This is a genomic window from Pseudomonas sp. AU11447, from assembly GCF_001672555.2.
Classification (GTDB): domain Bacteria; phylum Pseudomonadota; class Gammaproteobacteria; order Pseudomonadales; family Pseudomonadaceae; genus Pseudomonas; species Pseudomonas nitroreducens.
Map to the genome: position 1 here is coordinate 110865 of NZ_LZDG02000043.1, position 56534 is coordinate 167398.

Here is a 56534-nt window from a genome sequence, read left to right on the forward strand (position 1 = left end):
TCACCCAGATGCTCCAGGAAGCCTTGGGCGAGATGTTCGCTCCGGAGCCCGAGGCGCCTGAAGACAACGACCTGCCCAGCGAGCTGGAAGAGGTCGCCGAGGGCGAGGAAGCCAAGCGCATCCCCGGCCCGAGCGAGAAGGATGGCATCAAGATCGCCATCATCGGTCGCCCCAACGTCGGCAAGTCCACCCTGGTCAACCGCATGCTCGGTGAAGAGCGGGTGATCGTGTACGACCAGGCCGGCACCACTCGCGACAGCATCTACATCCCCTTCGAGCGCAACGAAGAGAAGTACACCCTGATCGACACCGCTGGCGTGCGTCGCCGCGGCAAGATCTTCGAGGCGGTGGAAAAATTCTCGGTGGTGAAGACCCTGCAGGCGATCCAGGACGCCAACGTGGTCATCTTCGTCATGGACGCCCGCGAAGGTGTGGTCGAGCACGACCTCAACCTGCTTGGTTTCGTGCTGGAGACCGGCCGCGCGCTGGTCATTGCGCTGAACAAGTGGGATGGCATGGAGTCGGCCGAGCGCGACTACGTGAAGACCGAACTCGAGCGCCGGCTGATGTTCGCCGACTTCGCCGACATCCACTTCATCTCCGCGCTGCACGGCACTGGCGTTGGGCACCTGTACAAGTCGGTACAGGATTCCTTCCGCTCCGCCGTGACCCGCTGGCCCACCAGCAAGCTGACGCAGATCCTCGAGGACGCCATCCAGGTCCACCAGCCGCCGATGGTCAACGGCCGCCGCATCAAGCTGCGCTATGCGCACCTGGGTGGCGCCAACCCGCCGTTGATCGTGATCCACGGCAACCAGGTGGATGCGGTGCCCAAGGCCTACACGCGCTACCTGGAGAAGACCTTCCGCCGCGTGCTGAAGCTGGTCGGTACGCCGATCCGCATCGAGTACAAGGGCGGCGACAACCCGTTCGAGGGCAAGAAGACCCAGCTCACCGATCGCCAGGTCAACAAGAAGCGCCGCCTCATGTCGCACCACAAGAAGGCCGAGAAGAAGAAAAAGGACAAACGTAAATAACGTCTGTCAGGCTTTAGACCGCAAGCCGCAGGCGATAGAGTAGGGGCCTCCCTCTCATCGCCTGCAGCCTGTAGTCACGCCATGCTTACCAGCAAACTGCCGAATGTCGGCACCACCATCTTCACCCGCATGTCCCAGCTCGCCGCCGAAAGCGGGGCGCTGAACCTCTCCCAGGGTTTCCCGGACTTCCCCGGCCCTGCGCCGCTGCTCGAAGCGGTCGCCCGCCATGTCTTGGCCGGAAACAACCAGTACAGCCCGATGACCGGCCTGCCGGCACTGCGCGAACAGGTAGCGATCAAGGTCGCCAGCCTGTATGGGCGTGGCGTCAGCGCCGACACCGAGGTGACCATTGTTCCCGGAGCGACAGAAGGGATCTTCTGCGCGGTGCAGGCGCTGATCCGCGCCGGCGATGAAGCCATCGTCCTGGACCCCTGCTATGACAGCTACGAGCCTTCGGTCGAACTGGCCGGTGGCCGCTGTGTGCACGTCGCGCTGAGCCAGCCGGGCTTCCGCATCGACTGGCAGCGCCTGGCCGAGGCCATCACCCCGCGCACGCGCCTGATCTTCCTCAACAGCCCGCACAATCCCAGCGGTGCACTGATCGACCGCGCCGACCTGGATCGCCTGGCTGAGCTGATTCGTGACCGCGAGATCTACATCATCAGCGACGAGGTCTACGAGCACCTGATCTACGACGGCGTGCAGCATGCCAGCGTGCTGGCCCATGACGAACTGTATCCGCGCGCCTTTGTCATCAGCTCCTTCGGCAAGACTTACCACGTCACCGGCTGGAAGACCGGCTATGTCGTAGCGCCGCCGGCGCTGTCGGCGGAGATGCGCAAGATCCACCAGTACGTGAACTTCTGCGGCGTGACCCCGCTGCAATGGGCGCTGGCCGATTTCATGGCCGCGCATCCGGAGCACCTGCGCGAGCTGCCGGGTTTCTACCAGGCCAAGCGCGACCTGTTCTGCGACCTGCTGGAGGGCTCGCGCTTCACGTTCCAGCGGGCTGCCGGCACTTACTTCCAGGTTGTGGACTACTCGGCGATCCGCCCGGACCTCGATGACGTCGCCATGTCCGAATGGCTGACGCGCGAGCACGGCGTGGCCGCCATTCCGGTCTCGGTGTTCTACCAGCAGGCCCCGGCGGACATGCGCCTGGTGCGCTTCTGCTTCGCCAAGAAAGAGGAGACGCTGCGCCAGGCAGCGGAACGACTATGCGCGATCTGAGCCAATTGCCCGACCTCAAGCTTGCCCTCGTGCAGACCACCCTGGTCTGGCACGACGCCAAGGCCAATCGCGAGCGTTTCGACGCGCTGCTGGAGGGCGCTCGCGGTGCGGATCTGGTGATCCTTCCGGAGATGTTCACCACGGGCTTCTCCATGGACTCAGAAGCGTTGGCCGAGGCGGAGGAAGGCGAAACCTACGCCTGGCTGCGCGAACAGGCGGCGAAGCTTGAAGCGGTGGTCTGCGGCAGCGTGATCATCCGTGCCGCCGACGGCAGCCATCGCAACCGCCTGCTCTGGGCGCGCCCGGATGGCGAGATGCAGCACTACGACAAGCGCCACCTGTTCCGCATGGCCGGCGAGCACAAGCACTACACGCCGGGCGAGCAGCAGGTGCTGCTGGAATGGAAGGGCTGGCGGATTCGCCCGCTGGTCTGCTACGACCTGCGCTTCCCGGTGTGGAGCCGCGATGCCCAGGACACCGACCTGCTGCTCTATACCGCCAACTGGCCGGCCGCACGCCGCCAGCACTGGAACCGCCTGCTGCCCGCTCGGGCCATCGAAAACCTCTGCTATGTCGCCGCGGTCAACCGTGTCGGCGAAGACGGCAAGGGCCACGCCTATTCCGGCGACAGCCAGGTGCTGGATTTCCAGGGTGACAACCTGCTGGCGGCGGGCAGTGCCGACGGGGTGTTCCAGATCGCCCTGAATGCGGCGGAACTGGCGGCCTACCGGGAACGCTTCCCGGCCAATCTCGACGCGGATGAGTTCGACATCCGTCTCTGACGTTGTGGCTCGCTGCAATCGATCGCGGACGAAGTCCGCTCCTACGAAACATGACCCCGCGTAGGAGCGGACTTCGTCCGCGATGTTTCCGCCCTGCTCAATACGCGCTGGCGGTGTTCAAGCGCTGGATCACTTCGTCACTGAGCTTCAGGTCCACCGCCGCGATCAGGTCCGGCAACTGCTCCAGCCTCGACGCACTGGCGATGGGAGCCGTGATGCTCGGGCGGGCCATCAGCCAGGCCAGGGCGACTTGTGCCGGGGTGGCGTTGAGTTCGCTGGCCACGTCTTCAAGTGCATCGAGAATGGCGAAGCCGCGCTCGTTCATGAAGTTCTTCACTTTGTAGCCGCGCACGCTGCTCTTGCCCAGGTCCGCGTCGCTGCGGTACTTGCCGGTGAGGAAGCCCGCCGCCAGCGAATAGAAGCTGATGACGCCAATGCCCAACTGCTGAACCGTGGGCTCCAGGGTGGTCTCGTAGTTGGCGCGATCATAAAGGTTGTAGTTGGGCTGCAGGCTCTGGTAGTTCGGCAGCTTCAGCCGGTCGCAGACTTCGCGGGCTTCGCGCAGGCGCTTGGCGTCCAGGTTGGAGGCTCCGATCACGCGGACCTTGCCTTGTTCCACCGCTTCGGCGAAGGCGCCCATGGTTTCCTCCATGGAGGTATGCGGGTCGTCGCAGTGGGACTGGTATAGGTCGATGTAGTCGGTCTGCAGGCGCTTCAGCGAGCGCCCCAGCGCCTGCTCGATGTACACCGCCGACAGGCCCTTGTGGCCGTTGCCCATGTCCATGCCGACCTTCGTGGCGATCTGCACCTGGTTGCGCTTGCCGGTCTTCTTCAGCCATTTGCCGATCAGTGCTTCCGACTCGCCACCCTCGTGGCCGGGAGCCCAGCGCGAGTAGACGTCCGCGGTGTCGATGCAGTTGAGCCCGGCGTCGAGCAGGGCGTCGAGCAGGCGGAAGGAGGTCGCTTCATCGGCGGACCAGCCGAACACATTGCCGCCGAAGACCAGCGCGGGAATCTTCAGGCCCGATTGTCCGAGTTCGCGTGTACGCATCTGCTTTGCCTCCTCAGGGGTGTGCGAGAACCCTCAGTGTAGACGCCGCCTCTGCCCGCGCCGGGCGGAATAACCGGCAGCCGCCACCCAGCTGGTCTATCATGGCGGCCAGCCCAATTGCCGAGTGCCGAACATGAACACGACTCCCTACCTGCTGGACCAGCTGGAAACCGCCGATATGCTCTTGATCGACGGCCTGCATGCCTGGCAGTTCGAGCTCAACGAGGCACTGCTGGACCAGGCGGACGCCGCCGCCAACGCCGGGCAACCCTTCGCCAGCGAAGACGTGGTGCTGCAGATCGAATCCATCGACGGTCGTGACCGCCGTGAATGGCGCTTCAGCTACAACCAGGTGATGGAGGCCAGCTACCAGGCGGAGGACGAGAGCTGGCTGCTGCAGGGCGGTGAACAGCAGCACCGCCTGTGTTGCCTGGGCGCCGTGACGGCCAGTGGCGACGACGAGTGAATGCAGAAGGCCCCGAAAGGGGCCTTCTGCATTTCTGGGCCTTCAGAATGCCAGCGGATAGCTGGTGATGAAGCGCACCTCGTCGTAGTCGCTGGAATAACTGCTGCGCACGGTGGAGGTGCGCATCAGGAATGACAGCGTCTTCAACGGTCCGCCCTGGATCGTGTAGCCGATATCCGTATCGCGCTCGTACTCATGGCCGTCTTCCTGCCCCGGTCGCGAGATATCGGTGCCCTTGGTGTAGCGCGTCATCAGTGTCAGGCCCGGCAGCCCGAGGCTGGCGAAGTCGTAGTCGTAGCGCAGCTGATAGGAGCGCTCCTGCGCCCAGAAGAACCCGCCATTGGTAACCCAGTTGACCAGGTAGGGCTGCGGCGTGTTGCCCAGCAGCATGGGGAACATGTCTTCGCCCAACATGCGCTGGTAGGTGGCCGACAACGTGTGGCCGCCGTGCTTCACGCCCAGCCGCGCCCCGTAGGCGCGGTTGTCGATACGACCGGACAACGCCTGTCCGGACTCCTCATTGTGGAAGTAACTCAGGGTGCCGAGCAGCGCGGTGTTCTCGCCAACCGGTTGCTTGAAGTTGGCGCCGACATAGTGCTGGTCGTAGATGTCCTGAAGCTGGGCGAAGTAGTAGCTGGTGGACAGGCCGGGCGCCCACTGCGCATCGACACCGCCCAGGTTCAGCTTGTTGCTGTCCTGACTGGCGGGACGGGTGGCGAGGTAGAACGACTCGCGGTCGCTGGAGGCGCGGGTGCTGGTGTTCCACAACTGGGCCGCGGTGAACTTGAAGCGCTCCGACTCCTTTGACTCCAGCATCACGCCCTGGAACGTCTGCGGCAGTACGCGCACATCGTCCTGGAATATCACCGGCAGGCGCGGTTCCAGCAGGCCGACCTTCAGCGTGGTCTTCGAATAGCGCAGCTTGAGCGTGGCGCCGCCACGGCTGAAGTCATCCACCGGCTCGCCGGTCGAGCGGTCATAGGGCAGGTTGCTGTCGTTGCTGGTGCCAGCGCCGCCGTCGAGCTTCAGGGCGTAGAAACCAGTGAAATCCACACCGACACCGATGGTGCCTTCGGTAAAGCCCGAGCTGAAGCGTGCCAGCACGGCTTGGGACCAGCTACCCGCCTGGGACTGCGGAGCGTTGTCCTGGCGGTAGTCGCGCAACATGTAGAAGTTGCGCAGGGTGGTGTCCAGGCGACTGTCGTCGATCAGGTCAGCCTGGGCGCAGAGGGGCAACAGCGCGCTGGAAAGCAGCGCACTGGCAAAGCGATTACGCAACATCGTCATCTCCTGGGCACGGTTCGCCGGGGCGCGGGGCGACCCACCGGCGAACGGTCCTTTGTCTTGGCGGGCGCGGTCAGTTCGCAGCGGCGGTGGTGCTGTTCAGCGGCGCGGCGGCTCCGGGCCGGGCCCGTTGCTCTTCGCCCAGGCTGCGGCGGAAGTGCTTGCGCCCGCTGCCCAGCAGCCACAGGCAGAGCAGCCCGGCGAGGGTGACGATGATGCCGATGGAGGAGCCGACGGCCTTCGGGTCCTTGAAGTAGTGGTCGGTGAGCAGAGCCACCAGCGTGGTGCCGACGCCCAGGCCGATCAGGTTGGAGACCAGCAGGAACAGCGCCGACACCTGCGCGCGCAGGCGGTTGGGCGTGAGCACCTGCATGGCGGCCGCCGAGGTGGAGATGCAGAAGGCGCAGAAGAACATCGCCGGGCCCATCAGCAGCACCGACAGCTGCAGGCTGCCGGCCGTCACGGAGCCGATGACGAAGGGAGTGGTACAGGCGGCGCCGAGCATGCCGCTGATCAGCGCGGCGTCGCTGCGCCCGCGCTTCTGCAGCACGTCCACCAACCAGCCGGCGCAGAACACCCCGGCAGTGTTGAGCACCAGCAGGATGCCGCCGAGGATGTAGCCCACCTCCAGCGGCGACAGGCCGTACTGGCGGATGTACATGGCCGGTGCCCAGCCCATCAGCGCGTACTGGCACATGGCGAAGAAGGAGAAGCCCAGGTAGTGGCAGGCGAAGGTGGCGCGATGGCGGCGCAGGAAACGCAGCCCGTCACGAACCGTTGCCTTTTGTTCCCGATCGCCCAGCTTGCGCGCCGGATCGCGGATGGTCAGCGCGATCAGCAGCGCCACCAGCACGCCGGGCAGGCCAACGATGAAGAAGGCGATCTGCCAGGAACGCACCTGGCCCAGCCAGCCCAGGTCGATGGCCGGCACGTCCCGCAGCGCCTCGATCACGTAGCCGCCGACCAGGAAGGCCAGGCCGCCGCCGAGGAAGGCGCCCATGGAGTACAGCCCCAGCGCGCGGCCGAGCTTCTCCTTGGGGAACAGGTCGGCGAGCATCGAGTAGGTCGCCGGAGTCAGCGCGGCCTCGCCGACGCCCACGCTCATGCGCGCCAGGAACATCTGGAGGAAGTTCTTCGACAGCCCGCACGCGGCGGTAGCGATGCTCCAGAAGGCCACGCCAATGGCGATGATCCTGACCCGCGAGGAGCGGTCGGCGAGGTAGGCAATGGGCAGGCCCATGAAGGCATAGAACAGCGAGAAGGCCAGCCCGCTGAGCAGGCTGAACTGGGTGTCGCTGATCTGCAGGTCGGCTTTGATCGGCTCGATCATCAGCGAGAGGATCTGCCGGTCAACGAAGGAGAAGATATAGGCCACCATGCACAGCACGACGACATACCAGGAATAACGGGAAGCACGGACGGATTGCGGGTGGGGAGATTGCGGGTTCACGGTTACTGGCTCCTGAAGCGGGTGAAGGCAGATGGCCAAGCACGTCGAGCTCGTTGTTGTTGTAGGTAACCAGGCGCCTCTGAACGCAAGGCAGGGGCGGCCGAAAGTGTCTGATTGCGTGACACGGTTTTTTGTTTGCCTGCCGCTTTTGCGGCAGTGCACGCAAGACTAGGGAAGGGGGGAGCGGGGAGTAATCGGGGCGAGCCCCAGCATTGCGGAGACTTCCCCCTAGGGGGCTAGGGGGAATCTTTAGGTGATGTGCAGAGGGTGATTCAGATCAGCCCGAACAGAGCCAGGACAAAGGCACCGCCGAAGACCACGGCCATGACCGCGAGGAGGAACAGCAGGCTGACGCCGAAAGCCCGCCAGTTGGAGGCGAACTGGCCACCCTGGGCCGCATGCTGCTCGACAGCGGCACCGGTGTGCTGCTTGGCGTAGTGATACATGCCGAAGACGGCGGCAATGTTGATGGGGGTGGCGGGGACGCTATCCGGCAGGAACATGCCCAGCAGGAAGATCGCGATGAGGGCACCGATGCCGGTGATCCAGGCGTTGCGCACCTGGGCGTGGCGGCCCAGACGTTTGAGGTTCTGCGCGATGACCCAGGCTCCGGCGACCGGGGTGCCGAAGAAGGTGGCAATTCCCACGGCGGCGAGACGGTAGAGCGGTTCGCCCGTGGCGACGGCGGGGCCGTCCTGGAGTACGGCGGCGGGCGTCTGGAAGGGGTTGTCCTGCGGTGTATCGGTCATGTTTTCACTCCGTTGAAAACAGCCTCGGACGCACGAGGCGTCCGGGGCAAAGGGGGACTCCGGTTGAGCCAGACTTACGCGGCTTTCGCGTGGCCCAGCGTCACCGCACGGTTCAGGGCGCTGAACAGCGCGCGGAAACTGGCGGTGGTGATGTTTTCATCGATGCCGATGCCGTGCAGCGAACGACCACCCTCGACGCGCAGTTCGATGTAGGCGGCCGCGCGGGCGTTGGTGCCGGCGCCGATGGCGTGCTCGTTGTAATCCATGATCTCGACGTCTACCGGCAGCGAGGCGACCAGGGCTTCCAGGGTGCCCTTGCCCTTACCGTGCCAGCGATGCTGCTCGCCCTTGTGGGTCACGTCGATGTCGATGGCGCAGATACCGTTCTCTTCCTGCAGGCGGTAGTTCTTCAGGCCGAACGGAGAAACGGCCTGCAGGTACTCGGTCTGCAGCAGGGTGTAGATCTGCTCGGCGGTCATTTCCAGGCCGAGGCGGTCGGTCTCGTTCTGCACGACCTGGCTGAACTCGATCTGCATGCGGCGCGGCAGGCTGATGCCGTATTCCTGTTCGAGCAGGAAGGTGATGCCGCCCTTGCCGGACTGGCTGTTCACACGAATCACTGCCTCGTAGCTGCGGCCGATGTCCGCCGGGTCGATCGGCAGGTACGGCACTTCCCACACGGCGTCTTCCTTCTGCTGGGCGAAGCCCTTGCGGATGGCATCCTGGTGGGAGCCGGAGAAGGCGGTGTGGACCAGGTCGCCGACGTACGGGTGACGCGGGTGCACCGGAATCTGGTTGCACTCTTCCACCACCTTGCGCACGGCGTCGATGTCGGAGAAGTCCAGCTCGGGGTCGATGCCCTGGGTGTACATGTTCAGCGCCATGGTCACCAGGCACAGGTTGCCGGTACGCTCGCCGTTGCCGAACAGGCAGCCTTCGACGCGGTCGGCACCGGCCATCAGGGCCAGTTCCGAAGCGGCCACGCCAGTGCCACGGTCGTTGTGGGTGTGCAGGCTGAGCAGCACGCTGTCGCGCTTGTTGATCTGGCGGCCGAACCACTCGATCTGGTCGGCGTAGTTGTTCGGCGTGGCGCACTCGACGGTGGCCGGCAGGTTGAGGATCAGGCGGTTCGCCGGGGTCGGCTGGAACACGTCGATCACTGCGTTGCACACCTCGACGGCGAAATCGGTCTCGGTGGAGCTGAACACTTCCGGCGAGTACTCGAAGCCCCATTGGGTTTCCGGCGCGGCTTCGGCCAGGCGCTTGATAGTCTGGCCAGCGGCCACGGCGATGGCTTTCACACCGGCCTTGTCCTGGTTGAAGACGATCTTGCGGAAGCTCGGTGCGCAGGCGTTGTAGTAGTGGACGATGGCTTTCTTCGCGCCCTTCAGGGACTCGAAGGTGCGCTCGATGAGGTCGTCGCGGGCCTGGGTCAGCACCTGGATGGTGACGTCATCGGGAATGTGGTCGTTCTCGATCAGCTCACGGACGAAGTCGAAGTCGGTCTGCGAGGCGGACGGGAAGCCCACTTCGATTTCCTTCAGGCCGACCTGCACCAGGCACTTGAAGAAACGCATCTTCTTCTCGGCGTCCATCGGCTCGATCAGCGACTGGTTGCCGTCGCGCAGGTCGGTGGACAACCAGATCGGCGCCTTGTCGATGATCTTGTCCGGCCAGGTACGGTCGGGCAGGGTGATCTGGGTGAAGGCGCGGTATTTCTTCGACGGGTCTTTCAACATGCTCATGAGCGGAATCCTTGTTCTCTGCGGCCTGCGGGGCCTGCGCATAAAAATCTGAATGAGGCGAAACCGGGGGAGGGGGGCTCAGCCACGCAGTCGCGGGCTGACCAGGCGCAGGCAGGCGTGTTGGCGAAGCAGGATGAGGGTGTGTGCGGTTTTCATGAGTGCCAAGCTAAAGGCCTGGAAGACCAATGGCAAGCATTTGAGGAAATTTGGTAGAAATAGTCTCTGGAGAATGTCCTGTGAGATTAAATTGTTTGAATAATTGATTTCTAGCAATTTTTCATAACGCTTAACGCTGTGCTTAACTGATTCTGCGTCTACTTGCCGCAGCGGAGCTTTGTAACTCCGTGCGATCATTGCGCACCCCCGCCGCAGGTGGGGCATACCCTGCTCAAGGACATTTCGTGACCCGTCGTACTCGACAAGGCGTAGGCACCTGGCTGGCGTTGTTCGCCATGCTGATGATCTATGTCGGCCCGCTGGTTTCCCAGTCGATGCCGATGGATCACGCCATGCCCATGGATCACGTCATGCCGATGGAGCATGGCAAGGCCATGGACCATGGTGCGGCGATCGCCGCCATGGACGAAATGGCCTGTTCGGATGGGCACCGGGCTGCTGCACAACACGCGGCACCGACTTCCCACGGCGAGCAACCGCTCACTGCCGACGCCTTCATGGAGAAGTGCGGCTACTGCAGCCTGCTGATCCACAGCCCGCCGCTGACACCGCCCCCGGTCCTGCTCGATCACAGCCTGCCTGCCGTCGGCGCGCCGGGCGTCCAGTTTGTCTCCTCCCGTATTCCCGCCTCGCCGGTCTTCCCCGGCGCACGCTCGCGCGCACCTCCTGCCCTGATCGGCTGACCCGCAATCCCGACTCCCCGACCCCGGCGCGGATGCCTGCATTCGCTTGCGCGCCGTGCGAGTACGCGTGGAGCGGGCGTCATCACCGATCATGGAATTAATGGAATGTCCCGCATGCAAATGCGCCGTCGGCAACGTGCCGTCGGCTTGCGCGCCCTGTGCGCGCTGACCGCCCTTGGCGGTTTCACTGCCGCCCCGGCAATGGCCGAAGAGGAAGATCACTCTTCGCATGTCACCGAACTGTCGCCCAGCGTCATCACTGCTGTGGCGCAGAGTTCACCGCTGACCATCGTCACCGACCCCAAGCAGCCGCGCCAACCGATCCCTGCCAGCGACGGTGCCGATTACCTCAAGACCATCCCCGGCTTCTCCGCCATCCGCAACGGCGGCACCAACGGTGACCCGGTGCTGCGCGGCATGTTCGGCTCGCGCCTGAACATCCTCACCAACGGCACCACCATGCTCGGCGCCTGCCCGGCGCGGATGGACGCGCCGACTTCCTATATCTCGCCGGAAACCTACGACAAGCTCACCGTGGTGAAAGGCCCGGAAACCGTGATCTGGGGCCCAGGCGCCTCGGCCGGCACCATCCGCTTCGATCGTGAGCCGGAGCGCTTCGGCGAACTGGGCACGCGGGTCAACGGCAGCATCGTCGCCGGCTCCAATGGCCGCTTCGACCGCGTGCTGGACGCCGCCGCCGGCGGACCGCTGGGCTACGTGCGGGTCACCGGCAACAAGTCGCAGTCCGATGACTACGAGGACGGCAGCGGCAACACCGTGCCCTCGCGCTGGAACAAGTGGAATGGCGACGTGGCCGTGGGCTGGACGCCGGACGCCGACACCCTGGTCGAGCTCACCGCCGGCAAGGGCGATGGTGAAGCGCGTTACGCCGGACGCGGCATGGACGGCTCGCAGTTCAAGCGCGAGAGCCTCGGCCTGCGCTTCGAGAAGTCCAACATCGGCGAAGTGCTCGACAAGCTGGAGGCGCAGGTCTACTACAACTACGCCGACCATGTGATGGACAATTACAGCCTGCGCACGCCCTCGGGCATGGGCATGATGGCCGGCCCCATGGCTTCCAACGTCGACCGCCGGACCCTCGGCGGGCGCCTGGCCGCCACCTGGCGCTGGGACGATTTCAAGCTGATCACCGGCGTCGATGCCCAGACCAACGAGCACCGCGAGCGTAGCGGCATGGGCATCGGCACCTACGACGAAGTGCCGTGGGACAAGGACGCGGTCTTCCACAACTATGGCGCCTTCGGTGAGCTGACCTGGTACGCCGCCGACCGCGACCGCGTGATCACCGGTGCGCGCCTGGACCGCGCCTCGGTCAAGGATTATCGGCAGAGTACCGGCTCGGGGATGATGGCGATGCCCAACCCCACCGCCGACGACACCCGCGCCGACACGCTGCCCAGCGGCTTCGCGCGCTACGAGCACGACCTGGCCGACACGCCGACCACGCTCTATGTCGGCCTTGGCCACGTGCAGCGCTTCCCCGACTACTGGGAGCTGTTCTCCCCGGACAAGGGACCGACCGGCTCGGTCAACGCCTTCGACAGCATCAAGCCGGAGAAAACCACCCAGCTGGACTTCGGCGCGCAGTACGAGGACGAGAAGCTCAAGGCCTGGGCGTCCGGCTACGTCGGCGTGATCCGCGACTACATCCTGTTCGACTACATGCCCGGCGGCATGATGGGCCGCACCTCCCAGGCGCGGAACGTCGATGCACGGATCATGGGTGGCGAACTGGGCGCGGCTTACGCGTTGACCAGCAACTGGACCGCCGACGGCACCCTGGCCTACGCCTGGGGCAAGAACACCACCGACGATACTGCGCTGCCGCAGATGCCGCCGCTGGAGGCGCGTTTCGGCCTGAGCTACGAGGAAGGCGACTGGAGCGCCGGCGGTCTCTGGCGCGTGGTCGCGCACCAGGGCCGTATCGCCGAGAACCAGGGCAACGTGGTCGGCTACGACTTCGACGAAAGCCCCGGCTTCGCGGTGTTCTCGCTCAACGGCGCGTACAAGCTGAGCAAGAACTTCAAGGTCAGCACCGGCGTCGACAACCTGTTTGACAAGGACTACGCCGAGCACCTGAACCTGGCGGGCAATGCCGGCTTCGGCTACCCGGCCAACGACCCCGAATCGATCCACGAGCCGGGACGTACGTTCTGGACCAAAGTGGACTTCTCGTTCTAATGCCCGACCGGCCCCCGCTGGTCGGGGGCCTCCTTGCGTGAGGAGATCAACGAATGCAGAAGAAGACATTCGATTTCTACAACCTGGCCTGGCGCTGGCACTTCTATGCCGGGCTGTTCGTCGCGCCGTTCATGATCCTGCTGTCGCTGACCGGGATCATCTACCTGTTCAAGCCGCAGCTCGACCCGCTGATGTACAGCGACCTGCTGCAGGTGACGCCGGGTGAGGTGCGGCTGTCCGCCGACGAGCAACTGATGCACCTGCATCACCAGAACCCGCAGCTGCAGGTCAGCCAGTATTTGCCGGCACCGGCCGCTGACCGTAGCGCACAGTTCGTCGCCCAGCTCGATGGGCGCGAGGTGAATGCCTTCGTTGATCCCTACAGCGGCAAGCTGCTCGGCGTGCAGGACGCGAAGTCCAATCTGCAGGCCATGGCCCGTGCGCTGCACGGCGAGCTGATGATTGGCACTGTTGGCGACCGGCTGATCGAGCTGGCCGCCGGCTGGGGCATCGTATTGGTGGTGTCTGGCCTGTACCTGTGGTGGCCGCGCAAGCGCTCTCTGCGCGTGCTGCTCTGGCCGGACCTGTCGCGCCGCGGTCGTGCGCTGTGGCGCGATGTGCACATGGTGGTCGGTTTCTGGGGCTCGCTGCTGATGCTGTTCATGCTGCTCACCGGCATGACCTGGACCGGCTTCTGGGGCAAATCCTTCGCCGATGTCTGGAACCGCTTCCCGGTGGCCATGTGGAACGACGTGCCCAAATCGGACCTGGAGGCGCGCACGCTCAACGAGGCGCACCGCCAGACCATTCCCTGGGCGATGGAAAACACCCCGATGCCGATGTCCGGCGGCGCCCACGCCGAACACATGGCCCATGGTTCCGGCGGTATGGCGATGCCGCAGATCAGCCTGCAGCAGGTGGTCGATACCGCCGACAAGGCCGGCGTGGTGCCGGGCTATGCCATTGCGCTACCCAAGGGCGAGCAGGGCGTGTTCACCGTCTCGGTGTTCGCCGACGATTCGCGCAACGACGCCACCCTGCACATCGATCAGTACACCGGCAAGGTGCTCGCCGACGTGCGCTGGAAGGACTACGGGCTGGTGGCCAAGGGTGTCGAATCCGGCGTGATGCTGCATGAAGGCAAGATGTTCGGCCTGTTCAACCAACTGCTGATGCTCGGCGTCTGCCTGATGATCCTGCTCAGCGCTGTCAGCGGCCTGTGGATCTGGTGGAAGCGCCGTCCGCAGGGCCGCCTCGGCGTGCCGCCGATGCCGCACGCGCTGCCGGTATGGAAGGGCGGGGTGGCGCTCATGATCATCCTTGGCGTCGCCTTCCCGTTGGTGGGCGCGTCGCTGCTGCTGGTATGGGCGCTGGACTGGGCGGTGCTGTCACGCCTCAAGTCGCGCAGCCCTGCGCTGGGTTGATGCGTGCGCTGTTCAACCCTGACGCCTGCCGTGAGGCAGGCTATGCTGCGGCGCGATCGTTTCGTCCGCAGCCCGATGTTTTGCCGCCGATCCGGCGGAACTGATCACAAGCCAACTGGAGTCTCGAACATGCGTAAAACCCTGCTCGCTTTCGCTGTCCTGCTGGGCTTCTCCGGGGCCGCCATGGCCCACGAATACGAGGCTGGCAACCTGCACATCGACCATCCCTGGTCGCTGTTGCTGCCGGCCAACTCGGTGAATGGTGCGGCCTACTTCATCGTGCAGAACCATGGCAAGGAGGCGGACCGCCTGCTCGGCGCCGACACCGACCGCGCCGCCAGCGCCGAGGTCCACCAGCACGTGGAGAAGGACGGCATGATGAAGATGCAGAAAGTCGAGGGCGTGGATATTCCTGCCGGCGGCAAGGTCGTCTTCGCGCCTGGCCAGTACCACCTGATGCTGTTCGGCCTGAAGAAGCCGCTCACCGATGGCGAGCGCTTCCCGCTGACCCTGCACTTCCAGAAGGCCGGTGACGTGAAGGTCGAGATCGCCGTGCAGAAAGAAGCCCCGAAAGGCACCGACATGGGCCACGACATGCACGGCATGAAGATGAACTGATGAGCGACCGGCTCCTGCGCCCCTTGGTGTGGGCGCAAGACGGCGAGTGGCTGCTGGGTTTCGACGGCAGCTACTCGAGCAACTCGATCCTGCGTGTCGAGAGCGCCGCCGATGGTTTCATCCTGCGCGAGGAGCGACTGGCCGAGACGCAGACCAAGCGCTATCCCTTCGCTGATCTGAAAGATGACGTCACGGCGGCCGACTGGACCGCCGTGGTCGTCGACGAAGAAGGCGAACGCCTCGGCTTCGCTATCGCCCGCTACGAAATCTGGAATCGCCGCGCGGTACTGGACGACCTGTTCGTCCTCCCCGAGGCCCGCGGGTTGGGCGTAGGCAAGCAACTGCTGGATGGCTGCCTGGACTGGGCGCGCGGCACCGAGGCGCGCCACCTGTGGCTGGAAACCCAGAACCTCAACCTGCCGGCGGTAGGCTTCTACCGCTCCCGCGGCTTCTCCCTCAGTGGGCTTTCCACCGACCTCTACGACCCGGCGCAGGTGCTGCCCGGGGAGATGGCGCTGTTCTTCAGTTACCCGCTGGCCTGAGAGCCAATCGGGTCTGCCGCGCCGCGAGAATCAGCGCGAAGCCGATGCAGTAGGCCAGTACGTCCAGCCAGTCCGGCGTGGCGCCCAGCACGACGCGCAGCGCGCGGTTGCCGATCTGCCAGTGGAAGGTCGCGGCGAGGAACTGGCCGAATTCGATCAGCAGCCCGCAGGCCAGCGCCGCGCCGGCGAGCCAGTGCGCCGGTGCATCCAGCGCCGCGCGAAACAGGCAGTACAGCCAGATCACCGCCAGCACGTCGCCGCCGAAACCGCGCAGCCAGCCGAGGTGCGCGCCGGCCGTGGCCAGCCAGACCAGCACGGCGAACCAGAGCAGCGCGAACAGCGCACTGCGTCCATCGAAACGAAGTCGCATCAGGGCTTGAACGCGCCGATGAAGATCGCCGGGTCGACGCGGGCGTCGTTCAGGCTGACGTTCCAGTGCATGTGCGGCCCGGTGGCGCGGCCGGTGGCGCCGACACGGCCGACCACGCCACCGCGCGGGAGCTGATCGCCTAGCTTCACGTCGATCTTCGACATATGGCAGAACATGCTGATGAAGCCCTGGCCGTGGTCGACAAACACGGTGTTGCCGTTGAAGAAGTAGTTGCCGATCAGGATTACCTTGCCGGCGGCCGGTGTCTTGATCGGCGTGCCGGCGGGCACGGCGAAGTCGAGGCCCGAGTGCGGGTTGCGCTCCTCGCCATTGAAGAAGCGGCGCAGGCCGAAGGGGCTGGAGAGCGGGCCGTTGACCGGCTTGTCGAGTACCAGGTTGCTCGGTGTGCCGGGGCTGAAGCTGCGGTACGCGGCGGTCTGCTCGGCCAACTCGCGGTTGATGCGCTTGAGGTCTTCGGGCAGCGGATTCACCTGGCGGGTGTTCTTCAGGGTGATGCGCTGCTCTTTATAGTGCTTGGCGCCAACGGTGAAACCGAGGTTGCGGCTCGCGCCGGCCTGCTTCACGGCGATCTGCTGGCTGCCGGCCTTGGCGGTCAGCGGGATGCCGACGATGGCGATCCAGTCGCGGCCTTCCTCACGCACCACCAGCACCGGCTTGCCCTGGAAGGTGGCGGTGGGCACGGCGGCATCCTGACCCAGTTGCACCACGGCGACACCGCCGGGCACCGGCTTGTTCAGGGTACGGCTGATGAAGCCTTCGGCGTGGGCGGGCAGGGCGAGGAGGGTGGCGGCGAGCAGGCAGAAGAGTCGGAACATGGCGCTATCCGTGGACGTGTCGGCGGATGAAGCGGGCAGTCTACACGGGCCGGTTCGGCGGGCGGGTCGATTTCGTCGAAAGCGGAACGTCGTGGCACGGCGCATTTTTGTAGGAGCGAGCTTGCTCGCGAACCCACCCCGCAGCGAAGCCGTTCGCGAGCAAGCTCGCTCCTTCAGGTCCGGGCTCCCCGGCAGAGGAAAAAGCTAGCGGTGCAGGCCCTCGAGCTGCTGGCGCCACAGCTGTTCCAGCGGCAGCACCTGCGCCGGGCCATAGATGGCGTGGGGCATGCCCAGGTGAGCGGCCCACAGCTGGTCGCCGTAGTCGTAGTGCCACCATTCGCTGGACAGGTTGCTGAACCCTGCAGCGCTCATGGCGTTGAACAGAATCCGGCGGTTGTCGCGGATGCGCCGCTGCTGCTCATCCGGCGCGGCGATCTCTTCGTAATGGCGGGTATAGGAGCGCGGCGTGGCTTCGTCGAACAGGCTGCCCATGTCCAGCCAGCGGCCTTCGCTGTCGCACAGGGTCAGGTCGATGGCGCCGCCGGTCAGGTGCGGGCTGGGCGATTCGGCGCGGGTGCTGGGCGGCGCGACGAATTCGCGGGTACGCCGGGTCAGCTCGGCTGGGTCGGCGTCTGGCTGGTGCTGGCGGAGGATGTCGTAGAGCGTGTCGTACAGGTGCTGCTGCACGGCGAACGGCCGCCAGGCGTCGAGGATGACCAGGCGCAGGCCGTCGGGCAGCAGGCTGGCAGCGTGCAACAGGCGCTCGAATACTCCCGTTCGGGCATAGCACTCCGGTTGCGCGTTGGGCACGCCGAGGCGGTGATAGGCCGGCCATACCGCGAAACCCGTGGCGATACCCATGGCCTGCAGCGGCTGGTCGCACTCGACGATAGGCACGCGGAAGGCCTCGGCCCAGTCAGGATCGGGTTGCGGCAGGATCGGCGCGAGCAGGTCGGTCATCGGTTCTCAGTCCAGCAGCGACAGGGTGACGGGCGTCTGGTGATTGTCTTCCACGCGCACTTCCAGCTCGCCGTCGCCCAGCTTGGCCTTGAGGCGCTGGCCGTTCTTCGTCTGCGCGGCGCTGCGGATCGCCTGGCCCTTGTCGTCCAGCAAGATGCTGTAGCCACGGCCGAGGGTCGCCAGCGGGCTGACGATGTGCAGCGTCTGCATCAGGCCGTCCAGGCGCTGGCGCTGTTCGCGCAGGATCGCATTGGTGGCGCGGGGCAGGCGGGCGCTGAGGTTGTCCAGGCGCTGGCGCAGCAGGGCCAGGTTGCGACCAGGGTGTTGGGCGGCGAGGCGAGTATCCAGGCGTGCCACACGCTCCTGGCGGATCTGCAACTGGCGCTCGAAGGCGCGGCGCAGGCGCATGTCCAGGTCGTCCAGGCGCTGGGACTGCTGGCGCAGGCGCTCGCCGGGGTGGCGCAGGCGCCGCGCGGTGCCTTCCAGGCGCAGGCGTTCGCGGGTCAGGCGGTCCTGGATGCGCAGGATCAGCCGGCGGCGCAGGCTGTCCAGGCGCTGTTGCAGGTCGCCGCTGTGGGGAGCCAGCAGCTCGGCGGCGGCCGAGGGCGTCGGTGCGCGCACGTCGGCGACGAAATCGCTGATGGATACGTCGGTTTCGTGGCCCACGGCGCTGACGATGGGCGTCACGCAGGCGGCGATGGCGCGGGCCACCGGTTCCTCGTTGAAGCACCAGAGGTCTTCCAGCGAGCCGCCGCCACGGGCCAGGATCAGGGCGTCGAAGCCCTGTGCGTCGGCCAGCTTGAGCGCGCGGACGATCTGCCCGATGGCTTCGCGACCCTGTACGGCGGTGGGGACCAGGGTCAGCTCGACCTGCGGCGCGCGGCGGCGGAACACGCTGATGATGTCGCGGATCACCGCGCCGGTGGGCGAGCTGACGATACCGATGCGCCGGGGATGAGCCGGAAGTTCGCGCTTGCGCTCGGCGGCGAACAGGCCTTCGGCGGCAAGTTTCTCTTTCAGCGCCTCGAAGGCCAGTCGCAACGCGCCATCGCCGGCGGGTTCGACGGTGTCGGCGATCAATTGGTAGTCGCCGCGTCCTTCGAACAGCGAAATCTTGCCGCGTACCCGCACGGCCAGGCCGTCGCGCAAGGCCTGGCGCACCCGCAGGGCGTTCTGCCGGAACAGCGCACAACGCACCTGGGCGTTGCTGTCCTTGAGGGTGAAGTACATGTGACCGGACGCGGGCCGCGCGAGGTTGGAGATCTCGCCCTCGACCCAGACCTGCGGGAATACGTCCTCCAGCAGGTGGCGGGCACGCTGGTTGAGCTGGCTGACGGTCAGAACCTCGCGGTCGAGGCCCAGCCGTTGGAAGGGATCTTTCTGCATGGCGAAGGATGATAAGCGGGCCTGTGGAACGGGGCCAGCGCGCAAGCCGGATAAAGACTGCATTCAGATCGTCTGGTTACGTTGAGCCGCACCCCCCAGCTGGGATATAATGCCGCGCTTCCATTTTTCCCGATCGGGAGCCCCCGCCATGCTGCGCATCAGCCAAGAAGCCCTCACTTTCGACGACGTCCTCCTGATCCCAGGTTATTCGGAAGTCCTGCCCAAGGACGTGAGTCTGAAGACTCGCCTGACCCGTGGCATCGAACTGAACATCCCGCTGGTGTCCGCCGCGATGGATACCGTGACCGAAGCCCGCCTGGCCATCGCCATGGCGCAGGAAGGCGGCATCGGCATCATCCACAAGAACATGAGCATCGAGCAGCAGGCCGCCGAGGTCCGCAAGGTCAAGAAGCACGAGACCGCGATTGTTCGCGACCCGGTCACCGTGACCCCGTCGACCAAGATCATCGAGCTGCTGCAGATCGCCCGCGAGTACGGCTTCTCCGGCTTCCCGGTGGTGGAAGAGGGTGAGCTGGTCGGTATCGTCACCGGTCGCGACCTGCGCGTGAAGCCGAACATCGGCGACAGCGTGGCCGCGATCATGACCCCGAAGGACAAGCTGGTCACTGCCCGCGAGAACACCCCGCTGGAAGAGATCAAGGCCGCGCTCTACGAGAACCGCATCGAGAAGATGCTGATCGTCGACGAGAACTTCTACCTCACTGGCCTGGTGACCTTCCGCGACATCGAGAAGGCCAAGACCTACCCGCTGGCGTCCAAGGATGACCTGGGCCGCCTGCGCGTCGGCGCTGCCGTCGGCACTGGCGCCGATACCGGCGAGCGTGTTTCCGCCCTGGTCGCCGCCGGCGTTGACGTAGTTGTCGTCGACACCGCCCACGGCCACTCCAAAGGCGTGATCGATCGCGTCCGCTGGGTCAAGGAAACCTTCCCGCAAGTCCAGGTCATCGGCGGCAACATCGCCACCGGCGAAGCGGCCAAGGCACTGGCTGACGCTGGCGCCGACGCCGTCAAGGTCGGCATCGGCCCGGGCTCCATCTGCACCACCCGTATCGTCGCTGGTGTCGGCGTGCCGCAGATCTCCGCCATCGCCAACGTCGCCGCTGCCCTGGAAGGCACCGGCGTTCCGCTGATCGCCGACGGCGGCATCCGCTTCTCCGGCGACCTGGCCAAAGCCATGGTGGCTGGCGCCTACTGCGTGATGATGGGTTCGATGTTCGCCGGCACCGAAGAAGCGCCGGGCGAGATCGAGCTGTTCCAGGGTCGTTCCTACAAGTCCTACCGTGGCATGGGCTCCCTGGGCGCCATGGCCGGTTCCACCGGTTCCTCCGACCGCTACTTCCAGGACGCCTCCGCTGGCGCCGAGAAGCTGGTGCCGGAAGGCATCGAAGGCCGCGTGCCCTATAAGGGCCAGCTGACCGCCATCGTCCACCAGCTGATGGGCGGCCTGCGTGCCGCCATGGGCTACACCGGCAGCGCCGATATCCAGGACATGCGCACCAAGCCGCAGTTCGTGCGCATCACCGGCGCCGGCATGGCCGAGTCCCACGTCCACGATGTGCAGATCACCAAGGAAGCCCCGAACTACCGCGTAGGTTAAGGGTTTTTCGGTAAATGAGTCGGACACGGGGCTGGTTGATACAGCCCCGTGTCGTTTAAGAATTTCGCTACGAGAGATGGCCATGGCCCAAGACATTCACGCTCACCGGATCCTGATCCTCGACTTCGGCTCCCAGTACACTCAGCTGATCGCCCGCCGCGTTCGCGAGATCGGCGTGTACTGCGAGATCCACCCGTTCGACATGAGCGACGACGAGGTTCGTGCCTTCGCCCCGCGCGGCGTCATCCTGGCCGGCGGCCCGGAGTCGGTGCACGAAGCCAACAGCCCGCGCGCACCGCAGGCGGTGTTCGATCTCAAGGTGCCGCTGTTCGGCATCTGCTACGGCATGCAGACCATGGCCGAGCAGATGGGCGGCAAGGTGCTGGGTTCGGACCTGCGCGAGTTCGGCTACGCCCGCGTTGATGTGGTCGGCAAGGCCCGCCTGCTTGACGGCATCGAAGATTGCGTCAGCGAAGACGGCGTGTTCGGTCTCGACGTGTGGATGAGCCACGGCGACAAGGTCACCGAGATTCCCGAAGGCTTCCACATCCTCGCCAGCACCCCGAGCTGCCCGATCGCCGCCATGGCGGACGATGCCCGCGGCTACTACGGCGTGCAGTTCCACCCGGAAGTGACCCACACCAAGCAGGGCGGTCGCATCCTCTCGCGCTTCGTGCTGGACATCTGCGGCTGCGAAGCCCTGTGGACCCCGTCCAACATCGTCAACGACGCCATCGCCACCGTTCGCGCCCAGGTGGGTTCGTCCAAGGTGCTGCTGGGCCTGTCCGGCGGTGTGGATTCCTCGGTGGTCGCGGCCCTGCTGCACAAGGCCATCGGCGACCAGCTGACCTGCGTCTTCGTCGACAACGGCCTGCTGCGCCTGCACGAGGGTGACCAGGTGATGGCCATGTTCGCCGAGAACATGGGCGTCAAGGTGATCCGCGCCAACGCCGAAGAGAAGTTCCTCAGCCGTCTGGCCGGCGTCAGTGACCCGGAGCAGAAGCGCAAGATCATTGGCGGCAGCTTCATCGAAGTCTTCGATGAGGAAGCCACCAAGCTGAAGGACGTGAAGTTCCTCGCCCAGGGCACCATCTACCCCGACGTGATCGAGTCGGCCGGCGCCAAGACCGGCAAGGCCCACGTGATCAAGTCGCACCACAACGTCGGCGGCCTGCCCGACGACATGCAGTTCGAACTGGTCGAGCCGCTGCGCGAGCTGTTCAAGGACGAAGTCCGCAAGATCGGCTTGGAGCTGGGCCTGCCCTACGACATGGTCTACCGTCACCCGTTCCCGGGCCCGGGCCTGGGCGTGCGCATCCTTGGCGAAGTGAAGAAAGAGTACGCCGACCTGCTGCGTCGCGCGGACCACATCTTCATCGAAGAGCTGCGCAACTTCGACTGGTACCACAAGACCAGCCAGGCCTTCGTGGTATTCCAGCCGGTGAAATCCGTCGGCGTGGTCGGCGATGGGCGCCGTTACGCCTGGGTCGTTGCGCTGCGCGCCGTGGAAACCATCGACTTCATGACCGCTCGCTGGGCGCACCTGCCGTACGAGCTGCTGGAGAAGGTCTCGAACCGCATCATCAACGAGATCGAAGGCATCTCCCGCGTCACCTATGACGTGTCGAGCAAGCCGCCGGCAACCATCGAGTGGGAATGATCGGAGACGTTTAACGTTTCCTTAACGAGGAAAGCGGCAATCTCGCCGCTTTCTTCGACAGGCGAGGACGGGGATACCTGTCCTTGACCTGGCGCATGAGAGGCGTTTGCGCCTTCATGCACAGTTGCCTTCTGCTTCCTATGTGGGAAGCAGAGCAATGCAGCCGGCCGCAAGAGCCTGGCGCCGGGCGCGAACGCGCCAACCTCCGTGAAAGCCGATGGGGTCGCAAGTCCCTTGTTTGAGGAGTCTGGACCCATGTCGTTTACCCGTAGACAAGTACTCGGTGGCCTCGCTGGCCTGGCCGTCGTCGGCCTGGGCGCCGGTGGCGCGCGCATCTGGCTGGCGCGCCCGCAGGTAGCCGCCGAGCACGATTACGAACTGATCGCCGCGCCGCTCGACCTGGAGCTGGTGCCCGGCCACAAGACCCCTGGCCTGGGCTATGGCGGCCAGGCTCCCGGTGTGGAAATCCGCGCGCGCCAGGGTGACTGGCTGCGCGTGCGCTTCACCAACAAGCTGGACGAGCCGACGACCATCCACTGGCACGGCATCCGCCTGCCCATCGAGATGGACGGCGTGCCCTACATCTCGCAGCCGCCGGTGCAGCCGGGCGAGAGCTTCATCTACCAGTTCAAGACGCCGGACGCCGGCAGCTATTGGTACCACCCGCACCTGATGAGCAGTGAGCAGCTGGGCCGCGGCCTGGTCGGGCCGCTGATCATCGACGAGCGCGAGCCCACCGAGTTCACCAGCGAAAAGATCCTCAACCTGAAGACCTGGCACGTGGACGAGGAGGGCAACTTCACGCCCTTCAGCGTGCCGCGCGAGGCCGCGCGCGAAGGGACTCGCGGACGCCTGTCGACCATCAACGGCGAACGCACCCCGGTGATCGAATTGCCGGCCGGCGAGATCGTCCGCGTGCGTATCCTCAACGTCGACAACACCGTGACCTACCGCCTCAACCTGCCGGACGCCGAGGCGAAGATCTACGCCATCGATGGCCACCCGGTGGAGCCGCGCGATTTCGGCAAGGGGCCGAATGACCAGTATTGGATCGGCCCGGGCATGCGCCTGGAGCTGGGCATCCGCGGCCCGGCGGAAGGCGCCGAGCTGTCGCTGCGCAATGGCCCGGTGCGTCTTGCGACCATCCGTGGCGTCGCCAACCCGAAAGCGCCCACCGCCAAGTGGCCGGCGCCGCTGCCGCGCAACCCGGTGGCCGAGCCGGACCTGAAGAACGCCGAGACCATCAACTTCAAGTTCGAGTGGGTCGGCGCCATGTCCGACTACTCCAAGGGGCAGTCGGCGCCGTCGCTGTGGCAGATCAACGGCGTGGCCTGGCAGGGCGGCGAGGAGCACAAGCACAACGCGCCGCCGCTGGCCAAGCTCAAGGAAGGCAACAGCTATATCTTCGTGCTGCGCAACATGACCCAGTACCAGCATCCGATCCACCTGCACGGCATGGCCTTCAAGGTGCTGGATTCGGATCGCCGCGACATCATCCCGTACTTCACCGACACCTACCTGCTGGGCAAGAATGAGACGGCACGCGTGGCGCTGGTGGCGGATAACCCCGGCCTGTGGATGTTCCACTGCCACGTGATCGATCACATGGAAACCGGGCTGATGGGAACCATCGCGGTGGGCGAGGCATGGTGCGGCTGACCAACAGCAAGGGGCATCCGACGGTGAAGGGGCTGGCGCCGGTCATCGACCGCAGCCAGGACATCCCCTTCATGCGTGAAGCCATGGCCCTTGCCGAGCAGGGCGCGGCGCTGGGCGAAGTGCCCGTGGGCGCCGTGCTGGTGCTGGACGGCCAAGTCATCGGCCGAGGCTTCAACCGCCCGATCACCTCGCACGACCCCAGCGCCCACGCGGAAATGGTCGCCATCCGCGAGGCCGCTGCCGCCGCGCAGAATTACCGCCTGCCCGGCAGCACTCTCTACGTCACCCTCGAACCCTGCAGCATGTGCGCCGGCTTGCTGGTGCACTCGCGCATCCAGCGCGTGGTGTTCGGCGCCACCGAGCCCAAGTCGGGCGTGGTGGTCAGCCGGGGCAACTTTTTCGAACAGGACTTCCTCAACCACCGGGTGCTGGTGGAAGGCGGGGTGCTGGGGGAGGAGTGCAGCGCGATGCTCTCGGCCTTCTTCAAGGCGCGCCGGGCGACGTCCTGAGCGGCAATTCCCTGCGCCCAGATCGCTCGTAACTTATTGAAAAGATTGAGACATGCTTCCTGCGGCTAAAGTCGTAGAAGCCTGGCCGATTAGCCGTTGGTCCTGTGCTACTTTGCACGCCCGCCCCCGTGGCGGAGCTGACAGGCGCGCAAGTCCAAGAACAAAAGCCAGGACGCCTGCGGCACTCCATCGATTCATGCTGCCCATGAACGAGCCGGAGGCGCCCTTGTTCCTCGCTGCAATGCCGTTGTCCAGAAAGGCCATCAGCACGCTGAAGCTGGTCGCTCCGGATCTCGTCATTACACGTAGAGGACTTGTTATGAGCCAATCCGGGAACCCTTCGTTCCAGGACTCCACCGCCAGCGAAGCAGTGGATTCGTCGGGACTCGAGGTCAAACGCCTGAGCTTCCTGGAAGCCGTGGCGATGATCGTCGGCACCAATATCGGCGCCGGTGTACTTTCCATGGCCTATGCCAGCCGCAAGGCCGGCTTCATGCCGTTGTTGCTATGGCTGGCGGTTGCTGGCGTGTTCACCACCATCTCCATGCTCTACGTCTCCGAGACGGCACTGCGTACCCGCACACACAACCAGTTGAGTGGCCTTGCGCAGCGCTACGTCGGCTCCTTCGGTGCCTGGGCGATCTTCCTCTCGGTGGCGGTCAACAGTATTGGCGCGTTGATCGCCTACATGAGCGGTAGCGGCAAGATCCTCGCAGCCTTCTTCGGCATCAGCCCGGCATTGGGCAGCCTGCTGTTCTTCATTCCGGCAGCCGCTGTGCTCTACATGGGGCTGGGCGCAATCGGCAAGGGTGAGAAGTTCATCAGCATCGGCATGGTCAGCATGATCGTGATCCTCGTCGCCGCGACCTTGCTGAACGAGAACACCGAGTTCGTCCGCCTGCTCGAGGGTGACTGGATCTACATGGTGCCGGTGTTCAACATCGCGGTGTTCTGCTTCTCCGCCCAGTACATCGTGCCGGAGATGGCGCGCGGATTCAGCCATGCGCCCCGGCAGCTGCCCAAGGCAGTGATCACCGGGATGCTGACGACGTTCGTACTGTTGAGCGTGGTGCCGATGTCAGTCATTGCGCTGACCGGCCTGGAGAATCAGTCGGAAGTGGCGACCCTGGCCTGGGGCCAGGCTCTGGGGCAGTGGGCTTTCTTCACCGCCAATACCTTCGCCCTGTGCGCCATGCTGACCTCCTACTGGGGGTTGGGTGGCAGCTTCCTGACCAACATCTTCGACAAGTTCCACAAGCTCGGTCCGGAGAACCGTCCCAAGACTCGCCTGATGGTCCTGGCGGTCGTTGCGCTGCCGCCCTTCGTGCTGGCGTACAGCGGCCTGGTGGGCTTCGTCAACGCGCTGTATTTCGCCGGTGCCTTCAGTGGCGTGATCCTGTCGATCATGCCGATCCTGATGTTGCGCTCGGCACGCCGCAACGGTGACTTCGAGCCAGCCTGGAAGTGCGGCTGGATCGCCCACCCGGCGATTCAGGTGGTGATCGTGATGATCTACCTGGCCAGCGCCATCTATGCAATCTGCAGTGCGTTCAACCTGCTGCCTTCGGGCTGGTGAGTCGAAGCGGAAGTGAATGTAAAAAGCCCGGATGATTCCGGGCTTTTTCATGTCTGGGCTCGTGTCGTTGGGGCGGTCAGAGTTTCTGGTCCCGCCCGTCGTCGTCATCGTCGGGCTTGGTCTTGTTGACGCCCGGCAGGTGCAGGCCGCTCTCGGCGAGCTGGCCGCCTTCCATCTGCGGCTGGGTTACCCAGGTGAGGATGTCGTAGTAGCGGCGCACGTTCTGCACGAAGTGCACCGTCTCGCCGCCGCGCGCGTAGCCGTAACGGGTCTTGCGGTAGTACTGCTTCTGCGACAGGCGCGGCAGCATCTTCTTCACATCCAGCCACTTGTTCGGGTTGAGGCCCTGCTGCTCGGCCATCTTGCGCGCGTCGTCGAGGTGCGCGCCGCCGATGTTGTAGGCGGCCAGGGCAAACCACATGCGGTCCGGGTCCTTGATGCTGTCGGGCAGCTCGTCCTTGATCTGCACGTAGTACTTGCTGCCACCCTGGATGCTCTGCTTCGGGTCCAGGCGATTGGCCACTCCCATGGCCTGGGCGGTGCGGTTGGTCAGCATCATCAGGCCGCGCACGCCGGTCTTGGAGGTCGCGTCGGGCTGCCACATCGACTCCTGGTAGCCGATGGCCGCCAGCAGGCGCCAGTCAGCCTCGAGCTTGGTACCGCTCTGGCGGAAGTGCTGTTCGTACTTGGGCAGGCGTTGCTGCAGGTGCTGGGCGAAGGTGTAGGCGCCGACGTAACCCAGTACGTCCACATGGCCGTAATAGCGGTCCTTCAGGCGCTGCAGCAGGCCATCCTGCTTGGCCTTGTCGAGGAAGGCGTTGACCTTCTCCAGCAAGCTGTTGTCATCACCGGCCGGCAGCGCCCAGGCCAGCCCCTTGGCGTCGCCGAGATCGAAGGCGACGCGCACATTGGGGAAATACACCTGGTTCATTGCCAGTTCGTTCGAGTCGACCAGGGTCAGGTCGATCTCGCCGACGTCCACCATGCGCAGCAGGTCGACCATTTCGTCGGCATCGGATTCGCGGTACTCCAGCTTGGGGTACTGCTTCTTCAGTTCGGCCAGTTGGGCTGCGTGGCTGCTGCCTTTCAGGACGACGATGCGCTTGCCCACCAGATCGTCCGGGCGGGTAGGGCGCTGGGCACCGTTGCGGTAGACAACCTGCGGGGTGACGTCGAGGTAGGAGTGCGAGTAGCGCACCTGGCTATCGCGTTCGCCGCCCGGCGTCAGGCCGGCGGCAGCCAGGTTCGGCCCGCCGTCGCGGCCGATGCGATCATAGAGGTCGTCGATGTTGTCGGCGGTTTCGATCTGCAGCTGTACGCCCAGGCTGTCGGCAAAGCGCTTGGCCAGCTCGTACTCGAAGCCGGTGTCGCCGTTGCGGTCCTGGAAGTAGGTGGCCGGACTGTTGCGGGTGATCACGCGCAGCACGCCGTCCTTCTGCACGCGCTCGAGGGCCGTCGGGGCTTTCGCCTCGCTACAGCCGGAAAGCAGCAGAAAGATACAGGTCGCCAAGATCCAGGCGGTGCAGCGCACACGGGACACAGTCAGGGCAAGCATCAGGGCAGTATACGCAAAGGCAGTTGTGCGCCATATCTCGACAGCCGACGGCTTCTCTGCTAGCTGGCGCGCCGTTCGTCGGCCTGTCGGACACGGAGGGCCGGACGCAAGCGCTCGCGCGGCCGTCGCTCGAAGGCATTCGAAGATGAATGGCGATTTTCGCGGGAGCAACGGCAAGGAAGGCGCTTGAGAGCTGCCGCCACGCAGCGCTTTACGGTAGAATGCACGGCCTCTGTGGGCCGGCCCGTCCGGCCCCACACACTTCCCCGTCTCCAGAGGCTGTTCCGACAATGCTGATCCTGCGCGGTGCTCCCGCCCTTTCCGCTTTCCGCCACGGCAAACTGCTCGACCTGCTGACCCAGCATGTGCCCGCCGTCACCGGGCTGTATGCCGAGTTTGCGCACTTCGCCGAGGTCACCGGAGCCCTCAACGCCGAGGAAGAACAAGTCCTGGCGCGCCTGCTGAAATACGGCCCGAGCGTCCCGGTGCAGGAGCCCGCCGGCCGTCTGTTCCTGGTGGTGCCGCGCTTCGGCACCATCTCGCCCTGGTCGAGCAAGGCCTCGGACATCGCCCGCAACTGCGGCCTGGCCAAGATCGAGCGCATCGAGCGCGGCATCGCCTACTACGTCAGCGGTGAGCTGAGCGAGGCCGACGTACAAGCCGTTGCCGCCCGCCTGCACGACCGCATGACCCAACTCGTGCTCAACGAGCTGGAGCAGGCTTCCGCCCTGTTCAGCCACGCCCAGCCGAAGCCGCTGACCGTGGTGGACATCCTCGCCGGTGGTCGCGCCGCGCTGGAGAAGGCCAACCTCGAGCTGGGCCTGGCCCTGGCCGATGACGAGATCGATTACCTGGTGAAAAGCTTCGTCGAGATGGGCCGCAACCCGCACGACGTCGAGCTGATGATGTTCGCCCAGGCCAACTCCGAGCACTGCCGCCACAAGATTTTCAACGCCAGTTGGGACATCGACGGCCAGTCGCAGGACAAGAGCCTGTTCGGCATGATCAAGAACACCTATGAAATGCACCGCGAAGGCGTGCTGTCCGCGTACAAGGACAACGCCGCGGTCATGAAAGGCTACGTCGCCGGCCGCTTCTACCCGAACGCGGAAACCCGCGAGTACGCGGCGAGCGAAGAGCCCGTGCACATCCTGATGAAGGTGGAGACCCACAACCACCCGACCGCCATCGCCCCGTTCCCCGGCGCCTCCACCGGCTCCGGCGGCGAGATCCGCGACGAAGGCGCAACCGGCCGCGGCGCCAAGCCGAAGGCCGGCCTGGTCGGCTTCACCGTCTCCAACCTGAACATTCCCGGCTTCGAGCAGCCTTGGGAAGTGCCGTACGGCAAGCCCGAGCGCATCGTCACTCCGCTGGACATCATGATCGAAGGCCCGCTGGGCGGCGCCGCGTTCAACAACGAATTCGGCCGTCCGAACCTGGCCGGCTATTTCCGTACCTTCGAGCAGGCCATCGCCACTCCGCGTGGCGAGGAAGTCCGTGGTTACCACAAGCCGATCATGATCGCCGGCGGTCTGGGCAACATCCGCGAAGACCACGTGCAGAAGGGTGAGATTTCGGTCGGTGCCAAGCTGATCGTGCTCGGCGGCCCGGCCATGCTGATCGGCCTGGGCGGCGGTGCCGCGTCCTCCATGGCCACCGGCGCTTCCGCCGCTGACCTGGACTTCGCCTCGGTACAGCGCGAGAACCCGGAAATGGAGCGCCGTTGCCAGGAGGTCATCGACCGCTGCTGGCAGATGGGCGAGAACAACCCGATCAAGTTCATCCACGACGTGGGCGCAGGCGGCATCTCCAACGCCCTGCCGGAACTGATCAACGATGGTGGCCGTGGCGGCCGCTTCGAGCTGCGCGCCGTGCCCAACGACGAGCCGGGCATGAGCCCGCTGGAAATCTGGTGCAACGAGTCGCAGGAACGCTATGTGATGTCGGTCGACGCCGCCGACTTCGAGACCTTCAAAGCCATCTGCGAGCGCGAGCGCTGCCCGTTCGCCGTGGTCGGTGAAGCCACCGAAGAGAAGCAGCTGACCGTCGCCGACAGCCACTTCGGCAACAACCCGGTGGACATGCCGCTGGAAGTGCTGCTGGGCAAGCCGCCGCGCATGCACCGTTCGGTCACCCGCGAAGCCGAACTGGGCGATGACTTCGCCACTGTCGGCCTGGACCTGACCGAGTCCACCCAGCGTGTGCTGCGTCACCCTGCCGTGGCCAGCAAGAACTTCCTGATCACCATCGGCGACCGCACCATCACCGGCCTCGTGGCGCGCGACCAGCTGGTCGGCCCGTGGCAGGTGCCGGTGGCTGACTGCGCCGTCACCGCCACCAGCTTCGACGTCTACACCGGTGAAGCCATGGCCATGGGCGAGCGCACTCCGCTGGCCCTGATCGACTCCCCGGCCTCGGGCCGCATGGCGATCGGTGAGACCATCACCAACCTGGCTGCCGCGAGCATCGACAAGATCTCCGAGATCAAGCTCTCCGCGAACTGGATGGCCGCTGCCGGCCACCCGGGCGAAGACGCGCGCCTGTACGACACCGTCAAGGCTGTCGGTATGGAACTGTGCCCGGCGCTGGGCATCACCATCCCGGTGGGCAAGGACTCCATGTCCATGAAGACCCGCTGGCAGGATGGCGACGCCGAAAAGAGCGTGACCTCGCCGATGTCGCTGATCATCTCCGGCTTTGCCCCGGTCAACGACGTACGCAAGACCCTGACCCCGCAGCTGCGCCTGGACAAGGGCGAGACCGACCTGATCGCCATCGACCTCGGTCGCGGCAAGAATCGCATGGGCGGCTCCATCCTGGCCCAGGTCAACGGCCAGATCGGCCGCGCCGCTCCGGACGTCGACGATGCCGAAGACCTGAAAGTCTTCTTTGCCGTCATCCAGGGCCTGAACGCCGACGGTCACCTGCTGGCCTACCACGACCGTTCTGACGGTGGCCTGATGGCCACCGTGGTGGAAATGGCCTTCGCCGGCAAATGTGGCCTCGACCTGAGCCTCGACGCCCTGGCCGATAGCCGTGACGAGCTCACCGCTGCCCTGTTCAACGAAGAACTGGGTGCGGTCATCCAGGTTCGCAGCGGCGCCACGCCGGAAGTGCTGGCCCAGTTCAGCGCCGCCGGTCTGGAAGACTGTGTCGCCGTCATCGGCCAGCCGGTCAACGGCGCCGAGATCAACCTGGAGTTCAATGGCGAGCGCGTCTTCAACGACCAGCGCCGCAACCTGCAGCGTATCTGGAGCGAAACCAGCTACCGCATCCAGCGCATGCGCGACAACGCCGACTGCGCCGACCAGGAATTCGACGGCCTGCTCGACGAGGACAACCCCGGCCTGTCGGTGAAGCTGAGCTTCGACGTCAACGACAACATCGCCGCGCCCTATATCAAGAAAGGCGTGCGTCCGCAGATTGCCATCCTGCGCGAGCAGGGCGTCAACGGCCAGGTCGAGATGGCGGCTGCCTTCGACCGCGCCGGCTTCGCCGCGGTCGACGTGCACATGAGCGATATCCTCTCCGGCCGCATCAGCCTGGAGCAGTTCAAGGGCCTGGTGGCCTGCGGCGGCTTCTCCTACGGCGACGTGCTGGGCGCCGGCGAAGGCTGGGCCAAGTCGATCCTGTTCAACGCCCGTGCCCGCGATGGCTTCCAGGCCTTCTTCGAGCGCAAGGACAGCTTCGCACTGGGCGTGTGCAACGGTTGCCAGATGATGTCCAACCTGCACGAGCTGATCCCCGGCACCGAGTTCTGGCCGCACTTCGTGCGCAACCGCTCCGAGCAGTTCGAGGCGCGCGTGGCGATGGTCCAGGTCCAGGAGTCGCAGTCGATCTTCCTGCAGGGCATGGCCGGTTCGCGCCTGCCGATCGCCATCGCCCACGGTGAAGGCCATGCGGAGTTCGAAAGCGAGGAAGCCCTGCTCGAAGCCGACCTGTCCGGTACCGTGGCCATGCGCTTCGTCGACAACCTGGGCAAGGTCACTGAGACCTACCCGGCCAACCCGAACGGCTCGCCCCGTGGTATCACCGGCCTGACCAGTCGCGACGGCCGCGTCACCATCATGATGCCGCACCCGGAGCGCGTGTTCCGCGCCGTGCAGAACTCCTGGCGTCCGGACGAGTGGGAAGAGGACGGCGGCTGGATGCGCATGTTCCGCAATGCCCGCGTTTGGGTCGGCTGAGTTCGGCCTTCATGCGTGACGAAAAAGGGGAAAGCTTCGGCTTTCCCCTTTTTCTTTGCCTGTTCATTGATGGAGGCTGCCTTGGCTGACGACCCCGTCCTTCCCGAAGTTCGCCCGGTAACGTCGGGACAGGTGCTGCGCCTGTGTCGCTGCGGACATTGCGCGAGTCTGCCGGATGCTGCCGAGCAATGCCCGGATGCGCTGGAACTCACGGTGAAGCGCGAGCGCTACCTGCTGCTCTGCCGCTGCGGCCGGTCTGCCGAACTACCCTACTGCGATGGCCAGCATTCAAGGCGCCGGGAGCTTCGCTAGCGGCGCAGAATGGCTGAAGATCGGTGGCGAGTGGCCTGTGCCAACGGATCAACTCATCAGGTCCGCAGTGGTGGTCTGGCTGTTCCTGGCTTCAATCACTTTGCTCAGGTCGGGGAAGTGACGGGGCATCTTGTGCACCGCGTCGGCGCCGAGCTTGTCGTAGACCAGCATGGCGTGATCCCGGTAGTTGGCCAGGAATACCGCATAAGGGTTGAAGCGCCGCAAGAACGGCTGGGCCGCGCGGAAGACCGCTTGTACTTCGTCCCTATTCATACCGCTGACCGTTTCATGGTGCCAGCGCCCGCCCAGGGGCGTGGGACGGGCCATCCAGGCGCGGGTAACGCCGAAGCGTTCCTGCTCTTTATGGATGGGGGAGCCAGGCTCCAGCGAGAAGGTGCCGCGGTGAATCGAGTAGATGTAGTCGCGGTTGCGGTCCAGGAAGCGCAGCGTGTTGTGGAATTCTTCCTCGGTTTCGGTTGGGAAACCGCAGATCATGTAGACGTGGTTGGCAATCCCCGCGGCGTGGGCATTGCGCAACACCTGTTCGACATCTTCGATTTTCGTGCCCTTGTCCATCAGGTCGAGAATGCGTTGTGTGCCGCTTTCCAGGCCCCAGAGCAGGTACTTGCAGCCGGAGCGCGCCATCTTGGCGAGAATCTCGGGGGTGAAGGTGCGGTTGGGCTTGCTCAGGGCGTAGTAGGAAATATCCAGGCCAGACTCGATGATGGCATCCGCCAACTTGGCAAAATGGCCGGGAGCGATCATTTCATCGACGAACGAGAAGTGCCGGATGCCCTTTTCGACAAAGCCTCGGAGCATGTCGATGACCATTTCCAGGCCATGCAGGCGATAAGTCAGCCCGGCGGACATGTAATGCACGCAGAAAGTACAGCGGCGCCAGTAACAGCCGCGTGACAGCAGCAAAGGGATGACGGGAGTGGGGGAGTAATAGCGGTCAAGCGTCAGGTCGCCGAAGTCCGGCTTGCCGTAGGCGTCGATATCGCGACGGTACTCGGAGGTATTGCGCTTGACCTCGCCGTTTTCGAAGAATACTGCGCCAGGGACGTTTTCCGCCGAGCCACTTTGCAGGAGGAGTTGCTTGAGTGGCTCTTCGCCGTCGCCGTCGATGATGACGTCTGCCGAATGGGGGTACCAGCGGAGGAAGTCTTCGGCGCCCGCGGTGAAACAGCTGCCGCCAAAGAAGACCTTGCGCCCGGTGACTTGCCGCACCAGGCGTCCGAACGCCGCACCGATGGGCAGTTGCTGGCTGAAGATCATGGAGAAGCCATAGCAGTCAGCCTGCTCCTTGATAATGAGGTCGAAGGCTTCTGAGAGCAGCGGAGTGAGGTGGGCGCCCTGGTGCAGGTCATCGGCCTCGCGCCCGAGTATTTCGCTCATCATGTGCGTGAGGGTGAGCAGCAATTCACCGTATTGATCGTAGGCGGCCGGGTCGCCGTAGAAGTCCTTCACCGATTTGCCACGGAAGAAGTCTGGCGTTTCCAGCAGTGCAGCGAGGCTGCTGGGGCTTGTCCCGGGTATCTGCAGGAATCCGCTGCGCAACATCTCGAACAATCGTTCGTAGCACCACAGGTTCAGGTCCAGCACCTTCACGTCCCAATTGGGCAGTTCCCGCTCGATGTAGCCCTTGAGCATCGGAGCACCCAGCGGCGGCGAGGTGGGGGTGGTCATCGGTGGGTAGATCAGTAGAAGTTTCTGGCGGCGTGTGGAGCCGTCGGGGTTGGAGCGGGCGATGAGGTCGTTCATGGCGCAGTACCGTGCGAGTGGGAAGAACCCTGCAGTTATCGCCTCATCCCACGGCGGATGCTGTGACCAGAGCACCCAAAAAATCTCTTAGAGATTTGCCTTACGCAGTAAGAAGAATTTTCGCTCGATAAACCTCATCAAATGCTCAGCGATCCGGGTCGGTTGTGTGGAATCGTCTGACGGCTCGTGCTTTCGGATTCGGCAGCGCGGAGCTCGAAGTCGGTCACAGATTTCATACAAAGGGCTTCCCCGACGAACCAGCAGGGAACCGGACGGTCGAACTTGGACGACGACTTGTCGGTCGCAAGAGGCAAAGTGCCACTATTTGTGGCAGCATTTGTCACCCGTGGCGCGCCTTGCCACGGTCGTGTCCCCGTTTCGGTCGGAGTCTCCGATGTACAAACTGTGTTTCTACGTTCCGGAAAGCCATCTGGAATCGGTCAAGAAAGCGGTGTTCGCCGCCGGTGCAGGACGCATCGGTGCCTATGACAGCTGTAGCTGGCAGGCACTCGGACAGGGACAGTTCCGCCCCTTGCAGGGCAGCAACCCGTTCATCGGTCAGGCCGGCAGCATCGAGCAGGTCGCCGAATGGAAGGTGGAGATGGTGGTCGCCGACGAGTTGATCCACGACTCGGTCAAGGCCCTCAAGCAGGCCCATCCCTATGAGACGCCGGCCTTCGAGGTCTGGCGGCTGTCGGACATGGTGTTCTGAACCATACGAAAAAGGCGCCCGCGGGCGCCTTTTTCATGCTGCTGCCCTTACGGGCGAATCTCGATCAGCGTGCCGTCCTTGACCAGGCTCCAGACCTCGCGCATGTCGGCATTGGTCATGGCGATGCAGCCGTTGGTCCAGTCCAGGGTCGAGAAGTACCACTCGGGGTATTCGTCATCCATCGGGGTGCCGTGGATCATGATCATGCCGCCCGGCTGCAGGCTCTTCTCCCGCGCCTTGGCCACGTCGCGCGCGTTGGGGTAGGAGATGTGCATGGAGAGGTTGTACTTGTCGCTGGTCTTGCGCCAGTCGACCCAGTAGAAACCCTCCGGCGTGCGGTTGTCGCCCTCGGCCAGCTTCGGCCCCTGCGGGCGCTTGCCCAGGGACACGCGGTAGCTCTTGAGCACCTTGCCATTGCTCATGAGGTGCAGTTTGCGCTCGGACTTGAGCACGAGAATCTTGTCGATGTGACCGTCGAGCGTGGGCGTCGCGTTGGCATGCGAGAACGCTGCGAAGGTCAGACAAAGTACGGCAATCAACCAGCGCATCGAGTGGTGTTCCCCGGTAGTTCCTAAAGCCTTAGAGGCGGTAAATGAGCTTATAAGTTCTTTTTCTGTGCAAGCATTGGGAGAATCCCTTCATTGCGTATCGGGAAGTTCTGAATGATCCGATCCGCCAGGAAATATTCTAAGGTACGGCCCACGGTGGGGAAAGCCAGCTCACCCCACGGAATGTCGGATTCTTCGAAGAGCTGCACTTCCAGGCTTTCGTCGCCGGCACAGAAGTCGAGATCGGTGAGTTCGGCGCGGAAGAAGATATAAACCTGGCTGATATGCGGCAGATCAAAGACCGTATAAAGCTGCAGGTCGTGGACGCGGGCGTTGGCTTCTTCGAGCGTTTCGCGGGCGGCGGCCTGCTCCAGGGTTTCGCCGTTCTCCATGAAGCCCGCCGGTAGCGTCCAGTACCCTCGGCGCGGTTCGATGGCGCGGCGACAGAGAAGCATTTTCCCCTCCCAGACCGGCAGGCAGCCGGCAACGATGCGCGGGTTCTGGTAATGCACGGTCTGGCACTGGTCGCAGATGAAGCGCGGGCGGTTGTCGCCGCTGGGGATGCGCAGGCTCACGCTGGCGCCGCACTGGCTGCAGAATTTCATGCCGCTTCCTTGTTATTGAATGGGGCAATCTTGCGCGCTGCGCGGTGCACCCAGCAAGGGGCGGGGGTTGGGCAGGGGCGTCTTTCGTGCCATGATCCTTCAATTAGAAGAATCGGCCCCCGCAGGATGTTCGGCATGCTGGACCAGCTGCGCCAACGCATACAGACGCACACCCCAAGCGACCTTGAAACGGACCACAGCTTTCCCGAGGCGGCGGTCCTGCTCCCCATCACTCCCCAGGAAGAGCTCGTGCTCACCCTGCGCGCGACCGGGCTTTCGACCCATAGCGGCGAGGTGGCCTTCCCCGGCGGACGCCGTGATCCGGAGGACGTCGACCTGATCCATACCGCCCTGCGCGAGGCGCAGGAGGAAATCGCCCTGCCGCCGGGGCTGGTGGAGGTCGTTGGTCCTTTGAGCACCCTGGTCTCGCGGCACGGTATCCTGGTCAAGCCATTCGTCGGCTTCGTCCCCGATTTCGTGGAGTACCGTCCCAACGACGGCGAGATCGACGCGGTGTTCAAGGTGCCGCTGGAATTCTTCCGTGGCGACCCGCGGGAAACCACCCATCGTATCGATTACTTCGGCCGCAGCTGGTACGTCCCGAGCTACCTGTTCGAGGGCTACAAGATCTGGGGCCTGTCCGCGATCATGCTGGTCGAACTGCTGAACCTGCTGTATGACGCCCGTATCGACCTGCACCAGCCGCCATCGAAGTTCATCAAGCTGAGCTGAGACCCGATAATAAAGAGCGGCCACCGCCTGAGGAGAAACCATGAAGTACCGCCTGGGCTCGTCCCGAGTCGAAACCCATCCGGAAAGCTGGATCGCCCCCAACGCCACGGTGGTCGGCAAGGTGCGCCTCGACGCCGGCGCCAGCGTCTGGTTCAACGCCGTGCTGCGTGGCGACAACGAGCTGATCCACATCGGCGAGCACAGTAACGTGCAGGACGGCACCGTCATGCACACCGACATGGGCTTCCCGCTGACCCTGGGCAAGGGCGTGACCATCGGCCACAACGCCATGCTGCACGGCTGCCAGGTAGGCGACTACAGCCTCGTCGGCATCAACGCGGTGATCCTCAACGGCGCGAAGATCGGCAAGTACTGCATCATCGGCGCCAACGCGCTGATCCCCGAGGGCAAGGAAATCCCCGACGGCTCCCTGGTCATGGGCTCCCCCGGCAAGGTGGTGCGCGAGCTGACCGAGCCGCAGAAGAAGATGCTCGAAGCCAGCGCCGCCCACTACGTGCATAACGCCCAGCGCTACGCCCGCGACCTGGCCGAGCAGGAAGATGACTGAAGAACGTCCTGTCGCCTCGCCCTGCGTGCACGTCTGCGCGCTGGACGATGCCGACATCTGCCTGGGTTGCCAGCGCAGCGCCGCCGAAATCATCCGCTGGGGCCTGATGGACAATGCCGAGCGCCGCGAGGTACTCCAGCGTTGCGAACAGCGCGCCCGCGAGCTGGGCGTGCTGGCCTAGCGCATCGAGCGCTAGCCGCTTACGAGCAATTTCGTTTCGAATTTTCCCTTCCCGAGGTTTCCCGCAATGCCCCGTATTGGAACTCCCCTGTCGCCGAGCGCGACCCGCGTACTGCTCTGTGGCTCCGGCGAGCTGGGCAAGGAAGTGGCGATCGAGCTGCAGCGCCTGGGCTGCGAAGTCATCGCCGTCGACCGCTACGCGAACGCGCCGGCCATGCAGGTCGCGCATCGCAGCCATGTGATCAGCATGCTCGACGGCGTCGCCCTGCGCGCGGTGATCGAGCAGGAGAAGCCGCACTACATCGTGCCGGAAATCGAAGCCATCGCCACTGCGACCCTGGTCGAGCTGGAGAGCGAAGGCTACACGGTCATCCCCACCGCCCGTGCCGCACAGCTGACCATGAACCGCGAGGGTATCCGCCGACTGGCCGCCGAAGAGCTGGGCCTGCCGACCTCGCCCTACCACTTCGCCGACACCTACGAGGACTACGCCGCTGGCGTTGCCGCCGTGGGCTACCCGTGCGTCGTGAAGCCGATCATGAGTTCCTCCGGCAAGGGCCAGAGCGTGCTCAAGTCCGACGCCGACCTGAAGACTGCCTGGGACTACGCCCAGGAAGGCGGCCGCGCCGGCAAGGGCCGGGTGATCGTCGAGGGCTTCATCGACTTCGACTACGAGATCACCCTGCTCACCGTGCGCCACATCGGCGGCACTACCTTCTGCGCGCCCATCGGCCACCGCCAGGTGAAGGGCGACTACCACGAGTCCTGGCAGCCGCAGGCGATGAGCCCGAAGGCGCTGGCCGAGTCCGAGCGCGTGGCCAAGGCGGTCACCGAAGCGCTGGGCGGCCGCGGTCTGTTCGGTGTGGAGCTGTTCGTCAAAGGTGACGAGGTGTGGTTCAGCGAAGTTTCGCCGCGCCCGCACGACACCGGCCTGGTCACGCTGATTTCCCAGGACCTCTCCGAGTTCGCCCTGCATGCCCGTGCAATCCTGGGCTTGCCGATTCCGGTGATCCGCCAGTTGGGCGATTCCGCTTCGGCGGTGATCCTGGTGGAAGGCAAGTCGCAGCAGGTTTCCTTCGGTAACCTCGGCGCCGCGCTGAGCGAGCCGGACACCGCGCTGCGCCTGTTCGGCAAGCCGGAGGTGGATGGCCAGCGCCGCATGGGCGTAGCCCTGGCGCGCGACGAGTCGATCGACGCTGCCCGCGCCAAGGCCACCCGTTCGGCCCAGGCGGTCAAAGTCGAGCTGTGAGCCGCTGGGCGGGGCTGATGTGGTGGGCGGCGGCATTGCCGCTGTTGCCTCTGGCCCTGCCCATGGCCGTGCGTACCAGGCGCACGGCCTTGCGCCTGGCTCCCGCCGCGGGCGTCTGCGAAGGCGTTGCGGGCGCAGAGTTTCCGGGCGAACCCTTTCGTCTTCTCCTGCTGGGTGAATCCACGGTCGCCGGCGTTGGTGCGTCCTGCCTGGACTTTGCGCTGGCCGGACGGCTGGCGTTGGCGCTATCGAGCCACCTGGAGCGTCCTGTTGCCTGGCGTGCGGTCGGGGAGAACGGCATTACTGCCGCAGAGGCCTGCGAGCGCCTGCTGCCGGTGGCGACTGATCGGGATTACGAGCTGGTGGCGCTGGTCTTCGGCGTCAACGACACCACGCATTTCAGTTCCGGCCAGCGTTGGCTGGGGGCTCTTGAGCAACTGATCGCGCATTTCCGTGGTCGCGGCGCACGGGTCGTCTGCACGGCGGTGCCGCCATTGCAGCATTTCACGGCGTTACCCTGGTTGTTGCGCCGGCTGCTCGGCTGGCGCGCAGCGCTGCTGGATCGTCAGCTCAGCAGCCTGGTGCTGGCGCAGGGGGCGGGGTATTGCGGCGTCAGCCTGGAGATGCAGCCGCAATTCCTCGCCATCGATGGCTATCACCCGTCGGCGCTGGGTTATCAGGTCTGGGGTGAACACCTGGCCCAATGGCTGGTTTCCCAGGATCGAACCCTTCTGTAGGAGCAAGCTCGCTCCTACAGGCAAGTCTCAGCGGATATCGTTCAGGTCGTCCCCGCGCGTCTCGCGCAGGCACAGCACCGCCAGCAGGCTGAGTGCCGCCGCAACCGACACATAGCCGCCCACCCAGCTCAGGCCACCCATGCCCACCAGCTTCTGCGCGATGTACGGCGCCACTGAGGCACCAAGAATGCCGCCCAGGTTGTAGGCCGCCGAGGCGCCGGTGTAGCGCACGTGGGTGGGGAACAGCTCCGGCAGCAGCGCGCCCATGGGGGCGAAAGTCACGCCCATGAGGAACAGTTCCAGCGACAGGAAGACCGCCACTTCCACCGATGAGCCCTGGCTCAGCAGTGGTTCCATGGCGAAGCCCGAGGCGATGGCGGCGATGCAGCCGACGATCAGCACCGGCTTGCGCCCGAAGTGGTCGCTCAGCCAGGCGGAAACCGGTGTTGCTGCCGCCATGAAGAGCACCGCGATGCACAGCAGGCCGAGGAAGTCTTCACGACTGTAGCCCAGGGTGCTGACGCCATAGCTCAGCGAGAACACCGTGGAGATATAGAAGAGGGCGTAGCACACCACCATCGCCAGGGCGCCCAGCAGGGTGGGCCGCCAGTGCTTGGCGAACAGCTCGGCGATCGGCAGGCTGGAACGCTCGTGGCGCTCCATGGCCTTGGCGAACACCGGGGTTTCGACCAGTTTGAGGCGGACGTAGAGGCCGACGATGACCAGCACCGCGCTGAGCACGAACGGGATGCGCCAGCCCCAGGCGCGGAACTGCTCTTCGCTCAGCAGCATGGCGAGGCAGAGGAACAGGCCGTTGGCAGCCAGGAAGCCGATGGATGGGCCCATCTGCGGGAACATGCCGAACCAGGCCCGACGGCCCTTGGGCGCGTTCTCCGTGGCCAGCAGCGCGGCGCCGCCCCATTCGCCACCCAGCCCAAGGCCCTGGCCGAAGCGCAGTACGCAAAGCAGGATCGGCGCCCACGCGCCAATGCTGTCGTAGCCCGGCAGCAGGCCGATCAGGGTGGTGGAGATGCCCATCAGCAGCAGGGAGGCCACCAGGGTCGACTTGCGCCCGATGCGGTCGCCGAAGTGGCCGAACAGTGCTGAGCCCAGCGGGCGAGCGAGGAAGGCGATGCCGAAGGTAATGAAGGCGCTGAGCGCCTGGGCGGTACCGGAGGTCTGCGGGAAGAACACCGGGCCGATCACCAGCGCGGCGGCGGTGGCGTAGACGTAGAAGTCGTAGAACTCGATGGCGGTGCCGATGAAGCTGGCGACCGCGACGCGGGTGGTGGAGTTGGTCTGTGCGGCCGGTTGTGCGGCTTCGAGGGTGGCGCTGGTCATACGGGGAATATCCCTGGCAGTCAGGCGCGGCGACGACTCTGGCGGTCGTGTCCGACGTTTCTTGAGGCATCGCCATGGCGCGAGTGCGAGCGCGGCCCGGTGTCGGGGCAGGGTGGGCGCGGCTCGCGGCGGGTCGGGGCGAGGCCGGCTGCTTCGCAAGGCAACGACGCAGGGTCGAAGCTCGGCGGGGCGTGCGATTGACTGGCCGGCGCTGCGTCGCGGGTAACGGCGGGCGTCGGCGGGAGGCTGGGTAAGCCGCCTGGATTATAGGGGCGGGCGGGGCGGCTCAGGCAAGCTCGTCGGCGTAAGGCTCTCTTGGCGGAGCGCCAGGCAGCCACGCGCGCACACTTTTCACCCGGTTTTCGCCCGACTGGAGGATTTCCAGGCGGTAGCGGCCGATCTTCAGGCACACGGCGCAGTCGGGAATCTGTTCCAGCGCTTCGGTGACCAGGCCGTTGAGGGTCTTGGGCCCGTCACTGGGCAGTTGCCAGCCGAGCGCGCGGTTGACGTCCCGCAGGTTGGCCGAGCCGTCGATGACATAGGTGCCGTCGGCCTGGGGGTGGATATCCGGGTTGCGCAGGGTGTTCTGGTTGCTGAACTCGCCGACGATTTCTTCCAGGATGTCTTCCAGGGTGATGATGCCGATCACCTCGCCGTATTCGTCGACGACGATGCCGATGCGGCGCTTCTGCTTCTGGAAGTTCACCAGCTGGGTCGACAGCGGCGTGCTCTCGGGCACGAAGTAGGGCTCCAGGCAGGCGGCCTTGAGGCTGTCCTTGGTCAACTGGTTATGGGTCAGCAGACGGGCGATCTGGCGCATGTGCACCACGCCTTCGACCTGGTTGATGTCGTTGCGGAACACCGGCAGCCGGGTATGGGTGGTGTTGCGCAGCTGGCCGATGATGGTTTCCAGCTCGTCGTCCAGGTCGATGCCCTGGACTTCGTTGCGCGGCACCATCAGGTCGTTCACCGTGATCTTTTCCAGGTCGAGGATGCTCAGCAGCATGTCCTGGCGGTTATGGGTGAGCTTTTCGCTGGAGTCGGTGACCACGCTGCGCAGTTCGTCGTTGCTCAGCGGCTTGCCGCCTCGCTGGGTCGGGTCGAGGCCGCCCAGGCGCAGCAGGAGATTGCTGATGCCGGTCATCAGCCAGAGCAGCGGGCTGAACAGCTTCTGCATCCAGATCAGCGGCAGGCTGGCGGGGAAGGCCACGCGCTCGGGGCGCAGGGCGGCGTAGGTCTTGGGCGTGATCTCGCCGAAGATCAGCAGGATCAGCGTCAGCGCCACGGTGGCGATGGCCACGCCCGCTTCGCCCCAGAGACGCAGGGCCAGCAGGGTCGCCAGGGACGAGGCGATGATGTTGACGAAGTTGTTGCCGATCAGGATGGTGCCCAGCAGCCGGTCGGTGCGCAGCAGCAGCCAACTGGTGCGGCGCGCCCCGCGGTTGCCCTGCTTGGACAGGTGGCGCAGACGGTAGCGGTCGAGGCTGAGCATGCCGGTCTCGACGCTAGAGAAGAACGCCGAGCAGAGGATCAGGAAGACCAGCAGGCCGATCAGGTAGCCGGGGTGGATCTCTTCCATGCGCGCATATCCTTCAGCGGCGCTCAGGCGCCGCCGTTAGCCTCAGATGTGCAGGATGAATTCCTTGACCAGCTTGCTGCCGAAGTAGGCCAGCATCAGCAGGCAGAAACCCGCGAGGGTCCAGCGGATCGCCTTGTGGCCGCGCCAGCCGAGCTGGTGGCGGCCCCACAGCAGCACGCCGAACACCACCCAGGCGAAGCAGGACAGGATGGTCTTGTGCGCCAGGTGCTGGGCGAACAGGTTGTCGACGAACAGCCAGCCGGAGATCAGCGACAGCGAGAGCAGCGACCAGCCGCCCCAGAGGAAGCCGAACAGCAGGCTTTCCATGGTCTGCAGCGGCGGGAAGTTGCGGATCAGGCCCGACGGGTGCTTGTGCTTGAGCTGATGGTCCTGGACCAGTAGCAGCAGCGCCTGGACCACAGCGATGGTCAGCAGGCCGTAGGCCAGGATCGACAGCAGGATGTGGGCGAGGATGCCGGGTTGCTCGTTGATCGGCTCGATGGTGCCGTGGGGCATCAGCAAGGCCAGCAGGGTGGTCAGCGCGCCGAGTGGGTAAAGGAAGAGCAGCAGGTTCTGCACCGGGATGCGCAGGCAGGCCAGCAGGGTCAGGGCGGTGACCGCGGCGGAGATCAGGCTGGCGGCGTTGAAGAAGTCCAGCGCCAGGCCTGCAGGCGTCAGCAGCTCCTGGCTCAGGCTGTAGGCCTGGCAGAGCAGGGCGATGAGGCCCAGCAGGAGGAGCAGCGGTTTTTGCGGCGGGGTGCGGCGGGCCAGGCTTGCGCCCTGGTAGACGGTTGTGCCGATATAAAGGACGGCGGCGATCAGGCTGGGCAGCAGAGGTTGCATAAGTCCTTGGAACAGTCCTTCGACGGGGGACCCGAAAGGTGGTGAGTTTGGCACAGATCGCCCGCGCCTAGAAAGCCGCTGAGAACAGTTCGCTTCTGGCCTGCGAAGCGCTCCGTCACATCGGGATCATCGGCGGTGTTGGCGCTGGCCGCACTTCGCTATAATCGGCGGCTTGCTGACAAGCCAAACCCAGGCCCGACCGGGCTGATTAGGAACGCGCATGTTCGAAAACCTTACAGATCGCCTCTCGCAAACGCTGCGCCACGTCACTGGCAAGGCCAAGCTGACCGAGGACAACATCAAGGACACGCTCCGCGAAGTGCGGATGGCCCTGCTGGAGGCCGACGTGGCCCTGCCGGTGGTCAAGGACTTCGTCGCCAAGATCAAGGATCGCGCGGTCGGCACCGAAGTTTCCAAGAGCCTGACCCCGGGCCAGGCCTTCGTGAAGATCGTCCAGGCCGAACTGGTCGAGCTGATGGGCGCGGCCAACGAGGACCTCGACCTCAACGCCGCTCCGCCGGCGGTCATCCTGATGGCCGGCCTGCAGGGCGCGGGCAAGACCACTACCGCCGGCAAGCTGGCGCGCTTCCTCAAGGAGCGCAAGAAGAAGTCGGTACTGGTGGTGTCCGCCGACGTCTACCGCCCGGCGGCGATCAAACAGCTGGAAACCCTGGCCAGCGACATCGGCGTGACCTTCTTCCCGTCCGATACCAGCCAGAAGCCGGTAGCGATCGCCGAAGCAGCGATCCGCGAAGCCAAGCTGAAGTTCATCGACGTGGTCATCGTCGACACCGCCGGCCGTCTGCACATCGACGCCGACATGATGGACGAGATCAAGCAGGTCCATGCGGCGATCAAGCCGGTTGAAACCCTGTTCGTGGTCGACGCCATGACCGGCCAGGACGCCGCCAACACCGCCAAGGCCTTCAATGATGCGCTGCCGCTGACCGGCGTGGTGCTGACCAAGGTCGACGGTGACGCCCGTGGCGGTGCCGCGCTGTCCGTGCGCGCCATCACCGGCAAGCCGATCAAGTTCCTCGGCATGGGCGAGAAGAGCGAAGCGCTCGATCCGTTCCACCCCGACCGCGTGGCCTCGCGCATCCTCGGCATGGGCGACGTGCTCAGCCTGATCGAGCAGGCCGAGCAGAGCATGGACCGCGAGAAGGCCGAGAAGCTCGCGAAGAAGATCAAGAAGGGCAAGGGCTTCGACCTGGAAGACTTCCGCGATCAGCTGCAGCAGATGAAGAACATGGGCGGCCTGGGCAGCCTGATGGACAAGCTGCCGATGCTCGGCGGCGTCAACCTGTCGCAGATGGGCAACGCGCAGAACGCGGCGGAGAAGCAGTTCAAGCAGATGGAGGCGATCATCAACTCCATGACACCCGCCGAGCGCCGTGATCCGGAAGTGATCAGCGGCTCGCGCAAGCGCCGCATCGCCATGGGTTCGGGTACCCAGGTGCAGGACGTTGGTCGCCTCATCAAGCAGCACAAGCAGATGCAGAAGATGATGAAGAAGGTCACCGCCAAGGGCGGCATGGCCAAGATGATGCGCGGCATGGGGAGCATGTTCCCCGGCGGCATGCCCAAGATGTAAGCCCAGACGGCTCGCCGCCCGGCGGGCCGGACGCGCTGCGGCTTGCGGCGCGGGGTTTTAGCTCATAGAATATGCGGCCTTTCGGGCTATGTGCCCGAGGGCTGCATTTCTTTTTTGCAAGCAAACCATAGGAACAACGTACGCATGGTAACCATTCGTCTGGCTCGTGGCGGCTCCAAGAAGCGCCCGTTCTATCACCTGACCGTGACCAACAGCCGCAACGCTCGTGACGGCCGTTTCGTCGAGCGCGTCGGCTTCTTCAACCCTGTCGCCACTGGTGCTGAGCTCAAGCTCTCGGTCAACCAGGAGCGTCTGAACTACTGGCTGAGCCAAGGCGCTCAACCGTCTGAGCGTGTTGCTCAGCTGATCAAGGAAGCCGCCAAGGCTGCCTGAGATCGATGAACACGAATCCTGCTCCCGCCGAGGAGATGGTAGTTCTCGGCAAGATCGTATCGGTGCACGGTATTCGTGGTGAGGTGAAGGTGTATTCCTTTACCGATCCGTTGGACAACCTGCTGGACTACCGTCGCTGGACGCTCAAGCGTGGCAACGAGGTTCGACAGGCTGAACTGGTCCAAGGTCGCGTGCAGGGCAATGTCCTGGTCGCGAAGCTGAAGGGACTGGATGATCGCGAGATCGCCCGCACCTTCGCCGAATTCGAAATCCTGGTTCCGCGCAGCGAGCTGCCGGTGCTGGACGATGGCGAGTTCTACTGGAGCCAGTTGGAAGGTCTCAAGGTGATTGACCAGAACGGGCAACTGTTCGGGATTCTCGACCACTTGCTGGAGACCGGCGCCAACGATGTGATGGTAGTCAAGCCCTGCGCAGGCAGCCTGGACGACCGCGAACGCCTGCTTCCGTATACGGATCAGTGCGTACAGGCGGTGGACCTGGAAGCCGGTGAGATTCGGGTGGACTGGGACGCGGACTTCTAACCCATGTGGATGAGAGCCCTCAGCCGATGTGGATAGGAGTAATCAGCATCTTTCCGGAGATGTTTCGCGCCATCAGCGACTATGGCATCACGAGTCGCGCGGTCAAGCAGGAGCTGATTCAGCTTCAGTGCTTCAACCCGCGAAGCAACACCGAGGACCGTCACCAGACGGTGGACGACCGGCCTTTCGGTGGTGGTCCCGGCATGGTGATGAAAATCAAGCCGCTCGAAGGCGCACTGGGCGATGCCCGGCAAGCCGCAGGCGGACCGGTGAAGGTGATCTACCTCTCGCCGCAAGGTCGCAAGCTGACGCAGGCGGCCGTGAAAGAACTGGCGAACGAGGAACGTCTGATCCTGATCGCCGGGCGTTACGAAGGCATCGACGAGCGCTTCATTGAAGAGCATGTCGATGAGGAATGGTCAGTCGGCGATTATGTCCTGTCCGGGGGTGAGCTTCCGGCCATGGTGCTGATTGACGCGGTCACGCGATTGTTGCCCGGTGCATTGGGCCACGTGGACTCCGCCGAGGAGGACTCCTTCACGGATGGCCTGCTCGACTGTCCGCACTACACCCGACCCGAGGTGTACGCAGACAAACGTGTTCCGGAGGTGCTGCTCAGCGGCAACCACGAACACATCCGGCGCTGGCGTTTACAGCAGTCCTTAGGCAGGACCTGGGAACGACGTGCCGATCTTCTGGATTGCCGCTCGCTTTCTGGAGAAGAGAAAAAGCTGCTGGAGGAATACATCCGCCAGCGGAACGATAGTTAACGTATCGATGGCGAGCGCCGAGCGCTTGTCTTAGGAGCACGAAATGACCAACAAGATCATTCAGCAGATCGAAGCTGAACAGATGAGCAAAGAGATTCCGGCGTTCGCCCCCGGCGACACCGTAATCGTCCAGGTTAAAGTGAAGGAAGGCGACCGTCAGCGTCTGCAGGCCTTCGAAGGCGTTGTCATCGGCAAGCGTAACCGCGGCCTGAACAGTGCTTTCACCGTTCGCAAGATCTCCAACGGCGTTGGCGTAGAGCGTACCTTCCAGACCTACAGCCCGCTGGTTGACAGCATCTCCGTCAAGCGTCGCGGCGACGTGCGCAAGGCCAAGCTGTACTACCTCCGCGAACTGTCCGGCAAGGCAGCACGCATCAAGGAAAAACTGGCCTAATTCGCCGGTTGTTCCCGAAAAAAGCAGCCCACGGGCTGCTTTTTTCTTGCCTGTAGTTTTTCGCCGTTCAATCCGGCGTCCGATCTGCCCCCGGCAGCGCATTAGAAGTACAAGACCCCGCAGCACCGGCAGCCACCCTCATTGCATCAGGTAGCAGTGGCATGAGCCCCAGAGAGCAAGAAATCCTCCGTCGTACCGAGTTATCCGAAACCCGCGTGACCAAGGCGGTTTTCCCGCCCACCACCAACCACCACAACACCCTGTTCGGCGGTACCGCGCTGGCCTGGATGGATGAGGTCTCGTTCATCGCCGCGACCCGCTTCTGCCGCCTGCCGCTGGTGACCGTGTCGACCGATCGCATCGACTTCAAGCACCCGATCGCCGCCGGTTCCATCGTCGAATTGATCGGCCGGGTGGTGAAGGTCGGCAATACCAGCCTCAAGGTCGAGGTCGAGGTCTTCGTCGAGAGCATGTCCGCCGATGGCCGCGAGAAGGCTATCCACGGGCTGTTCAGCTTCGTCGCCATCGACGATGAGAAGCGCCCGGTGCCGGTCCTGTCCGGCTTCGAGGCCTGAAATGAAAGAAGGCGCCCACGGGCGCCTTCTTGCTTCATGCCTGTCCGCTTTCTGTCGAAGCGAGCTTGCGCGCGAAGCTTTTCACCGGCCAATTCGGCGCTGGGTTGTTCGCGAGCAGGCTCGCTCCTACAAGGAGAACGCGTCAGTGGCGCAGGCTGATCTTCAGCGAGGCCTGGGACAGGTCGATGTTCTGCAGGCTCAGGCTGCCCATGCTCTGGGTCTTCGGCGCACCGGCGACGCGGATGTTGTCGAAGCGCACCTCGCCGATGGAGCTGGGCAGGCGCACGTTGATCGAGCCATCGGCATTCAGGCTGGAGGAGGCGTGCAGCGTGTCGTACTGGACATCGTGCAGAGAGGTTTCGGCGTCGAGGCTGTCCACGACTGGCATTACCAGGCGCGACAGTTGCTTGATGGCGCCAACGCCATCGCCGCTTTCGGCGCTGACCAGCAGGCTCTGCAGGGTGTCATCGAAACCCTGGGCACTGACGTCGCTCATCTCGCGGTCGCTCAGTGGCTTCAAGCCCTTGGGCGCCTCATGGCGGGTGATGCTCGTCGATGCCTGGCGCTGCACATCGGCGCTGGCCAGCTGGAATGGGCTGAGCAGCGCGGCGACCAGGGTCGCGGCCAAGCGCAGGTTGTTCTGCTTCTTCAGCGCACGGCCGAGCTGGCGTTCGCTGATCCAGCCCTGCTGGATCAGGGTTTCGCCCAGGCGCAGGCCGTTGGTGAGCTGGAGCTGGATGGCCTTGTCCAGCTGTTGGGAGGTAATCAGGCCCTTGCTGACAAGGATCTGGCCGAGACGAGAGTTCTGTTGACTGGGCATGGCGTGGGCTTCGTGGGGCGCAATGATGGCGTGGTGCAATCATTGTCTGTCAGACATATTCTGTCACCAACCGTAAGATAGGGTGACGTAGCCAGTCGTCAGGTTCTTGCGACTTGTGCCGTTTCATTCCTACTCGACGACCCTTCAGCTACTTCCTCGATCAGCGAAATCACCGTCCACCCCGTGTCGGGCGTCAGCGGACGCTCGGGGCTGGCAATGTGCAGGCGGCCATTCGGGTCCTTGGCGAACAGCAGAAGCGCACGGCCTTCGTGCAGCGCCTGATAGTCCTCCCAGCCAAAGTTCTCGCTCAGTAGCGTCGAGCGGATTTCCGCGCCGCGAGCGATAAGGCCTGCCATCTGTGGATAAGTGATCGTCGATTGCCCCAGCGGTCGGCCGCGATGGCGGTCGCTGACCCGATGCTTCTCGCTGCGCCTGCTGTCCTGGCTGCTGGGCAGGATGAAGCGCTGGCGCGGGTTGAACTCGTGGCGGAAGCTCATGCACATCAGCGCATTGAGTTCGGCATTGGGCGACAAGGCCAGCAGATGCCCCAGGCCGATCAGGTCCAGGTGCGCCTCGGCGTGCTGCGAGGCCGGGTTGCCGAAGTAGGTGGGCAGGTTGTCCATGCGCGCGGCGCGGGTGTTCTCCCAGCTCGAGTCGGTGAGCAGTACCTCCACGCCGGCGTTCTGCAGGCCGGTGCCGATGGCGCGGGCCACCGGGTTGGCGCCGATGATGAGGAAGCCGGTGGGCACCGGCTCGGCAACTTTCAGCAGACGGGCCAGCGGTCGTGCGGTGGCGCTTTGCAGGATCACCGTGCCGATGATCACCAGGAAGGTCAGTGGCACCAGCACGCCGGCCTGGGCATGGCCGGCTTCCTGCAGGCGGATGGCGAAGATCGCCGAGACCGCCGCGGCGACGATTCCCCTTGGTGCAATCCAACTCAGCAGCGCCCGTTCCCGCCAGTTCAGTGTTGACCCGGCCGTGGCGATCAGCACGTTCAGCGGCCGTGCGACGAACTGGATCAGCACCAGCACCAGCAGCGCGATCGGCCCGAGGCCGAGCAGGGCGGGCAGGTCCAGCCGCGCGGCAAGCAGCACGAACAGGCCGGAAATCAGCAGGACACTGAGGTTCTCCTTGAAGTGCAGGATGTGCCGCACGTCGACGCCCTGCATGTTGGCCATGCGCAGGCCCATCACGGTGACGGCGAGCAATCCTGACTCGGACATCACGGTGTTGGACAGGACGAACACGCCAAGGACGACCGACAGCGATGCCAGGTTGTGCAGGTAGTCCGGCAGCCAGTGGCGACGCAGCGCTACGCCCAGCGCCTGGCCGCCGAGCAGGCCGAAGAGAATGCCGCAACCGATCACGCTGATGAAGGTCAGCAGGCTGTCCGTCCACCCGGAGCCTGCGTCGCTCGCGGCGATGAAGGTGTAGACCACCACGGCGAGGATGGCGCCGATGGGGTCGATGACGATGCCCTCCCAGCGCAGGATGTTGGCGATGGTGGCGTTGGGGCGGACCACACGCAGCATCGGCACGATCACGGTGGGGCCGGTCACCAGGGTGAGCGTGCCGAACAGCAGCGCCATCTCCCAGGTGAAGTCCAGCAGGTAGTGAGTGGCCAGGGCAATCACGCCCCAGGTGACCAGGGCGCCGATGGTCACCATGCGGCGTACCACGGTGCCGATTTCCTTCCACTCGTCCAGGTGCAGGGTCAGGCTGCCCTCGAACAGCACCAGGGCTACCGCGAGGGAGACCACAGGGAACAACAGCGGGCCGAACAACGCTTCGGGCGACAGCACGTGCAGGATCGGGCCAACCAGGATGCCGCTCAACAGCAGGAAGAGAATCGCCGGCAGACGCAGGCGCCAGGCCAGCCATTGGCTGAGGAGGGCGGCGATGCCGATACCGGCGAAGGCGTAATAGGTGCTGTGTTCGTCCATGGACCGTCCGAGGCTGTGCAGCAGTGGTGAGGGGGATGGTGTCTATGAAAGACTACCGGCGCCGCTTTTTCCTTTGTACTGGCTTGAAATGACTCCGATTGCTCATCCCCTGATCGACCGCTTTCTCGATGCCCTCTGGCTGGAGAAGGGGCTCTCCGACAACACCCGCAGTGCGTATGGGAGCGATCTCGCCCTGTTCAACGGCTGGCTGGACCAGCGCGGCGTGGTGCTGGAGGCGGCTGGTCGCGACGTGATCCTCGATCATCTGGCCTGGCGCCTGGGCGAGGGCTACAAGGCGCGCTCCACGGCACGCTTCCTGTCGGGCCTGCGTGGCTTCTACCGCTACTACCTGCGCGAGGGCCTGATCGCCGAAGACCCGACGCTGCTGGTGGACCTGCCGCAACTGGGCAAGCCGCTGCCCAAATCGCTGTCGGAGGCGGATGTGGAGGCATTGCTGGCGGCGCCGGAGACCGATGATCCGCTCGGGCTGCGTGATCGCACCATGCTCGAGGTGCTGTATGCCTGCGGCCTGCGGGTCAGTGAGCTGGTTGGCCTGACCCTGGAGCAGGTGAACTTGCGCCAGGGGGTGGTGCGTGTGCTCGGCAAAGGCAGCAAGGAGCGCCTGGTGCCGCTGGGTGAAGAGGCGATCCGCTGGATTGAGCGCTATGTCCGCGAGGCCCGCGGTGATCTGCTGGCCGGACGGCCCAGCGACGTGCTGTTCCCCAGCCTGCGTGGCGAGCAGATGACCCGGCAGACCTTCTGGCACCGTATCAAGCTGCACGCGAGGGTGGCCGGCATCGGCAAGAGCCTGTCGCCGCACACCTTGCGCCACGCGTTTGCCACCCATCTGCTCAATCACGGCGCTGACCTGCGCGTGGTACAGATGCTGCTGGGGCATAGCGATCTGTCGACCACGCAGATCTACACGCACATTGCCCGTGCACGTCTGCAGGACCTGCACGCCCAGCATCACCCCCGTGGATGAGCTTCTCCAGCGCTGCTAGACATCCTTCGAACTGTGCGGCCTCACGCCAGTGTCCAGGGTGATCTTGTAGGAGCGAGCTTGCTCGCGAACAGCCGGAAGCGGTACGGGCCAGTAAGGTTCGCGAGCAAGCTCGCTCCTACAGAAAAGCCACGGAAGCCGATAAGACCGCCGAAGCTTCCCGCTACAGCCTTTGGCTCGGTCTTGCCGGCCCGGTGTGATAGTCTTCGCCGACTGACATCAGGAGTTTTCCATGCGTTTGTCTCGACTTCTGGCTGGTATGGCTATCGGCCTCGCCAGCACCCTCGCCCTGGCCGCCGAACCGGACCAGGCGATCCGCACCACCCTGCAATCCCTGCAGCCTGACCTGCCCATCGAGAATATCTCCAAGGGTCCCCTGGATGGCATCTACCAGGTGCAACTCAAGGGCGGCCGTATTCTTTACGCCAGCGCCGACGGCCAGTTCGTCGTCCAGGGCAATATCTACCAGGTGAAGGACGGCAAGCCGACCAACCTGACCGAGAAGGCCGAGAGCGCCGGCGTGGCCAAGACCATCAACGCCATCGCCGCCAAGGACATGGTCGTGTTCCCGGCCAAGGGCGAGACCAAGGCGCACATCACCGTCTTCACCGACACCACCTGCCCGTACTGCCAGAAGCTGCACGCCGAAGTGCCGGAACTGCAGAAGCGCGGTATCGAGGTGCGCTACCTGGCCTTCCCGCGCCAGGGGCCGAACTCGCCAGGCGATGCGCAGCTGCAGGCCGTGTGGTGTTCGAAGGACCGCCAGTCGGCCATGAGCGACATGTTCCACGAGAAGGAAGTGAAGGCCGCCAAGTGCGATAACCCGGTGGATGCGCAGTTCGCCCTGGGCCAGATGGTCGGTGTGCAGGGCACCCCGGCGATCATCCTCGCTGATGGCACCATGCTGCCGGGCTACCAGCCGGCTGGCCAGATCGCCAAGCTGGCGCTGGAAGCCAAGTAAGCCGCGGCTTGCGCTCTGATTGACTAATGCGGAACCGCTTCGTAATGTTCGGTTCCTTTTGACTAGGGAACAGGCGCCTCGCCTGTTCTGACTTGGTGCCTGCTGCCGTGCCCGCCTCGTTGCGGGCATCGGCGTCTCAGGTACCCCGATGCTGTAATCATGGGGAGTTTCAGCGTGAAACCGGTGAAAGTGGGAATCTGTGGGTTGGGGACCGTCGGTGGCGGTACCTTCAATGTACTCAAACGCAACGCCGAGGAGATTGCCCGCCGTGCCGGGCGTGGTATCGAGGTTGCGCAGATTGCCGCCCGTCGCCCCAATCCGAAGTGTGAAACCGGCAGTACCCCCATTACCGCCGATATCTTCGACGTGGCAAACAACCCGGAAATCGACGTCGTCATCGAGCTGATCGGTGGCTACACCCTGGCCCATGAACTGGTGCTCAAGGCCATCGAGAACGGCAAGCACGTGGTCACCGCCAACAAGGCGCTGATCGCCGTGCACGGCAACGAGATCTTTGCCAAGGCCCGCGAGAAGGGCGTCATCGTTGCCTTCGAAGCCGCCGTGGCCGGTGGCATCCCGGTGATCAAGGCGATCCGCGAGGGCCTGGCCGCCAACCGCATCAACTGGCTGGCCGGCATCATCAACGGCACCGGCAACTTCATCCTCACCGAGATGCGCGAGAAAGGCCGTGCCTTCGCCGACGTGCTGAAGGAAGCCCAGGCGCTGGGTTATGCCGAAGCCGATCCGACCTTCGACGTCGAAGGCATCGACGCCGCGCACAAGCTGACCATCCTGGCGTCCATCGCCTTCGGCATCCCGCTGCAGTTCGACAAGGCCTACACCGAAGGCATCACCCAACTGACCACCGCCGACGTGAACTACGCCGAGGCGCTGGGCTACCGCATCAAGCACCTGGGCGTCGCCCGCCGTACCGACAAGGGTATCGAGCTGCGCGTACACCCGACCCTGATCCCGGCCGACCGCCTGATCGCCAATGTGAATGGCGTGATGAACGCGGTCATGGTCAACGGCGATGCCGCCGGTTCGACGCTGTTCTACGGCGCCGGCGCTGGCATGGAGCCCACCGCTTCCTCGGTGGTCGCCGACCTGGTGGACGTGGTTCGCGCCATGACCGCCGACCCGGAGAACCGCGTGCCGCACCTGGCCTTCCAGCCGGACTCGCTCTCCGACCACCCGATCCTGCCGATCGACGCCTGCGAAAGCGCCTACTACCTGCGCATCCAGGCCAAGGACCATCCGGGCGTACTGGCCCAGGTGGCGACCATCCTCTCCGAGCGCGGCATCAACATCGAATCGATCATGCAGATGGAAGTCGAAGAGCATGACGGTCTGGTGCCGATGATCCTGGTTACCCACCGCGTGCTCGAGTCCCGCATCATCGAAGCCATCGCCGCGCTGGAAGCGCTGGATGACGTCGTCGGCAATGTCGTACGCATCCGCGTCGAACAACTGAACTGAATCGACTGCGGCGGCGCCTGCGCGCCGCCGCCAACCCGAAGGTTTCACAACATGCGTTACATCAGTACCCGCGGCCAGGCGCCTGCGCTGAACTTCGAAGACGTGCTGCTGGCTGGCCTGGCCAGCGACGGCGGCCTCTACGTGCCGGAAAACCTGCCGCGCTTCACCGTCGAGGAGATTGCCTCCTGGGCCGGCCTGCCTTACCACGAGCTGGCTTTCCGCGTGATGCGCCCGTTCGTTGCCGGCAGCATTTCCGATGCCGACTTCAAGAAGATCCTCGAGGAGACCTACGGCGTCTTCGCCCACAACGCCGTGGCGCCGCTGCGCCAGCTCAACGGCAACGAGTGGGTGCTGGAGCTGTTCCACGGCCCGACCCTGGCCTTCAAGGACTTCGCCCTGCAACTGCTCGGCCGCCTGCTCGACCACGTGCTGACCAAGCGCGGCGAGCGCGTGGTGATCATGGGCGCCACCTCCGGCGACACCGGCTCGGCCGCCATCGAGGGCTGCAAGGCCTGCGAGAACGTCGATATCTTCATCATGCACCCGCACAACCGTGTGTCCGAGGTGCAGCGCCGGCAGATGACCACCATCCTCGGCGAGAACATCCACAACATCGCCATCGAAGGCAACTTCGACGACTGCCAGGAAATGGTCAAGGCCAGCTTCGCCGACCAGGGCTTCCTGAAAGGCACTCGCCTGGTGGCGGTGAACTCGATCAACTGGGCGCGGATCATGGCCCAGATCGTCTACTACTTCCACGCCGCCCTGCAGCTCGGTGCGCCGGCACGTTCCGTGGCCTTCTCGGTGCCCACCGGCAACTTCGGCGACATCTTCGCCGGCTACCTGGCGCGCAACATGGGCCTGCCGGTCAGCCAACTGATCGTCGCGACCAACCGCAACGACATCCTGCACCGCTTCATGTCCGGCAACCGCTACGACAAGGACACCCTGCACGCGTCGCTGTCGCCGTCCATGGACATCATGGTCTCGTCCAACTTCGAGCGCCTGCTGTTCGACCTGCACGGCCGCAACGGCAAGGCTGTCGCCGAGCTGATGGACAACTTCAAGGCCACCGGCAAGCTGGCCGTCGAGGATGACCGCTGGACCGAAGCCCGCCGCCTGTTCGATTCGCTGGCGGTGAGCGACGAGGAAACCTGCGAGACCATCGCCCAGGTCTACGCCGAGTCCGGCGAGTTGCTGGACCCGCACACCGCCATCGGCGTGCGCGCCGCTCGCGAGTGCCGCCGCAGCCTGGCGGTGCCCATGGTCACCCTGGGCACCGCGCATCCGGTCAAGTTCCCGGAAGCGGTGGAGAAGGCCGGCATCGAGGCCGTCCCGGCGCTGCCGGCGCACCTGACCGACCTGTTCCAGCGCGAAGAGCGTTGCACCGTTCTGCCGAACGAGCTGGCCAAGGTTCAGGCCTTCGTCAGCGCCCACGGCAACCGTGGCAAGCCGCTCTAAAACGCGGCTCGTTGTCCGGAAAAGCCCGCCAATCGGCGGGCTTTTTCATGCCCGCATGAACGGGCTGCGAAACATGCCGTCATGACCAACGGTACTGAAACTCGCGAACTTTATCGCCGAACGTGCGGTCTTCTTCCTGTGTTTTTTCATTTCGCAACAAGGAGATACGACATGGACCGGCTAAGCGCCCTGCTGACCGAGACCTTCGCTCCCTACGCTCCCTCCCTGGGCCCGGCACGCCCCGACGGCGGCCGAATTCTGACCCTCACCAACGACGAAGGAGACGTGGTACTGCGGCGAGTCATCGAGGGCCAGCACCTGGCCGACCATGACCAGAGTGCAGAAGCGGTGCAGACCATCCGCCGCGACCTGCTGATCTCCGAGGGCCGGATGGAGGACGACGTGGTCTCCCAATTGCGCCAGCGCGCACAGGTGCTGAGCTACGGCACCTGATCGCCAGTCAACGAAAACGCCGCCCAGTGGGCGGCGTTTTCGTTTCTGCAGCTCGGCTCGTCCAGGTTAGTGAGGCGAGGGTGGCTGAATCGGCAGGGGAGTGGCAGGAGCGAGCTTGCTCGCGAATGGATTCCCCTTCGGCGCCGTCGTTGGGGGTGATTCGCGAGCAAACTCGCTCCGACAGGCTCCATTCAGGCCGCCATAAAAAACGGCCCCGAAGGGCCGTTTTCCTGGCAGCGCGAGGATCAGCCGCCGAGGTACGCGTCGCGCACCTTGGGGTTCACCAGCAGGTTGGCGCCGGTGTCCTGCATGACGATGCGACCATTCTCCAGCACGTAGCCGCGGTCAGCGAGCTTGAGCGCCTGGTTGGCGTTCTGCTCGACGAGGAAGACGGTGACACCTTCCTGGCGCAGCTGTTCGACGATGTCGAAGATCTGCTGGATGATGATCGGCGCCAGGCCCAGGGACGGCTCGTCGAGCAGCAGCAGCTTGGGCTTGCTCATCAGCGCACGGCCGATGGCGAGCATCTGCTGTTCGCCGCCGGACATGGTGCCGCCGCGCTGGTTGAAGCGTTCCTTCAGGCGCGGGAACAGGGCCAGGACCTTGTCCATCTGCTCCTGGTAGTCACCCTTGCTGGTAAAGAAACCGCCCATGACGAGGTTCTCTTCCACGGTCAGGCGGGCGAACACGCGGCGGCCTTCCGGCACGACGGCGATGCTCTTGCGCATGATCACGGAGGATTCCTTGCCGACCAGCTCCTCGCCCATGTAGGTGATGCTGCCCGAGGAGGCGCGCGGCGAACCGCACAGGGTCATCAGCAGGGTCGACTTGCCGGCGCCGTTGGCACCGATCAGGGTGACGATCTCGCCCTGCTGGACTTCCATGCTGACGTCGTGCAGCGCCTGGATCTTGCCGTAGAAGGTGGAAACCTTGTCGAACTTCAGCATGACTCAGGACTCCCCCAGATAGGCTTTGATCACATCCGGGTTGCCGCGGATTTCCTCCGGGGTGCCGTCCGCCAGGGGAGTGCCCTGGTTGATCACGTAGATATGGTCGGAAATGCTCATCACCAGCTTCATGTCGTGCTCGATGAGCAGGACGGTGACGCCGTGCTCGGAGCGCAACATGGCGATCAGCGCCTTGAGGTCCTCGGTTTCCCGCGGGTTCAGGCCGGCCGCCGGTTCGTCCAGCATCAACAGCTGCGGTCGGGTCATCATGCA

At 64.6% G+C, this 56534-nt stretch carries 53 protein-coding genes (2 of these 53 cut by a window edge); 33 read left to right on the top strand and 20 right to left on the bottom strand.

From position 1 onward, the window contains the following. The 3 genes from der to A6723_RS13960 form a co-directional block, all read left to right on the top strand. Positions 1–1037 carry the 3' portion of a ribosome biogenesis GTPase Der gene (der, locus tag A6723_RS13950; protein ID WP_045210518.1) on the top strand. It extends 451 nt beyond the left edge of the window, so the window shows 1037 of its 1488 coding nt (coding positions 452–1488); its start codon lies beyond the left edge, outside the window; the stop codon is at positions 1035–1037. Positions 1038–1118: 81 nt separating this feature from the next. Beyond that, positions 1119–2267, top strand: coding sequence for a pyridoxal phosphate-dependent aminotransferase (locus A6723_RS13955; RefSeq protein ID WP_054907356.1), 1149 nt, complete (start codon positions 1119–1121; stop codon positions 2265–2267). Further along, the gene (locus tag A6723_RS13960; protein ID WP_054907357.1) at positions 2255–3049 is read left to right on the top strand and encodes an amidohydrolase; all 795 of its coding nucleotides are present in this window, start codon (positions 2255–2257) and stop codon (positions 3047–3049) included. The genes A6723_RS13955 and A6723_RS13960 overlap by 13 nt, the downstream gene beginning before the upstream one ends. Positions 3050–3146: 97 nt before the next feature. Here A6723_RS13960 and A6723_RS13965 read toward each other — a convergent pair whose 3' ends face one another. Further along, entirely contained in the window at positions 3147–4100 is a 954-nt protein-coding gene (locus tag A6723_RS13965; protein WP_054907358.1) for an aldo/keto reductase, read from the bottom strand. Positions 4101–4233: 133 nt separating this feature from the next. On the opposite strand from A6723_RS13965, the gene A6723_RS13970 reads away from it, so the two are divergent. Beyond that, positions 4234–4566, top strand: a complete 333-nt coding sequence (locus A6723_RS13970; protein WP_054907359.1) for a DUF5629 family protein — start codon at positions 4234–4236, stop codon at positions 4564–4566. A gap of 42 nt (positions 4567–4608) precedes the next feature. Here A6723_RS13970 and A6723_RS13975 read toward each other — a convergent pair whose 3' ends face one another. The 4 genes from A6723_RS13975 to leuA form a co-directional block, all read right to left on the bottom strand. Beyond that, entirely contained in the window at positions 4609–5847 is a 1239-nt protein-coding gene (locus A6723_RS13975; RefSeq protein WP_054907360.1) for an OprD family porin, read from the bottom strand. Between the two features lie 76 nt (positions 5848–5923). Next, the gene (locus A6723_RS13980) at positions 5924–7300 is read right to left on the bottom strand and encodes an MFS transporter (protein WP_054907361.1); all 1377 of its coding nucleotides are present in this window, start codon (positions 7298–7300) and stop codon (positions 5924–5926) included. A gap of 272 nt (positions 7301–7572) precedes the next feature. Further along, positions 7573–8049: a hypothetical protein gene (locus tag A6723_RS13985; protein WP_054907362.1), complete on the bottom strand. Its 477-nt coding sequence runs from the start codon at positions 8047–8049 to the stop codon at positions 7573–7575. A gap of 74 nt (positions 8050–8123) precedes the next feature. Next, positions 8124–9794 carry a 2-isopropylmalate synthase gene (gene leuA, locus A6723_RS13990; protein WP_054907363.1) on the bottom strand — a complete coding sequence of 557 codons (1671 nt, stop codon included), beginning with the start codon at positions 9792–9794 and terminating at the stop codon, positions 8124–8126. A gap of 401 nt (positions 9795–10195) precedes the next feature. Here leuA and A6723_RS13995 point away from each other — a divergent pair, with 401 nt between their 5' ends. From A6723_RS13995 to A6723_RS14015, 5 genes are all read left to right on the top strand, one after another. Next, positions 10196–10654, top strand: coding sequence for a DUF2946 domain-containing protein (locus A6723_RS13995; RefSeq protein WP_082450533.1), 459 nt, complete (start codon positions 10196–10198; stop codon positions 10652–10654). A 105-nt stretch (positions 10655–10759) separates the two neighbouring features. After that, a complete protein-coding gene (locus tag A6723_RS14000; RefSeq protein WP_054907365.1) occupies positions 10760–12856 on the top strand; it encodes a TonB-dependent copper receptor in 2097 nt (698 codons plus the stop codon). 53 nt (positions 12857–12909) lie between these two features. Continuing rightward, positions 12910–14280 (top strand): PepSY domain-containing protein, encoded by a 1371-nt coding sequence (locus tag A6723_RS14005; protein WP_054907366.1) that lies wholly within the window; start codon positions 12910–12912, stop codon positions 14278–14280. A 129-nt stretch (positions 14281–14409) separates the two neighbouring features. Then, on the top strand, positions 14410–14898 hold the full coding sequence (locus tag A6723_RS14010; protein ID WP_054907367.1) for a copper chaperone PCu(A)C: 489 nt from the start codon (positions 14410–14412) through the stop codon (positions 14896–14898). Then, on the top strand, positions 14898–15440 hold the full coding sequence (locus tag A6723_RS14015; RefSeq protein WP_054907368.1) for a GNAT family N-acetyltransferase: 543 nt from the start codon (positions 14898–14900) through the stop codon (positions 15438–15440). The genes A6723_RS14010 and A6723_RS14015 overlap by 1 nt, the downstream gene beginning before the upstream one ends. Here the strand turns inward: A6723_RS14015 and A6723_RS14020 are convergent. The 4 genes from A6723_RS14020 to xseA form a co-directional block, all read right to left on the bottom strand. Next, the gene (locus A6723_RS14020) at positions 15421–15810 is read right to left on the bottom strand and encodes a DUF2809 domain-containing protein (RefSeq protein ID WP_054907369.1); all 390 of its coding nucleotides are present in this window, start codon (positions 15808–15810) and stop codon (positions 15421–15423) included. The genes A6723_RS14015 and A6723_RS14020 overlap by 20 nt on opposite strands. Continuing rightward, entirely contained in the window at positions 15810–16646 is an 837-nt protein-coding gene (locus A6723_RS14025) for a M23 family metallopeptidase (protein ID WP_054907370.1), read from the bottom strand. The genes A6723_RS14020 and A6723_RS14025 overlap by 1 nt, the downstream gene beginning before the upstream one ends. A 204-nt stretch (positions 16647–16850) precedes the next feature. Beyond that, positions 16851–17606 (bottom strand): M15 family metallopeptidase, encoded by a 756-nt coding sequence (locus A6723_RS14030; protein ID WP_054907371.1) that lies wholly within the window; start codon positions 17604–17606, stop codon positions 16851–16853. A 6-nt stretch (positions 17607–17612) separates the two neighbouring features. After that, positions 17613–18992 carry an exodeoxyribonuclease VII large subunit gene (gene xseA, locus A6723_RS14035; protein ID WP_054907372.1) on the bottom strand — a complete coding sequence of 460 codons (1380 nt, stop codon included), beginning with the start codon at positions 18990–18992 and terminating at the stop codon, positions 17613–17615. Positions 18993–19140: 148 nt separating this feature from the next. Between xseA and guaB the strand changes: the two genes are divergently transcribed. The 5 genes from guaB (at position 19141) to A6723_RS14060 (ending at position 26014) form a co-directional block, all read left to right on the top strand. Continuing rightward, positions 19141–20610 (top strand): IMP dehydrogenase, encoded by a 1470-nt coding sequence (gene guaB / locus A6723_RS14040; RefSeq protein WP_024762983.1) that lies wholly within the window; start codon positions 19141–19143, stop codon positions 20608–20610. Between the two features lie 82 nt (positions 20611–20692). Beyond that, positions 20693–22270 carry a glutamine-hydrolyzing GMP synthase gene (gene guaA, locus A6723_RS14045; RefSeq protein WP_054907488.1) on the top strand — a complete coding sequence of 526 codons (1578 nt, stop codon included), beginning with the start codon at positions 20693–20695 and terminating at the stop codon, positions 22268–22270. A gap of 255 nt (positions 22271–22525) precedes the next feature. Next, positions 22526–23929: a multicopper oxidase family protein gene (locus A6723_RS14050; RefSeq protein WP_054907377.1), complete on the top strand. Its 1404-nt coding sequence runs from the start codon at positions 22526–22528 to the stop codon at positions 23927–23929. Further along, positions 23917–24438, top strand: a complete 522-nt coding sequence (gene tadA, locus A6723_RS14055; RefSeq protein WP_054907378.1) for a tRNA adenosine(34) deaminase TadA — start codon at positions 23917–23919, stop codon at positions 24436–24438. Before A6723_RS14050 ends, tadA begins: the two co-directional genes overlap by 13 nt. A 319-nt stretch (positions 24439–24757) precedes the next feature. Continuing rightward, positions 24758–26014 (top strand): amino acid permease, encoded by a 1257-nt coding sequence (locus A6723_RS14060; protein ID WP_054907379.1) that lies wholly within the window; start codon positions 24758–24760, stop codon positions 26012–26014. A 76-nt stretch (positions 26015–26090) separates the two neighbouring features. Here the strand turns inward: A6723_RS14060 and mltF are convergent, their stop codons facing one another. Beyond that, on the bottom strand, positions 26091–27569 hold the full coding sequence (gene mltF, locus A6723_RS14065) for a membrane-bound lytic murein transglycosylase MltF (RefSeq protein ID WP_054907380.1): 1479 nt from the start codon (positions 27567–27569) through the stop codon (positions 26091–26093). A gap of 290 nt (positions 27570–27859) precedes the next feature. On the opposite strand from mltF, the gene purL reads away from it, so the two are divergent. Next, complete coding sequence (gene purL / locus A6723_RS14070; RefSeq protein WP_054907381.1) at positions 27860–31756, top strand: phosphoribosylformylglycinamidine synthase; 3897 nt, start codon at positions 27860–27862, stop codon at positions 31754–31756. An 81-nt stretch (positions 31757–31837) separates the two neighbouring features. Continuing rightward, entirely contained in the window at positions 31838–32068 is a 231-nt protein-coding gene (locus A6723_RS31270; protein WP_233299086.1) for a CDGSH iron-sulfur domain-containing protein, read from the top strand. A gap of 48 nt (positions 32069–32116) precedes the next feature. Here the strand turns inward: A6723_RS31270 and A6723_RS14075 are convergent, their stop codons facing one another. Beyond that, positions 32117–33832, bottom strand: coding sequence for a radical SAM protein (locus A6723_RS14075; RefSeq protein WP_054907382.1), 1716 nt, complete (start codon positions 33830–33832; stop codon positions 32117–32119). 394 nt (positions 33833–34226) lie between these two features. On the opposite strand from A6723_RS14075, the gene A6723_RS14080 reads away from it, so the two are divergent. Then, complete coding sequence (locus A6723_RS14080; protein WP_024762990.1) at positions 34227–34544, top strand: YqfO family protein; 318 nt, start codon at positions 34227–34229, stop codon at positions 34542–34544. Positions 34545–34591: 47 nt separating this feature from the next. Here the strand turns inward: A6723_RS14080 and A6723_RS14085 are convergent, their stop codons facing one another. Continuing rightward, positions 34592–35092, bottom strand: a complete 501-nt coding sequence (locus A6723_RS14085; protein ID WP_024762991.1) for a murein L,D-transpeptidase family protein — start codon at positions 35090–35092, stop codon at positions 34592–34594. 50 nt (positions 35093–35142) lie between these two features. Continuing rightward, positions 35143–35697 carry an NUDIX hydrolase gene (locus A6723_RS14090; RefSeq protein WP_054907383.1) on the bottom strand — a complete coding sequence of 185 codons (555 nt, stop codon included), beginning with the start codon at positions 35695–35697 and terminating at the stop codon, positions 35143–35145. A 135-nt stretch (positions 35698–35832) separates the two neighbouring features. On the opposite strand from A6723_RS14090, the gene A6723_RS14095 reads away from it, so the two are divergent. The 5 genes from A6723_RS14095 (at position 35833) to A6723_RS14115 (ending at position 39163) form a co-directional block, all read left to right on the top strand. Beyond that, positions 35833–36429, top strand: a complete 597-nt coding sequence (locus A6723_RS14095; RefSeq protein ID WP_017522246.1) for a CoA pyrophosphatase — start codon at positions 35833–35835, stop codon at positions 36427–36429. A 40-nt stretch (positions 36430–36469) separates the two neighbouring features. Continuing rightward, positions 36470–36997 (top strand): gamma carbonic anhydrase family protein, encoded by a 528-nt coding sequence (locus A6723_RS14100; protein WP_054907384.1) that lies wholly within the window; start codon positions 36470–36472, stop codon positions 36995–36997. Continuing rightward, a complete protein-coding gene (locus A6723_RS14105; RefSeq protein WP_054907385.1) occupies positions 36990–37178 on the top strand; it encodes a DUF1289 domain-containing protein in 189 nt (62 codons plus the stop codon). Before A6723_RS14100 ends, A6723_RS14105 begins: the two co-directional genes overlap by 8 nt. A 66-nt stretch (positions 37179–37244) precedes the next feature. Further along, complete coding sequence (gene purT / locus A6723_RS14110) at positions 37245–38426, top strand: formate-dependent phosphoribosylglycinamide formyltransferase (RefSeq protein WP_054907386.1); 1182 nt, start codon at positions 37245–37247, stop codon at positions 38424–38426. Continuing rightward, entirely contained in the window at positions 38423–39163 is a 741-nt protein-coding gene (locus A6723_RS14115) for an SGNH/GDSL hydrolase family protein (RefSeq protein WP_054907387.1), read from the top strand. Before purT ends, A6723_RS14115 begins: the two co-directional genes overlap by 4 nt. Before the next feature lie 27 nt (positions 39164–39190). Here A6723_RS14115 and A6723_RS14120 read toward each other — a convergent pair whose 3' ends face one another. The 3 genes from A6723_RS14120 to A6723_RS14130 all read right to left on the bottom strand — a co-directional run bounded on the left by A6723_RS14120 (position 39191) and on the right by A6723_RS14130 (position 42926). After that, entirely contained in the window at positions 39191–40504 is a 1314-nt protein-coding gene (locus A6723_RS14120) for an MFS transporter (protein WP_054907388.1), read from the bottom strand. 286 nt (positions 40505–40790) lie between these two features. After that, complete coding sequence (locus A6723_RS14125) at positions 40791–42083, bottom strand: HlyC/CorC family transporter (protein ID WP_024766879.1); 1293 nt, start codon at positions 42081–42083, stop codon at positions 40791–40793. Positions 42084–42125: 42 nt separating this feature from the next. Beyond that, on the bottom strand, positions 42126–42926 hold the full coding sequence (locus A6723_RS14130; protein WP_054907389.1) for an inner membrane protein YpjD: 801 nt from the start codon (positions 42924–42926) through the stop codon (positions 42126–42128). 220 nt (positions 42927–43146) lie between these two features. On the opposite strand from A6723_RS14130, the gene ffh reads away from it, so the two are divergent. The 6 genes from ffh to A6723_RS14160 all read left to right on the top strand — a co-directional run bounded on the left by ffh (position 43147) and on the right by A6723_RS14160 (position 47194). After that, positions 43147–44520 carry a signal recognition particle protein gene (gene ffh, locus A6723_RS14135; RefSeq protein ID WP_054907390.1) on the top strand — a complete coding sequence of 458 codons (1374 nt, stop codon included), beginning with the start codon at positions 43147–43149 and terminating at the stop codon, positions 44518–44520. 144 nt (positions 44521–44664) lie between these two features. Further along, positions 44665–44913, top strand: a complete 249-nt coding sequence (gene rpsP, locus A6723_RS14140; RefSeq protein WP_054907391.1) for a 30S ribosomal protein S16 — start codon at positions 44665–44667, stop codon at positions 44911–44913. A gap of 5 nt (positions 44914–44918) precedes the next feature. Then, positions 44919–45455 carry a ribosome maturation factor RimM gene (gene rimM / locus A6723_RS14145; protein ID WP_054907392.1) on the top strand — a complete coding sequence of 179 codons (537 nt, stop codon included), beginning with the start codon at positions 44919–44921 and terminating at the stop codon, positions 45453–45455. Positions 45456–45481: 26 nt separating this feature from the next. Beyond that, the gene (trmD, locus tag A6723_RS14150; RefSeq protein WP_024766884.1) at positions 45482–46225 is read left to right on the top strand and encodes a tRNA (guanosine(37)-N1)-methyltransferase TrmD; all 744 of its coding nucleotides are present in this window, start codon (positions 45482–45484) and stop codon (positions 46223–46225) included. A 43-nt stretch (positions 46226–46268) separates the two neighbouring features. Next, the gene (gene rplS, locus A6723_RS14155) at positions 46269–46619 is read left to right on the top strand and encodes a 50S ribosomal protein L19 (protein WP_017522234.1); all 351 of its coding nucleotides are present in this window, start codon (positions 46269–46271) and stop codon (positions 46617–46619) included. Positions 46620–46780: 161 nt separating this feature from the next. Next, positions 46781–47194: an acyl-CoA thioesterase gene (locus tag A6723_RS14160; RefSeq protein ID WP_054907394.1), complete on the top strand. Its 414-nt coding sequence runs from the start codon at positions 46781–46783 to the stop codon at positions 47192–47194. Positions 47195–47336: 142 nt separating this feature from the next. Here A6723_RS14160 and A6723_RS14165 read toward each other — a convergent pair whose 3' ends face one another. Together A6723_RS14165 and A6723_RS14170 are read right to left on the bottom strand one after the other, a co-directional pair. Continuing rightward, positions 47337–48014 (bottom strand): hypothetical protein, encoded by a 678-nt coding sequence (locus A6723_RS14165; protein ID WP_054907395.1) that lies wholly within the window; start codon positions 48012–48014, stop codon positions 47337–47339. Positions 48015–48112: 98 nt separating this feature from the next. Continuing rightward, positions 48113–49957, bottom strand: coding sequence for a sodium:proton antiporter (locus A6723_RS14170; RefSeq protein WP_054907396.1), 1845 nt, complete (start codon positions 49955–49957; stop codon positions 48113–48115). An 88-nt stretch (positions 49958–50045) separates the two neighbouring features. On the opposite strand from A6723_RS14170, the gene xerD reads away from it, so the two are divergent. The 5 genes from xerD to A6723_RS14195 all read left to right on the top strand — a co-directional run bounded on the left by xerD (position 50046) and on the right by A6723_RS14195 (position 55314). Further along, positions 50046–50942, top strand: a complete 897-nt coding sequence (gene xerD / locus A6723_RS14175; RefSeq protein WP_054907397.1) for a site-specific tyrosine recombinase XerD — start codon at positions 50046–50048, stop codon at positions 50940–50942. 250 nt (positions 50943–51192) lie between these two features. Continuing rightward, complete coding sequence (locus A6723_RS14180; RefSeq protein WP_024766889.1) at positions 51193–51921, top strand: thioredoxin fold domain-containing protein; 729 nt, start codon at positions 51193–51195, stop codon at positions 51919–51921. Between the two features lie 174 nt (positions 51922–52095). Beyond that, complete coding sequence (locus A6723_RS14185; RefSeq protein ID WP_024766890.1) at positions 52096–53400, top strand: homoserine dehydrogenase; 1305 nt, start codon at positions 52096–52098, stop codon at positions 53398–53400. A 51-nt stretch (positions 53401–53451) separates the two neighbouring features. Next, complete coding sequence (gene thrC, locus A6723_RS14190; protein ID WP_038803287.1) at positions 53452–54861, top strand: threonine synthase; 1410 nt, start codon at positions 53452–53454, stop codon at positions 54859–54861. A gap of 171 nt (positions 54862–55032) precedes the next feature. Further along, positions 55033–55314: a DUF3509 domain-containing protein gene (locus A6723_RS14195; protein ID WP_045210456.1), complete on the top strand. Its 282-nt coding sequence runs from the start codon at positions 55033–55035 to the stop codon at positions 55312–55314. Between the two features lie 245 nt (positions 55315–55559). On the opposite strand, the gene A6723_RS14200 is transcribed toward A6723_RS14195, so the two are convergent. Together A6723_RS14200 and livG are read right to left on the bottom strand one after the other, a co-directional pair. After that, complete coding sequence (locus A6723_RS14200) at positions 55560–56261, bottom strand: ABC transporter ATP-binding protein (protein ID WP_054907398.1); 702 nt, start codon at positions 56259–56261, stop codon at positions 55560–55562. 3 nt (positions 56262–56264) lie between these two features. Next, on the bottom strand, positions 56265–56534 hold the 3' portion of the coding sequence (gene livG, locus A6723_RS14205; protein ID WP_054907399.1) for a high-affinity branched-chain amino acid ABC transporter ATP-binding protein LivG. The gene runs 498 nt beyond the window's last position; only the last 270 of its 768 coding nucleotides appear in the window; its start codon lies beyond the right edge, outside the window; its stop codon occupies positions 56265–56267.

Coding starts and splice junctions, on each gene's coding strand:
- A6723_RS14170 (WP_054907396.1), bottom strand. CDS start 49,957: ATGGACGAACACAGCACCTATTACGCCTTCGCCGGTATCGGCATCGCC.
- A6723_RS13955 (WP_054907356.1), top strand. CDS start 1,119: ATGCTTACCAGCAAACTGCCGAATGTCGGCACCACCATCTTCACCCGC.
- A6723_RS14195 (WP_045210456.1), top strand. CDS start 55,033: ATGGACCGGCTAAGCGCCCTGCTGACCGAGACCTTCGCTCCCTACGCT.
- A6723_RS14060 (WP_054907379.1), top strand. CDS start 24,758: ATGAGCCAATCCGGGAACCCTTCGTTCCAGGACTCCACCGCCAGCGAA.
- A6723_RS14005 (WP_054907366.1), top strand. CDS start 12,910: ATGCAGAAGAAGACATTCGATTTCTACAACCTGGCCTGGCGCTGGCAC.
- guaB (WP_024762983.1), top strand. CDS start 19,141: ATGCTGCGCATCAGCCAAGAAGCCCTCACTTTCGACGACGTCCTCCTG.
- A6723_RS14050 (WP_054907377.1), top strand. CDS start 22,526: ATGTCGTTTACCCGTAGACAAGTACTCGGTGGCCTCGCTGGCCTGGCC.
- mltF (WP_054907380.1), bottom strand. CDS start 27,569: ATGCTTGCCCTGACTGTGTCCCGTGTGCGCTGCACCGCCTGGATCTTG.
- A6723_RS14020 (WP_054907369.1), bottom strand. CDS start 15,810: ATGCGACTTCGTTTCGATGGACGCAGTGCGCTGTTCGCGCTGCTCTGG.
- A6723_RS13975 (WP_054907360.1), bottom strand. CDS start 5,847: ATGTTGCGTAATCGCTTTGCCAGTGCGCTGCTTTCCAGCGCGCTGTTG.
- A6723_RS14125 (WP_024766879.1), bottom strand. CDS start 42,083: ATGGAAGAGATCCACCCCGGCTACCTGATCGGCCTGCTGGTCTTCCTG.
- A6723_RS14095 (WP_017522246.1), top strand. CDS start 35,833: ATGCTGGACCAGCTGCGCCAACGCATACAGACGCACACCCCAAGCGAC.
- rpsP (WP_054907391.1), top strand. CDS start 44,665: ATGGTAACCATTCGTCTGGCTCGTGGCGGCTCCAAGAAGCGCCCGTTC.
- A6723_RS14010 (WP_054907367.1), top strand. CDS start 14,410: ATGCGTAAAACCCTGCTCGCTTTCGCTGTCCTGCTGGGCTTCTCCGGG.
- thrC (WP_038803287.1), top strand. CDS start 53,452: ATGCGTTACATCAGTACCCGCGGCCAGGCGCCTGCGCTGAACTTCGAA.
- A6723_RS14130 (WP_054907389.1), bottom strand. CDS start 42,926: ATGCAACCTCTGCTGCCCAGCCTGATCGCCGCCGTCCTTTATATCGGC.
- rplS (WP_017522234.1), top strand. CDS start 46,269: ATGACCAACAAGATCATTCAGCAGATCGAAGCTGAACAGATGAGCAAA.
- purT (WP_054907386.1), top strand. CDS start 37,245: ATGCCCCGTATTGGAACTCCCCTGTCGCCGAGCGCGACCCGCGTACTG.
- rimM (WP_054907392.1), top strand. CDS start 44,919: ATGAACACGAATCCTGCTCCCGCCGAGGAGATGGTAGTTCTCGGCAAG.
- A6723_RS14075 (WP_054907382.1), bottom strand. CDS start 33,832: ATGAACGACCTCATCGCCCGCTCCAACCCCGACGGCTCCACACGCCGC.
- xerD (WP_054907397.1), top strand. CDS start 50,046: ATGACTCCGATTGCTCATCCCCTGATCGACCGCTTTCTCGATGCCCTC.
- A6723_RS14015 (WP_054907368.1), top strand. CDS start 14,898: ATGAGCGACCGGCTCCTGCGCCCCTTGGTGTGGGCGCAAGACGGCGAG.
- guaA (WP_054907488.1), top strand. CDS start 20,693: ATGGCCCAAGACATTCACGCTCACCGGATCCTGATCCTCGACTTCGGC.
- A6723_RS14180 (WP_024766889.1), top strand. CDS start 51,193: ATGCGTTTGTCTCGACTTCTGGCTGGTATGGCTATCGGCCTCGCCAGC.
- A6723_RS14030 (WP_054907371.1), bottom strand. CDS start 17,606: ATGACCGACCTGCTCGCGCCGATCCTGCCGCAACCCGATCCTGACTGG.
- A6723_RS14200 (WP_054907398.1), bottom strand. CDS start 56,261: ATGCTGAAGTTCGACAAGGTTTCCACCTTCTACGGCAAGATCCAGGCG.
- A6723_RS14080 (WP_024762990.1), top strand. CDS start 34,227: ATGTACAAACTGTGTTTCTACGTTCCGGAAAGCCATCTGGAATCGGTC.
- A6723_RS14090 (WP_054907383.1), bottom strand. CDS start 35,697: ATGAAATTCTGCAGCCAGTGCGGCGCCAGCGTGAGCCTGCGCATCCCC.
- ffh (WP_054907390.1), top strand. CDS start 43,147: ATGTTCGAAAACCTTACAGATCGCCTCTCGCAAACGCTGCGCCACGTC.
- trmD (WP_024766884.1), top strand. CDS start 45,482: ATGTGGATAGGAGTAATCAGCATCTTTCCGGAGATGTTTCGCGCCATC.
- leuA (WP_054907363.1), bottom strand. CDS start 9,794: ATGAGCATGTTGAAAGACCCGTCGAAGAAATACCGCGCCTTCACCCAG.
- A6723_RS13965 (WP_054907358.1), bottom strand. CDS start 4,100: ATGCGTACACGCGAACTCGGACAATCGGGCCTGAAGATTCCCGCGCTG.
- xseA (WP_054907372.1), bottom strand. CDS start 18,992: ATGCAGAAAGATCCCTTCCAACGGCTGGGCCTCGACCGCGAGGTTCTG.
- purL (WP_054907381.1), top strand. CDS start 27,860: ATGCTGATCCTGCGCGGTGCTCCCGCCCTTTCCGCTTTCCGCCACGGC.
- A6723_RS14105 (WP_054907385.1), top strand. CDS start 36,990: ATGACTGAAGAACGTCCTGTCGCCTCGCCCTGCGTGCACGTCTGCGCG.
- A6723_RS14165 (WP_054907395.1), bottom strand. CDS start 48,014: ATGCCCAGTCAACAGAACTCTCGTCTCGGCCAGATCCTTGTCAGCAAG.
- A6723_RS14120 (WP_054907388.1), bottom strand. CDS start 40,504: ATGACCAGCGCCACCCTCGAAGCCGCACAACCGGCCGCACAGACCAAC.
- A6723_RS13970 (WP_054907359.1), top strand. CDS start 4,234: ATGAACACGACTCCCTACCTGCTGGACCAGCTGGAAACCGCCGATATG.
- tadA (WP_054907378.1), top strand. CDS start 23,917: ATGGTGCGGCTGACCAACAGCAAGGGGCATCCGACGGTGAAGGGGCTG.
- A6723_RS14085 (WP_024762991.1), bottom strand. CDS start 35,092: ATGCGCTGGTTGATTGCCGTACTTTGTCTGACCTTCGCAGCGTTCTCG.
- A6723_RS13960 (WP_054907357.1), top strand. CDS start 2,255: ATGCGCGATCTGAGCCAATTGCCCGACCTCAAGCTTGCCCTCGTGCAG.
- A6723_RS14025 (WP_054907370.1), bottom strand. CDS start 16,646: ATGTTCCGACTCTTCTGCCTGCTCGCCGCCACCCTCCTCGCCCTGCCC.
- A6723_RS14160 (WP_054907394.1), top strand. CDS start 46,781: ATGAGCCCCAGAGAGCAAGAAATCCTCCGTCGTACCGAGTTATCCGAA.
- A6723_RS14000 (WP_054907365.1), top strand. CDS start 10,760: ATGTCCCGCATGCAAATGCGCCGTCGGCAACGTGCCGTCGGCTTGCGC.
- A6723_RS14100 (WP_054907384.1), top strand. CDS start 36,470: ATGAAGTACCGCCTGGGCTCGTCCCGAGTCGAAACCCATCCGGAAAGC.
- A6723_RS13985 (WP_054907362.1), bottom strand. CDS start 8,049: ATGACCGATACACCGCAGGACAACCCCTTCCAGACGCCCGCCGCCGTA.